Below are 57,249 nucleotides of genomic sequence, written 5' to 3' on the forward strand. Positions count from 1 at the left end.
AGATTTTCCCCGGCCATTTTTATATCGAAATCCAGCGCGCCGGCCAGGCCAACCAGGAAGCGCAGGTGCGGCACGCGGTGTCGCTGGCCGCCAAGCTGGGACTGCCGGTGGTGGCCACGCACCCGGTGCAGTTCATTTCCAAGGACGAATTCATCGCCCACGAAGCGCGCGTGTGTATTGCCGAGGGCGAAATGCTGGCCAACGGCAAGCGCGTGCGCAGGTTCAACGAGCAGATGCGTTTCCTGACGCAAGCGGAGATGCGCGAGCTGTTCCACGATCTGCCGGCCGCGCTGCACAACTCGGTGGAAATCGCCAAGCGCTGCAACCTCACGCTTACCTTGGGCAAGCCGCAGCTGCCCAACTTCCCCACGCCCGGCATGACCATCGACGAGTTCCTGATCGCCGAAACGAAAAAAGGGCTGGAAGAGCGGCTCGAGCAGCTGTATCCCGACCCGGTGCGGCGCGAAAAAGAGCGGCCTCGGTACGAGGAGCGGCTCGACTTCGAGAACAAGACCATCATCAACATGAAGTTCCCCGGCTACTTCCTGATCGTGGCCGAGTTCATCCAGTGGGGCAAGAACAACGACGTGCCGATCGGTCCCGGCCGCGGTTCTGGCGCCGGTTCGCTGGTCGCCTACGCACTGAAAATCACCGACCTCGATCCGCTCAAGTACAACCTGCTGTTCGAACGTTTCCTCAACCCGGAACGGGTCTCGATGCCCGACTTCGATATCGACTTTTGCCAGGAAAAGCGCGAGCTGGTGATCCAGCACGTGAAGGACCTGTACGGCCGCGACGCGGTCTCGCAGATCGCCACGTTCGGTACCATGGCGGCCAAGGGCGCGATCCGCGACGTGGGCCGCGTGATGGACTTCGGCTACAACTTCTGCGACGGCGTGTCGAAACTGATCCCGTTCAAGCCGGGCAAGCCGGTGTCGATTGCCGAGGCCATCGAAGAAGAACCGATGCTCAAGGAACGCCAGCAGAACGAGGAGGAAGTGGCGCAACTGCTGGACCTGGCGCAGCAGGTCGAGGGCATCACCCGCAACATCGGCATGCACGCCGGTGGCGTGCTGATCGCCCCGGGCAAGCTCACCGACTTCTGCCCGCTGTACACCCAGGGTGGCGACGGCGGCGTGGTGTCGCAGTACGACAAGGACGACGTCGAGGCCGTGGGCCTGGTCAAGTTCGACTTCCTGGGCCTGACCACGCTGACCATTCTGGACCGCGCGGTGCGCTACATCAAGGCGCTCGACCCGGTCGAAAAAGATTTCGACCTGGCCAAGCTGCCGCTGAACGACAGGCCGTCGTACGACCTGCTCACCAAGGCCAAGACGGTCGCGGTATTCCAGCTCGAGTCGCGCGGCATGCAGGGCATGTTGAAGGATGCGCGGCCCGACCGCTTCGAGGACATCATCGCGCTCGTCGCCTTGTACCGCCCGGGGCCGATGGACCTGATCCCGGACTTCTGCAAGCGCAAGCACGGCGAAAAATTCGACTATCCCGATCCGCGCACCGAGTCGATTCTGTCCGAAACCTACGGCATCATGGTGTACCAGGAGCAGGTGATGCAGATGGCCCAGATCGTCGGCGGCTACTCGCTGGGCGGCGCCGACATGCTGCGCCGCGCGATGGGTAAAAAGAAGGCCGAAGAGATGGCCGAGCACCGCGAGATTTTCCGCGCCGGCGCCGCCAAGGACGGCCTGTCGGCGCAGAAGGCCGACGAGATCTTCGACTTGATGGAAAAGTTCGCGGGCTACGGTTTCAATAAATCGCACGCCGCCGCGTACGCGCTGCTGTCGTACCACACTGCATATCTCAAGGCGCACCATCCGGCCGCGTTCATGGCAGCCAATATGTCGCTGGCCATGGAAGATACCGAGAAGGTCAAGATCCTGGTCGAGGACGCGATCGACATCTGCGGCCTCACCATCCTGCCGCCCGATATCAACCAGTCGCAGTACCGCTTCGTGCCGGACGGTCCGCCGCCGTCGGTCACCGGCAAAAAGGTCACGCAAATCCGCTACGGCCTCGGCGCCTGCAAGGGCGCGGGCCAGAACGCCATCGAGGCGATCATCGCCGCGCGCAAGGCCGACGGGCCGTTTGTCAGCCTGTTCGACTTCTGCAAGCGCGTCGATAAAAAACAGATCAACCGCCGCACCATCGAGTCGCTGATCCGCGCCGGCGCTTTTGACTGCCTGAACGTCGATCGCGCGATTTTGCTGGCGTCGGTCAGCTTCGCCATGGAGTACGCCGACCAGCAACTGAAATCGGCCAACCAGGTCAGCCTGTTCGGCGGCGATGACAGCGACCTGGAACCGCCACCGGACTACGTCAAGGCCGAAATCTTCACCGACCGCCAGCGCCTGGCCGAGGAAAAGATGGCGCTGGGCTTTTACCTGTCCGGCCACATGTTCGATTCGTTCGCGCCCGAGGCGCGCCGCTTCTCGCGCACCAAGCTGGCCGACCTGGAACCGTCGCGCGATCCGCGCATCCTGTGCGGCGTGATCACCGGCATCCGTCCGCAGATGACACAGCGCGGTAAACTCTTGATCGTCACCCTGGACGACAAGAGCGCGGTGGTGGAAGTGACTGTGTACGCCGAGGTGTTCGAAGAGTGCAAGCACATGATCAAGGAAGACGAGTTCCTGGCAGTGATTGGCAAGGTCTCCGAAGACCGCTTCTCGGGCGGCCTGCGCATCTCGGCGGAAAAAGTGTTCGATATCGTCAGCGCCCGCGTCAAGCACGGCAAGCAACTGGCGATGGCCCTGCCCACCACGCTCGACGTGCGCAAGATGGCGGAAGTCCTGGCGCCGCACCGCCATGCCGATGGCTTGCCGGTGTCGGCACGCATCATGCCGCAGGGCGTGGCGTGCACGGTGCAACTGGGAGAAGGGTGGCGCGTGGCGCCGTCGGACGACTTGCAGCAAGCGCTGCGCCAGCAATTGGGCGCGCAGGATGTGCTGATCGAGTATTGACCAGGGAGCTCGCAATACGGCAGCGAGCGGCCCGATACCGCCTTGGGGAGCACAGGCGTATGACAGTACGCTGAGCTTCGGCGGTAACTGGCCGCGCAGCAGGTTGGCGAGGACTTACAGTTGCGCGGTCACGCTGGTGATGGCGTAACCTTTCGAGCCGATCTGCGCGAGCGGATCGGCGATATGGTAACGGGACAGGTCGCCGTTGTCGTCATCGACCTCGACCTTCTCGGCCTCGACATGCCAGTCGGTGCTGGTCGCTTCTTCCGGAATGGCTTTTCCTTCCGGTACAGCCAGGTAGGTGTGCTTGCCTTCTGCTTCGTCTCGGTAATAAATATCTACACGCATGGGTGACCTCCTTGGGCGAAAAACCCATGGTAGCGGATTTTTCCTACCCGGCGCGTCCGCTTAAAGTCCAGGTGCAGTAAGGAAATTATGCTTTCCCCAGTGCTCGTACCCGCGCCTGGCGCTGCCACAGTTTGACCTTGCGGCTCAGCGTCTGCTTGAAGCGGAATACCAGGCTGTTGGCCAGTGCCTGCCGGACCTGGCGCGCGGCGCGCAGGTCGTCGCGGCGGCTGGTCGAGCGCAGGCTGCCTTGTTCCATCTTGTCCAGCACGTTGTCGGGCGTGCCAAACAGCGTGGCCCGGTAAATCTCTTTCAACTCGCGCCGTACCACGCGCCCGGTCGCCGCTGGCAACTGGTAGGAGTTTTTCACCGCACCGATATAAAAATAGCTGACCACGGCATCGAAGTGGTCGCGCACGCCGGCGCTGACGCCGGCCTGCTCGAGCGCCGGCTTGGTCAGCCCCAGCGCGGCCGTAAAATCGCGGCAATAGTCGGCGCTGACCGACTTGGTGATGCTGACCGGGTGCTGGCGATAGGCCAGCAACTGCTGCGGCAGGTAGTACAGCGAGCGGCAGCGCGCCAGCAGGCGCGGCGTGACGGCCACGTCCTCGAACAGACGCTTGGTGGGATACAGCGGCTGCTCGAAGCTTGCATAAATTTCACGCCGGATCACGCGCGCCCACGCATACAGGTGGCGGTCGGCAAAGAACACGTCGAGAATGGTGTCGGCGTCGGTGATCAGCGTGTCGGGCGTATAGCCCATGTGCACGGCGCGGTTCTTGTCGGGCCGGTCGGGATGCCACATGGAAAAGTCCAGCGCGATCGTGTCGGGATGATGGCTGGCGATTACTGCGTCGAGCCGCGCCAGGATGCCTGGTTGCAGCAGGTCGTCGCTGTCGATGAACAGGATGTAGTCGCCGCGCGCCTCCTGCAGACCCACGTTGCGCACTTGCGCCAGGCCCTGGTTGGCTTGCCGGATCAATCGCAGCGCGCATTGCGGGGTAGCGGCGGCGTGCGCCTGCACGCGGGCGGCGGTGTCGTCGCGCGAACCGTCGTCGATCACGATCAGTTCGTGGGCCGGCCCCATTTGCGGCACGATGTGGGCCAGGCATTCGTCGATGAAACCGGCAGCGTTATAGGCGGGAACGATGATGCTGATGGAAAACGGGGCGGACATGGTCAGTTGGTTTTGCTAAGGCGTTGTTGCCTGGCCATTTGCCAGGTTTTGTAGGCGCGGTTGATGGTCTGGCGCCACTTGAACACGGTGCTGTCGGCCAGCGCCTGGCGCACCTGGCGCGCACAGCGGCGGCCGTTGCGCAGGGTGACCGACGCCAGCTGGCCGGCTTCCAGGTTGTGCAGCGTTTTCTCCACCGTGCCGAACAGGCTGCCAAGGTAAATCTTGCGCACTTCCGCGCGCACCTGGTCCGGCTGGGCGGACGCCGGCAACTGGAACGAGGTCTTGATGGCACACAGGTAGAACAGGGTCGCGGCGCCGTCGAACTCGGCGCGCATGGCCGCGCTGTCGGTCGCGCCGGCACTTTCCAGGTAAGGCCTGGCCGAGGCCAGCGCCAGCACGAAATCGGTACACCACTGCGGCGTGATCACGCGCGTGATGCTGACCGGGTGCTGGCGGTAATGCAGCAGCACCAGCGGCACGTACACCAGCGTGCGGCAGGCGGCCAGCAGGCGCGGCACGATGGCCATGTCCTCGAACAACCGGCCTGACGGAAACAGCGGCAGCCCCAGTTGCAGGTAGATGTCGCGCCGGATGATCTTGCACCACACATACATGTGGCGGTCGGCGAAATACGTGGACAGGATCGCTTCGGGGCCTTCCAGCACCACGTTAGGCGGATAGCCCAGGTGGTGGTATTCGAGCGGCTTGGCGGTGCGGCCCGGGTACCAGATGCAGAAATCGGTGGCGATCACGTCCGGCGCATACTGGGCGATGGCGGCGTCGATACCGTCCAGCGCGCCCGGCTGCAACAGGTCGTCGCTATCGACAAACAGGATGTAGTCGCCGCGCGCCTGCGCCACGCCGTTGTTGCGGGCGTCGGCCACGCCGGCATTGGTCTGCTGCACGATACGCGCCGCGCATTGCGGCCACGCGGCAAACACACCGCGCGCGCGCTCGACGGTGGCATCGGTGGAGCCGTCGTCGATCAGCACCAGTTCGTGGCCGTCGCGCATTTGCGGCAGGATGCAGTCGAGCGTTTCAACGATAAAGTCCTGCACATTGTAGGCAGGCACCACGATGCTCAATCTGAGGGGGGCGTTCATTGCGCCAGTCCCACCGTGGCGCGCACGGTTTTATCCAGCATGCGCGCTTCCACCCGGGCCTTGTTGCTGCTGGCCTGGTCGCGCACGGCTTCGCGGTGCCACAGGTGCAGCACTTCGGTGGCAAATGCGCCATCCTTGCGCAGGATGCCGGCGTTAAACAGGCGCAGCACGATATCGGCATCCTCGTGGCCCCAGCCGGTAAAACTTTCATCGAAACCATTGATGCGCTCGATGTCGCTGCGCCACGCCGCCATGTTGCAACCCTTGATGCGGCGCCAGGTAAAGCGGTTCGATGTGCGTTTGACGTCGGGAAAATGCCACCAAAGTTGTAACAATTTGTTCAGCCCGCCATTCAAACGCAGCTTCAACTGGCCCCACGGCGACAGCTGCAACGGGTGTATTGCGCCCGCCAGCACCTGCGCGGTCAGCGCTTCGCTGAGCAAAATGCGACTGCCGGTTACCATGCAGCCTGGCTCGGCCAACCGCCGATGCTGGCTTATAAAGCTGCTTTGCGGGATGCAGTCGCCGTCGAGGAAGATCAGATAGTCGCCTTTGGCTGCCGCGATACCGAGGTTGCGCACCCGCGCCAGCCGGAAGCCGATGTCCTCTTGCCAGATGTGCCGCAGCGGGACCGGCGAGCGCGCTTGCAGCTCCGCCACGCAGGCACGCGTGTTGTCGGTCGAGCCGTCATCGGCGACAATGAGCTCGAAATTTTTCTCGTCCTGGAGAAAGAATGCCTCGATGACTGCGCGCAGTGCATCCGGGCGATTGTAGGTCGCAATGACGACTGAAATAGTGATTGTTTGTTGCATGAATGGAGGCGGGCAGGGTGATCTCTCGCGGAAAGAACCACAAGAAGAATGATGCATAATACCTTATCGCAAAAGCCTGTCAGCACTGTCTTTTTCAACAGCCTGTTGTTTGCGCCACCATTCCTGTTTTTGATCGCACGCGGCGGTACCGGCTTGTTCAGCCTGGTCTACTTGCTGGTGGCGATCGCCTGCTGGCGCGCCGTCCGTACTGTTGCCGCACCGCATATACGCGAGGTTGTACCGCTGCTGCTGGCCTTTGCTGTTCCCCTGTTGCTGGCCCTTGGATACTACGTATTCGATCCCGAGGTGCGGCTGCGCGACCTCGAGCGCCCGGTGCGTTCGCTGGCCGCTGCCGCTGCGCTGCTGGTGGTGCTGGTGTGGCGGCCATCGCGCCGCTTCCTGTGGTGGGGCCTGATCGCCGGCGCTGTCGCTGGCGCGGTGTTCATCAGCTACCAGCGCTGGGTACTGGGCATGGATCGCCCCGGCGGCTTGATCAACGCGATTACGTTCGGCGATATTTCGTTGTGCATGGGCTTGATGTGCCTGGCGGCCTCGCGCGACTTCCACGGCCGCGCCGTGCTGTGGCCGGTGCTGGGCGCGCTGGCTGGCCTGGTCGGCTCGGTCGCTACCGGCACCCGTGGCGGCTGGGTGGCCGCAATCCTGGCGGTGATATTGCTGCTGCGTTATGGCAATGTGCTGGGTGGCCGCTACCGCAAGGGCGCAGCGCTGCTGGTGCCGGTACTGCTGGCGATGTCGTTCCTGGTGCCGCAAACCGGGGCGCGCGAGCGGGCCATGCAGGGCGTGGCCGATGTCGAGCAATATTTCGCAGGTGGTAACACGTTTACCAATATGGGTGTACGGCTCGAGCTGTGGCACACCGCCACCGAGCTGATCGCCGAGCACCCGTGGCTGGGCCGCAGCGTGGCGGCGGTGGACCGCGCCAAGCAGGCCATGGTGGCCCGCGGCGAGGCGCCGGCTTACATACTCGATCTCGATCACTTCCACAACGACGCGCTGCACGCCACCGTGTTCGGCGGCGTGGTCGGGCTGCTGGCCTGGGCCGGCACACTGCTGCTGCCGTTCCTGTTCTTCCGCCGTCAGTTGCACCGTGGCAGGGCACAGCGCCGCGATGTCACGGCGCCGGCGCTGGCCGGCATGTTGCTGGTGGTCTGCTACTTCGGCTTCGGCCTGACCGAAGTGATTTTCTGGACCATCCACAGCAGCGTGTTTTATGCGCTGATGTTGTTCATGCTGGCCGGCCTGTGCCTGACCGCGCCGCGTCAGTCGGTGACCGGGTAGGAGAAACTGCTCACCACGCCGCTTGGGGTGGTGACGGTGATGTTCAGGGCGCCGCTATTGATCGGATTAAGGCAACCGGTAGCATTCTGGACCGCGTCGCTCGCCAGTTGCACCCGGTAAATCCAACCACTCGAGTCCGGCTGTATGCTGTTGGCCACCACGACATCGGCAGCGGACAGCAAGATGCCATTGGACACGCTGAAGTTGATCCTGGTCCCGGCAGGCAGAGGGTTGCCCGGCAGGTCGAACAGCCAGTTGCTGTCGTTCGGATGCGCGGCCAGTCGGTTGGTGGCAAAAACGGTTGGATTGTTGTCGCGGATGGCGAAACGGAATGTGCGGGTGTCATTGACGAATGGCGTGCCGCTGATGCACTGGCTCAACGCCAGCGTACCGATGGTGGGCGCGCCGCCGACGGCCTGGCCGATTAGTGTGACGTTGGCGGTACTGTTGGACAGCACCATTACCATTGATTGACGCAGATGCACGGTGTCGCCGCTGCCCACACCGGACGCCCGCAGCACGCCATTGTAGATGCCGTTGCCGGCCGCATCCCAGGCACCATTGCCGTTTGTATCGATAAATGACTCGCCGGACACCCTTGCTGCATTGCCTGTTGTGAAGGCGTCGTCGCTGCCGCTGGCGTTGGCGTCGGTGACGGCGCGGTCGTTGCGGAACGGGTCGCCCAAGTCAGTGAATGTTTCGCCAGCATCAAAGCGGTTGTTGCCGTTGGCATCGACAAAACTTTCTTCTCCCAGCGCATAGGCTAGCACCGTCACGCGGCCGTCGGCCGGACGCGGGCTGGCGGCGCAGAAGCGCACCGTGCATTCGCCTGGGGTGCCCTTCTGCTTGATCACGGTACCGTCGGTGAGCGTGGTGGTGGTCTCGCCGGTCAGGCACGAAGCATCGACGGTGCCGCCTTCTGCCGTGAAGCTGACAGCGGTGCCGTCGGGCGCCGGATTGTGGAAGCGGTCGGCCAGGCGCGCGGCCAGCGTGGTGCCGTTCGGCGCCGGGCAGCCATTGAATGAACCGCCCTCGACGTTGCGAATCACTGCGCTGAGCGAGAAGCTGGCCTGCTCCGGCACACCGGTCGATACCACCAACTGGTCGGAGACGGTACTGATGCCATTGCCTGGCAACGTGGCCGACACCCGCACCGGGGTGTTGATATTGCCCGAAGTGACCACTGTCGATACCGTGCCGTCGCTGCCGGTGGTGGCGCTGGCAGGGCTCACTGTCAAACCGCCGACGACGGTGTTGAGCGCGAAGTTGACGACCTGGCCGGCCAGCGGCTGGCCGACGGCGTTGAGCACCTTGAAGGTAACGGTGGCGGTTTCCTGGCGACCGGCGCCTCCGGTGCCCCGCAGCGCAATGTTTTGCGGCAGTGCCGACACGAACGTCAGTTGGCCTGCACTGGCGGCATTCACCGTCAGGTTGGCGCTGCGGGTGACGGTGACGCCGCTGACCACTGCGGTGGCGGTGACGATGTCGGTGGTGCCGCAACCGAGGTCGGTGTACGAGCTGCTGGCCACGCCATTCACGGTGGTCACCGGCGTGATCAGGCGGGCCCTGCCGGCCGTCACGCACGGCGAACTGAACGCGACCGCCAGCGGTGGTGCATACGGCGTGGTGCCGCTCAAGACAGTCACTTGCACACCTGCGGTGCCGCCGGCTGCCAGGCTGGTGGGGGCGATCGACAAGGCGCCCAGCGTCACGGCCGAATAATCGACCGTGTAGTTGACGCTGGCGGTAGCGGTCTTGCCGTCGACGCTGGCGCTGGCCGTGGCCGTGAACGCGCCAGCGGTGGTGCCCACCGGCAGACCCACGCGCGCGGTGCCGGTGGCGTCGGTCACTGCCGTGCCGGCAGCTGGCACGAACACACCGGTGGCGTCGGTGGTGGTAAACGTTACCACCGTGTTGGCGACGGCCGCATTGGCGCCGTTGCGGAACACCGCCACCAGGTTGCCCGGGCGGTCGTTGCTGATGGTCGTGATGGGGGCGTTGGCGCTGTCGGTCAGTGCGACCGTCATGCGGGGCGCGGTGGCGCCGGTGCCGGTACCACAGCCGGGCAGGTTCGGATCGCGGCTGGGGTCGATCGTCACGCAGCCGCTGGCGCTGTTACCACCGCCGCCGCCGCAGGCGGCCAGCAGCATCGCCAGGATGGCGGCCAGGAAGAGCTGGAGCAGGTGGCCGGTATGGTACCGGGTGGACGTGGTTCGGTTCATGGAGACTCCTGGTTGAAAGCTGTGACGGGGCGCTCTTGGCGCGCCAGCAAATTCGGATTGATGGTGTGCCGATCCTGGCCCAGCACCAGCCGCAAAGCGACCTGGCGCGGCAGGGTGGCGACCGGCACCAGTGTTGCCGGGCTGCCCAGCGCGGTACGCAGCGCGCTGGCGCGTTGTTGCTGGCCAGGCACATACTCGATCACCGTGCGCGCCTGGGTGTACCCGCGCTGGTTGCCAAGCACAGAACTGGCGGCGGCAAAACCGCGTTGGCGCAGCATGTCGCGCATTCTGGCGGCGCCGCTCGGCATACCGTTGCCGTTGACGATATGCAGGCACTCGGGCGCGCTGGCGTCGCTATCGGTTGCCGATGCGATGGACACTGCGGCAACGGTGGCCGCAGCCTGCAGACGCAATTCATTGGGCCCCATGCGCACCAGCGACAACTGCGGCGTTGGCGCGGTCGTCAAGGCGAACGGCTGCAGCGTCATCGTCGGCGCAGCCACTGGCACGACGGCAGCGGTATCGAGCTTGCCGCCGCCCAGCAGCGAAAGATTGGCGCGCGCGGGACCGTAGTCCGGGTCCAGCGCCAGTGCGGCCCGCAGCGTGGCGGCTGCTTGTGCATGCTGGCCCTGCAAATATTGAAGATAGCCGAGATTGCCGAGCGCCTGGGCGCTGTACGGAAAATCCCTGGTCAGCTTTTGCAGCAATGCTGCCGCTTCGTCCAGGCGGCCCTGCTTTGCCAGCAGTACCGCGCGGGCGTTGCGGGCGTCGAGCTGGTCCGGGTCCAGCGCCAGCGAGCGGGCGTAGGCGGCATCGGCGCGCGCCAGGTCACCCTGCTGCTCGTAGGCGCGGCCCAGCCGGTAGGCGTAGCCGGGCTGGTTGCCGTCGCCGTCACTGATGCGCAGCAGCGGCGCCGTGGCCAGCGCTGGCGCCGGCTTGGGCGCGGTGCCGCACGCCGGCAGCAGGCCGGCGGCGCACAGGGCGAGACAGATCGCGTGAGATCGCATGCAGGTTCCGGTTAAAGGTTGGCCGCGCCCAGGCCCTGGTACAGCTGCAGGAGCGCAGGGCCCAGCAACACCACCAGCAAGCTGGGGAAGATGAAGAAAATCAGCGGGAACAGCAGCTTCAGGGCGATCTTGGCGGCCTGCTCCTCGGCGCGCTGGCGGCGCTTGGTGCGCAGCAGTTCCGACTGCACCCGCAGCGAATCGGCCACGCTGGTACCGAAGCGGTCGGCCTGGATCAGCATCGTCACCAAGGCATCGACATCGTCCACGCCGGTGCGCAGCGACAGGTTGCGCAGCGCCTTTTCCTTGGCGCTGCCGGCGCGCAGTTCCAGCGTGACCAGTTGCAGTTCCTCGGCCAGGATCACGCTTTTCAGGCCTATCTCCTGCGCCACCCGCGCCAGCGCCGCGTCCATCGCCAGGCCCGCTTCCACGCACACCGTCATCAGGTCCAGCGCATCGGGAAAACTTTCGAAAATGTCGCGCTGGCGGCGCTTGATCACTTCGTTCAGCACCAGGCCCGGCACGTAGTAGCCGATGGCGGCGGCCACCAGCAGGTAGCTGAGCTTGGTCATGCCCTCGGCCTGGCTGCCGGTGCTGCTCAGGTACAGGAACACCAGCAGCGGCAGCAGCAAGGCCAGCCCGGTCTTGGCGGCGTAAAACAGGCCCGGCGCGGCCGGCGTGCGCCAGCCGGCGTTGATGAAGCGGCGGCGCACGGCCGAGGTTTCCCAGCCTTCGGCCGGCACCGACAGCTTGGCCAGCGGCGAGGCCAGGTTGACCAGCTGTTGCAGCCAGCGGCCACGGTCGAAGCGCGACTCGGGCTGCTCGGACAGGGCGTCGAGCCGGTCACGCACGGCGGTGTTGGTAAACAGGCGCGCGGCCACCAGCGCGGCGCCAAACACGCCGATGAAGATCACGACCAAAAAAATCAGTTGAATCGGTGTCATGGGGTCAGATCCTGATTTTGGTGATCTTGCGGATCACCAGGAAGCCGAGCAGCATCATGCCTGCCGCACCCATCAGCAGGCGCTGGCCCTGAGGATCGACAAACAGGATGGTGAGGAATTCGCGGTTCAGCACGAACATGATGCCGCCCACGCCGAACGGCAGCAGACCCAGCACCCAGGCCGACATCTTGCCCTCGGCCGACATCACGCGCACTTGCGCCAAGAGGCGCAGGCGGTCGCGGATGATGGCGCTGATCGACGCCAGCAGCTCGGTCAGATTGCCGCCGGTCTCGCGCTGGATCAGCACCGCCACCACGAAGTAGCGCAGGTCGGCGCTGGGCACGCGCTGCGCCATGCCCATCAGCGCGTCCGGCATGCTGATGCCGAAATTGACTTCGTCGAACACGGCGCGAAATTCCATCGACAGCGGCATCGGCATTTCGTCGGCCACCATCTTCAGCGCGGTGGGAAATGCGTGGCCGGCCTTCATGGCGCGGCTCATCATGTCGAGCGCTTCGGGCAGCAGCAGTTCGATGCGGGTGATGCGGCGCTTCTTGGCGCGGTTGAGCTCCCACCACGGCAGGCAGGCGGCGCACAGGCCCAGCACCAGCGCGCCGCTGAACGGCAGGCGCAGCACCAGCCCCAGCACCACGCCGCACACCGCCGCGATGGCGATGATGGCAAGCAGGCGCGCGGCAGTCCAGCTGCGGCCCGATTGCAGCAGCACCTGGTCGAGCAGCAGGATGCCGGGGATGTGCAGCAGCAGGCGGTGGGTGTCGGGATCGCGGCTGAGCATGCGGTCCTTGGTGATCGAGACGGCCAGCTCCGCGCCGTCGTCGCCGATGGCGTTGCGCAGGCGCCGCGCCACGCGCTTGGCCTGCTCGCCCTTGACGTTGTGCACGCTGCTGTAGATGCCCCACACCAGCAGCGCCACGGCGCCGAACACGCACAAGCCGAAAACGATCAAACGGTAATCCATGCTGGCCCTCAGCTCGGCTCGAACACGGTGTTCGACACCGTGACGCCGAAATTGCGCAGGCGGTCGATGAAGCGCGGCCGGATGCCGCTCGGGCTGTGGTGGCCGTGCACGGTGCCGTCGTCGCCGAGGCCGGTCTGCTTGTAGCTGAAGATCTCCTGCATGGTGATCATCTCGCCCTCCATGCCGGTCACTTCCTGGATCGACATCACCTTGCGCTTGCCGTCGGGCAGGCGCGAGACCTGTACCACCACGCCCACGGCAGAACTGATCTGCTGGCGCATGGCCTTGGTGGGCAGGTTGGCGGCGGCCATGCTGATCATGTTTTCCAGCCGCGTGAGGGCGTCGCGCGGGGTGTTGGCGTGGATGGTCGCCATCGAGCCTTCGTGGCCGGTGTTCATCGCGCCCAGCATGTCGAGCGCTTCGGCGCCGCGCACCTCGCCCAGGATGATGCGGTCGGGGCGCATGCGCAGCGCATTGCGCACCAGCGCGCGCTGCGTCACTTCGCCCTTGCCCTCGATATTCGGCGGCCGGGTTTCCAGCCGCACCACGTGCGGCTGCTGCAGTTGCAGCTCGGCCGCGTCTTCCACCGTGACGATACGCTCGGTCTGGCCGATGAAGCCGGAGATCACGTTGAGCATGGTGGTCTTGCCCGAACCGGTACCGCCCGAGATCAGGATGTTGACCTTGGCGCGGCCCAAACCCTGCAGTACTTCCGCCATGTCGGCCGTCATCGAGCCGTAGGCCACCAGGTCGGCCAGGCGCAGCGGGTCGGCCGAAAAGCGCCGGATCGAGACGATCGGGCCGTCGATCGCCAGCGGCGGAATGATGGCGTTCACGCGCGAACCGTCGGGCAGGCGCGCATCGACCATCGGGCTCGATTCGTCGATGCGGCGGCCCACGCGCGAGACGATCTTGTCGATGATCTTCATCAGGTGGGCGCTGTCGGTGAAGGTGACGTCGGTCAGCTCGAGCTTGCCGCGCCGCTCGACATAGATCTGGCGGTGGGTGTTGACCAGGATGTCGGACACGGTGGGGTCTTCCAGCAGCGGCTCGAGCGGACCAAAGCCGAGCATCTCGTTCTGGATGTCGCGGGTGAGATTCTTGCGCTCGGCATCGTTGATGACGACCGATTCTTCTTCCAGCAGCCGCTCGACCAGCGTGCGCAGTTCGAGCTTGATCTGGTCCTGCGACAGGCGCTGGATGCTTTCCAGGTCCACCCGGTCGAGCAGGGTCTGGTGCAGGCGGTGCTTGAGGTCCTGGTAGGCGCGGTTGTCGATGCCGGTCACGCGCTGGGCCACCACGCGGGTGGTGCCGGTCTCAAGCCGCTCGCGCAGAGAAATAGGGGTATTCATGGTGGCTCCTTAATCCTTGCGGCCGCGCAGCTTGTCGATCCAGCTGACCGGTTTGACGGCGGCCGCTTCGCCACTGAGGCTGCGCGCGAATTCGTCGAGCGCGCGGCTCAACGGGCTGGTGGGCGCCAGCTTCATCACCGGCACGCCCTGGTTGACCGAGGCGGCGGCAGCGTCGTAGTGGTTCGGGATGGTCTGCATCTGGTCGGTGTCGAATGCCGCCTCCAGGTCTTTCAAACGGATTTCGCCGCCCTTGTCGTGGCGGTTGACGATCAGCTGGATTTTTTCTTTCGAATATTCGAGCGAACGGAACACCGTCAGCAGGCGCTTGCTGTCGCGGATGTACGGCAAGGTCGTTTGCAGGATCGGGAAAATCAGGTCGGCGTGGTCGAGCGCGCGGATGGTCACCGCGTCCAGGCTGCGGCCCACGTCAAGGATGATGAAGTCGTACTGCTGGCGCGCCAGCTTGAGGATGGCGTCGATATGGTCGGGCTTGACGTCGCTGGTATGGGCCGGGTCGGACGGCGCGGCCAGCACGCCGTAGTTGGGCAGAATGCTCAGCATGCTCGAGGCCAGGAACGACGGGTCGAGCCGGTGGATCTGGCTGGCCACGTCCGACAGCGTGGCCAGCGGCTTGTGGTCGGAGACGAACAGCGAGGCATCGCCAAATTGCAAGTTCATGTCGATCAGCGCCACGCGCTTGGCGCCGCTGGCCGCGAGCGCATAACCGAGGTTGGTGGCGAGAAAAGTCGCGCCGCTGCCGCCCTTGCACGAGATGAATGCCAGTACCTTGCCGCTGGCGTGGTGGCGCCGGCCCAGCTTTTCGGCAATGCGGTCGAGCACCGGGTACAGCGTGGCGGACGTGACCGGGGCAGGCAGCACTTCGCGCACGCCGGCGCGCATTGCCTGCAGCAGAAAATCGGACGAACTCTCGCTGGTGAGCGCAATGAAAGCCATGGTCGGATGCAGGCCGCTCAGGCGCTCGACCTGGATCAGGTCGCCGTCAGCAACGGACGGCTGGTCGATGATCAGCACGTCGGGCAACTGCTCGTCGGCCATGCCGGCCAGCCGGATCAGGCCGCCCGACAGCAAGTCCACCTCGTCGCCGGTCGGGCGTGCGCGCAGCAGGCGGCCCAGGTCCAGCAGGTGGCGTTCATCCTTGGAAATGACGGCGATTTTCAATGGGTGTCCTTGGCGGTGGTTCAGCGCGTACCCGAGCTGGTGCCCGAGCCCGTGGTCAGCGAACTGCCCTGGGCTTCCGGCGCGCGGAACGATTTCTGATAGTTTTCATACACGGACTCGGCAGCCTTGCCGTCCATGCCATTGACGGGCGAGCGGTTGGCGCCGGCCTGCGGGTTCAGCGTTTGCTGCGCCAGCGCCTGCTGCACGCTGGCGCCGAACTGGCGGTCCAGCCGTGGCGACAGCGAGCAGCCACTGAGCACCAGCGTGGTCACCAGGGCGGCGGATAGAAATATGCGGGCCATGCGGTCTCCTATTTGACGTCGAAGCCGGTGGCGGTGGGTGTCGCTTCGGCTGGCGCTGGTGCCGCTGCCGGTGCTGGTGTCGATGCTGGCGCCGGCGCGCGGCCTTCCATCTTGCCCATGCCGAAGAAGTCGAAACGGTTCGGCGGCACGTAGTCGTCGGTCGGCAGCTTGGGGTTGGGCGCCAGCGGCCGCGCCAGGTGCGGCGTGACGATGAACACCAGCTCGGTGCGGTCGCTCTGGAAATCGCTGCTGCGAAACAGCGCGCCCAGGATCGGAATTTCACCGAGGCCCGGGAAGGCCTTGATGCTGGTGGTGACGTTGTTCTTGATCAGGCCGCCGATGGCAAAACTCTGGCCATCGTACAACTGCACCGTGGTGCTGGCGCGGCGCGTGGTAAAGGCCGGCAGGATGGCGGTGGCGGTGCTGCCGGTGGCGCTGATGCCGATGCCTTCGCGGTTGATCTCGGAGACTTCGGGCGCCACGCGCAGGTTGATGCGGCCGCCTTCGAGCACGGTGGGGGTGAACTTGACGGCCACGCCGTATTCCTTTTCTTCGAGCGTCACGCGCGACGAGCCGCCGGTGCCGTCCTGCGCCACCGGGATATAGATTTTGCCGCCAGCGAGGAAGCTGGCCTCCTGGCCGCTGATCGCCATCACGGTCGGCTCGGCCAGGATCTTGACCAGGCCGTCGCGCTTCTGGGCGTCAAGCGTGGCGAAGTTGCCGTTCTTGCCGTTGAACGCATCGAGCTTGCTGGCATTCCCGGTAAGCAGATTCGACAGCAGGCTGTAGGTCCAGTTGCCGGCGGTGCCGGCCACGCCGATGCTCGCGCCCAGCTGGTCCACCAGGCTTTTCGACACTTCGGCAATTTTCACTTCCAGCATCACCTGCTGCGGTGCGGCCACCGACAGCATGTTGACCACGCGGCTGGCGGCGCTGCCCACGGCGGTGCCGCCCGTCAGCAGGCTGGCGCCGGAATCGACCGCAGTCAAGGGTGCGCCTGCGCTGCCGGGACCGCCATTACCAGCGGCACCGGCGGTAGCGGCCGCACCTGCGCCAGATTGCGCCGGCGCCTGGCTCATGGCGCCGCGCGCGCCGCGCTGCAGGTAGGCGGTCGCAACCGCCACCACCTGGCCGGCGCGGATGGTGTCGGCCACGCTGCCCGACAGGATCAGGGCGTTGCCGGACACGGTGACCACGATATCGCGCTCGGTGGGGAACAGGGCGGCGAACTGCTGGCGCAGCGGCGCGGCATCGATGCCCACGCTGATGTCGATGATGGTGGCCTGGTTGGCCTTGTTCCACAGGATCAGGTTGGTGGTGCCGGTGGCCTTGCCCAGCATATAGACTTCGCTGGGATTGATCAGGATGACGTCGGCCACGCGCGCATCGCCCACCGCCAGCCGCGCCGCCGGATAGGGCAGGTGCATCAGGGTGGACTTGCCTTCTGCCAGGTCGATCTGCTGCGCCATCTGCACACTGCTGGCGTTGCCGGCCGCCGTGCCGGGCAGGCCCGACGGCGTGGTGGCGATGGCAGCGGTGGCCGCAGTGGCGGCCGGCGCGGTGGCCGGCTTGGCCTTGCCCTGCGCGTGCACTACCGGCGCCGAGACGGCCAGGGTTGCCAGCGCGGCCAGCACGGCCAGTGTCGTCAGTCCGGCGGGTGCCGCCTTGGCAGTCATGCGAAATACGGTCATCGATGGCATCCTTGTGCGTGGTAAAACAAAGCGAAGCGGGGACATCAGAATTGCTGGGTGCTGCGGTCGAGGCCCTTGATCACTTCGACCTTGTCGCCGTGCGGCACGGCCGGGCGCGGCGCCGGCGCTGGTGCCGCTGCCGGTGCCGGTGCAGCGGCCGCCGCCTTGGCAACCGACTGCTGCGGCTGCGGACGATTGCGGCCCAGCAGCGCGGCGCGTGCGCCGTCGGGGTCGAGCAGGCTGTCCTTGGTGGCGCCGGCGGTATCGGCGGTCTTGGGATCGATCTGGTTGCGCAGCACCAGCGACAGCGTGCCCACGCTGCGCGCCAGGTCGAGCTTTTCCACCTGGTCCGGCGTCAGTTCCAGCGTGACGGCGTTGACCACTTTCGGCTTGGTGTCGTCGCGGTTCGATTCCTGCGCCACGGCCAGCACCAGGATCCGTTCGAGCACGATCTTGGAGATCGCCTGTTCGCGCGCACGGTCGTTGCCGAAGTCGCCGCGCGCTTCTTCCTGGGTGTTGACCAGGATGTCGACAAAATTGCCGGGCAGGGCAAAGCCTGCCACGCCCACTACGTCGTTGACGCGCACCGTCATGGCGCGCTTGCCTTGCGCCACCACGGCCGACAGGCCGCCGGTGGTGCCGGCCGGCGCCAGCTTGCTTTCCATGATGGGTTCGCCATGTTCGATGGCGGTGCGCGAGACGCGGTTGTCGAGCTGCTTGATGTCGGTGATCGCGCCCGGCGGCATGGCGTTGCTGGGCCACTCGATCAGGTTGAGCATCTCGGGCGTGATGCGCGCGCCCATCGGAATATCGACCAGCGCCACTGCCACCTTCTTGTTGCCGGCCGCACCCTGGTCATTGATCCAGTGCGCCGCCACTACCACCGCCACCAGCGCCAACACCAGCGCGACTGCGATCATCACCAGGGCCCGTGTATTTCTCATGAGTTTGCTTTCATCGGATTGAGTGCCGCGCCGCCGTCACGGCGCTCCCGGTCGGCATCGCCGCCGGTACTGTGGTGGTGCTGGGCTGCTGCCATGCGGCGCACGCCGGCGCCAGCGAAATAGTTATGCCAGGCCCAGTCGAGCGCGGCGCGCGTCATCACTGCCGGCGCCGCCTCGTAGCGGGCCAGGTCCAGCAGTTGCCGGATCAAATCGCGGGGATAGCATGCGAGCAGCGGCACATCTTCGCGGCGGTGTTTTTCCTGCAGCAGGTAGTGGTAGGCATCGGGCTCGAAGTTGAGACCCGCTTGCTGACAGACTTGACGGAAAATGCGTTCATATTCAGCCTCTGTTTGCGGCGGCACTTCGATCTTGTAACCGAGGCGGCGCAGGAAAGCGCCATCGGACAAGCGCTCGGGTAAGAAGTTCGATGAGAATACCACGACTACATCAAACGGAACCTCGAAAACGTGGCCTGTATGCAACGATAAATAGTCGATTCCGCGATCCATCGGCACGATCCAGCGGTTCATCAGTTCCAGCGGCGAACAGCGCTGGCGCCCGAGGTCGTCGATGATGAAGATGCCGTTGTTGGCTTTCAAATGGGGAGGCGCCTGGTACAGGCGCGTGTTCGGGTCGAAGCGCAGGTCGAGCATCTCCAGCGTCAGTTCGCCGCCGGTCAGCGTGGCCGGGCGCTGCACGCCGCGCACCCAGCGCAGGTCGATGCTGCGCAGCTTGTCGATGCTGTCGTGGCCGGCGCTGTCCGGCGCTGCCGCCTCGACCTGGTTGCTGGCGCGGTGCTGGACCGGATCGTAGAACGGCACCACTTCGCCGTCGATCATGATGGCGTAGGGCAGGGCGATGTCGCCGTGCAGCAGGCCGCGCAGGCGTTCGGCCAGGTAGGTCTTGCCGCTGCCGGCCAGGCCGTGAATGAAAATCGCGCGGCCCGAGTTCATCGCAGCACCGAGCTGGTCGAGCACTTGCTGGTTGACCACGATGTCGTTGAATTCGCGCGTGACATCGGCGCGCGTGACGTGCAGGTCGGCCACGCTTTGCAGCGCCACCTGGCGCCGGTAGTCGGCCAGGGTCACGGGCGCCGGACCGGCGTAGGCATTGCGCGCCATGCACTGGCGCGCGCGCTCGTGACCGAGCTCGGTCAGGTGGTAGGCCAGGTCGGCATCGGTGCCGCTGCCGCCGCGGCGCGTGACTTCGCACAGCTTTTCCGTGCGCATGAACGCGATCAGCGGATCGATCACACCGACGGCCAGTTTCAGGTGGCTGGCCAGTTCCGGCAGCTTGAGCTGGCCGCGCTGGGCCAGCACCTTGAGCAGCAGCTCGACCAGGAACAGGAACGGCAAACCGGTATCTTCCACCGTGCGCGGCGCGCGCATGAAGGCGGGAGCCGTCGTCGATGCAGTAGCGGTGGCAGCGGACGCCGTGTTAGCGGACGCCGTGTCAGCGGTCAAGGTGGCCATGCCGGCAGCAGCCGCAGGTGCGCCATGCACAGCCGGCACGGGGGCGAAGGGCGCAGGCAGGTTCACGCGAACAGGCTCTTGGCGTTGAGCGCAGCGTACACCAGGTAAGGCGCGGCGCCGGCGGCGATGGCGATGGCATACGGCAGCTTGCCGCTGGGTGCGGCCGGTGCTTCGATCGCGGCCGACTGGCCGTTGAGGGCGCCGAACACGCTGTGCGTGACCAGGTGCATGGAATTGCCGAGCATGCGCTTGAGCGTGCCAAGATACATCGACACCACCAGCGCCAGCACGCCGCCGGCCAGCAAGGTGCAGGCGGCGATGCCGATCACGGCGCCGGGGCCGACAAAGGCGCCGATCATGGCCAGCAGCTTGACGTCGCCGGCGCCGAGCGCGCGCAGTGCATACATGGGCAGCAGCAGGGCCAGGCCGGTACCGAAACCGGCCAGCGACCACAGCAGGCCGATGCTGCCGAACGGCGCGACGAACAGGCCATCACCGGCAGGCAGCACCAGCTGCAAGGCAAAAGCGAGGACCAGGCCCACGAGGACGAGCTGGTTGGGAATGCGGCGGCTGCGCACGTCCTGCCAGACGGCGCCAGCGAGCAACAGCGACAACACGATGAAGGGTAACCATTTCATGGCCAGATCTCGTCTCGTTGGGGAATAAAAAAATGCCCGGCCGGTGTGAACCGTACCGGACATTCCTGGTGAAGCAGCTACTTAGGCGGTGGCGGTAACGACTTTGCCGAACAGCGTCTGGATCTGGGTGCCCAGGGTTTTGACGGCGGTCAGGCCAACCACGGCGACCAGTGCGGCGATCATGGCGTATTCGATAGCGGTCACACCGGATTCGTCGGCGATGAAGTTTTTGATGGCGTTCATGATGTTTTCCTTGAAAAGTTATTCGTTAAGTAAATTGCGGTAATGCGTGTACGGTACGGCGGCGATCAGGCGGTGGCGGTAACAACTTTGCCGAACAGCGTCTGGATCTGGGTGCCCAGGGTTTTCACTGCGGTCAGGCCGACGACGGCGACCAGTGCGGCGATCATGGCGTATTCGATAGCGGTGACACCGGATTCGTCGTTGATGAAGTTTTTGATGGCGTTCATGTTGGTTTCCTTGAGTGGGTTAATGTTGCCTGCCCTTGTGGGCTTCAGCTACTTAACAACACCTGAGCTGATGGAATGAATTATAGAGACGCGCCTTTCCCGCCACATCGGACAATGCTCCTGAAATGACTGTGACAAAGCGGTGGATCTGGCCGTGACATTTGTCATTGCCAGAAGTGATACGGGGGCGTGACGACCGGGGAGCGGGTGATTGGCAGGGGGCGGGGAGCGCCTACCCCGTTATCCGAGGCGGTTCTTGGTGGCGTAGACATAGAGCTCGAGCCGGTTGGCGACGTCGAGCTTCTGGTAAATCGAGGTGAGGTAGTTGCGCAGCGTGGGTTCGGCGATGAACAGCTGTTGCGCCAGGTCCTTGTTGGCGGCGCCGTTGCTGTGCACGACGGCCTGGACGATCTTGCGCTCCTTGAGCGTGAGCGAGGCGATTTTCTCCGCTTCGAGATTGCGGTAGTCGGCGGCAGCCGGGTTGATGAACGCGCCCAGCATGGCCGACATCATGGTTTGCGACATCCACATCTCGCCCCCGTGGACCTTGCGCACGGCCGCCAGCACCACTTCGGCGTCGGCATCCTTGCCCACCACGCCGCGCGCACCGAGACGCATGGCCTGGCCCAGCAGCGCCTCGTCGCGGTTGCCGGACAGGATGATCACGCGCGCGGCGCGCCCGGTCAGCAGGTCGGGCAGGATCTCGAGCGAGCTGCGGCCGCCCAGGTCGAGGTCGAGCAGCACGATGTCGGGACGCGTGCGTGCCGCCTCGACCAGGGCCTGGTCGGGATCGGCGGCGGTGGCCACCAGCTCCATCTCGGGCGCGGTGCCTTCGATCAGCTTGCGCAAACCCCAGAGCAGGGTAGCGTGGTCATCGACCAGCATCACGCGGATCGGTACGGGGGGACTACTCACGGTGGTTCCTTTCTCACAACGGAATGCTGACCCGGACCCGGGTGCTGCCGTCCGGATGCGTGATCTCGACCCCGCCACCGAGTGCAGCGGCCCGCTCGGCGATGGAACCGGGCAGGAATTCACCGGGCGTTCCGTCCGGGTTTTCATTGTCGAGATCGATCTGCAGACAACGGTTTACGGTCGCTAGTGTAACCGCACCGACCCGCGCACGCGTGTGCTTGCGGATATTGCTCATCCCCTCGTTAACAATCTGGAACACTTCCGCCGCCAGGCGGTCGCTGATATCGACCTCGGGCACGACGCGCAATTCAATTTCCAGTCCGTAAAACTCCTGGATCTGGCGCGCCTGGCGACGCAGCGCCGTCATCAGCTCCGGCTCGCCGCTGCCATTATCCTTGCGCACGTTGCGGGCAAAGTTGCGCATGTCGCCGATCACTTCGCCGCTCATGGCGATCAGCTTGTCGAGGTCGTCCAGCAGCGGATTGTCGGGCGCGGCGCCGTGGCGCATCGCGGACAGCGCGTGGCGCAGGCCGATATACGGCTGGATGGTGGTGTCGTGCAGGTCGCGGGCGATTTTCTGGCGCTCGCGGAAGGCCGCTTCCGACGCCATGCTGTCGAGCAGGGCGATATTTTCGATCACTGGAAACGCCTGGCCCACCACCTGCGCCAGGAAACTGGCATCGCTGCGTTTGAAGCGGCGCCCGGCCGAGACCACGAAGATGCGGCCCGCCCCCCGGCGCAGCGGCAGCGGCGCGCTGATGAAGGCGCACGCATCGAACAGGTCGGCCAGCTGCTCGCAGGGCGCCGTATCGATCGGCTCCCAGCGGCCGTCGGTCTGGCGCGCACGGGCCTCGCCGCTCCACGGCAGGCGCGCATCGAGCGGCTGGTTGTACAGTATCTTGTGGCCGGGCGGAAAACCGAGCAGCGGCGCGGCCGCCGCGTTCGACATGCGCGAGACGGTGGCGGCGCGTCCCGCATATTGCGCGCTGACGGAGCGCAGCAGCCAGTTGGCATCGTCGTCCTCGCGCATCAGCAGGATGCAGGTGCTGGCCTGGTAGAAGGCCCGGGTTTCCTCCAGCAGCGAGGTCAGCGTTTGCGCCACGCCGAAGCGCGGGTTGAACATCCGGCTCACGTGGCGCAGCAAGCCCAGCCTGCGGCGCTGGACGATGCCCATCTCGCCCCAGTAGGCGATCATGTAGCCGAGCACCAGCACGAAGGTGATGCGCAGCAGCAGGTGGGCCGGGTCGGCATCCGGGTTGACGATGAGCGCGGCGGCGGCCAGCACGGCGGCGGAGGCCAGCGAAATCCGCGCGCCTTCCTCGAAGCCCCACTGGAACGACGTGGTCAGGATCACGAAAAAGAAGAATGGCACAAAGAAGCTGTTGTTGCCGCCGCTGAAGTACACCATCAGCCCATACCAGCCCAGGTCCAGCCAGTACACCGTCTTGCCGTGCCAGAAAGGATTGCGGTGCAGGCGCGCGGCCAGGTACAGCACCGCGCTGTGGATCGCGTACGCGAGGAAAATGACAGTGCCGAGCCCGGACCTGAAGTCGAGGTCGGCGGGAGCGATGTACAGCGTCAGCAAAGCCGAGATCGCCAACACCAGGCGCATGCCGAACACCATGGTCGCGCTGGTGGCGTCCGCGGTCGGATCTGCCACGCTGGGGCCTGTCGCTGGCTTGCTAATTGTTGCCACCGTGTCTCCGGGCTGTGAAAGAGTGTTGCATTGTACAAAAAAAATCCGCGACTTCAATAAGCTAAGCTGTTGTTTATTCAGGCATATTATCAGCTTGAAAACGTCAAGCGACCACAAGGTGCGGTATCGTCATGACCAGAGGTTACTCCGATAATTCCGCAACAAAAACATTAAATTACTATCTGAAATATTTTGACCGGGCTACAATGCGGGCATCGGCACCCTCAATCCGTCGTCGATATCCCGGGCCGCCCAAGCGACAGCGCCACAGCAAGACCCTGCAACCGCCCCGGTTGCTTTCTCACCCAGAAGATGACATGACAGTTTTTCGTTCGACAGACCGATCGCGCCAGGGCGTGCCTGCGCGCATGCGACACCGCGAGGGCGGCGCCACCGTGGTGGAAATGGCATTGGTGATGCCGGTCTTCCTGTTGCTGCTGATCGGCGTGATCGAATTGAGCCTGATGTTTTTCGCCAACCTCACCATGCAATACGCGGTGCGCGAGGGGGGCCGCTACGCGATTACCGGCCTGTCCGACGCCGATCCCAATGTCTCCAACCAACAACGCTATCAAGCCATCCTGGCGCGCATGAAAACCAGCTCGGTCGGCATGTATGCCAAGGTGGCGCCGGTGATCACCACCAATAACGTCACCTACACCGACAGCAGCTCGTATAACGCCGCCATGTTCGGCCAGGCCGGCGACATCCTGGTGATCAAGCTCGACTGTGCATGGCCGCTGGCCACGCCCTTGCTCAAGCCGTTCTTCAAGGACGGCAAGTACAGGTTCACGGTGGCGGTCACCATGCTCAACGAAAACTATGCGGGGGTGAACTGATGCAGCCGATAGTCAAAAGCGGCCGCCAGCGCGGCATTGCCGCCATCGAATTCGCGCTGCTGCTGCCATTACTGGTGTTCCTGGTGATGGCGGTGACCGACTTCGCCCGTGGCCTGCAAGCGAGCTCGGTGCTGATCAACCTGAGCCGCGAGGCCGCCAACCTGGCCGCGCGCAGCAAGCTGCAACTGACCGACAACAGCCAGGCCATCATGCGCGCGGTGGCGGCCTCGGCGCCGCCGCTGGACATGAATGCGCGCGGCATGCTCTACATCACTAAGCTGATGGGCTACAAGGACAGTTCCGGCGCCATCACCACGGTGGTGCTGGAACAATACCGCTGGGACGACAGCGTCAACCGGCTCGGTTTCCGCGTGAGCGGCTATGCGCCGCCCAGCCGCTTGTGGAACTGCGCCAGCTGGAACACGACCACCGGCGCCTGCAGCAACATCGCCACCGGCGCCAATGCGCCGCGCATCTCGCTCATGAGCGGCCAGCTGTTCGAGGGTGAAATCATTTACGCGGCCGAGAGCTTTTACAAATTCAATGTGTTGTTCGGCAATGTATCGCTGGGCCCCCTGACCGTGCCGAGTTTCGGCACCAATCTTTATTCGATGACGGTGTTCTGATATGGTCTCCAAACGTTCCAGGCAAACAGGCAGCGTGGTGGTCATGATGGCCCTGTCGATGGCGGTGCTGGTCGCTGCGGTGGGCCTGGTGGTCGATACCGGCGTCACCTACATGGTGCGCGACAAGCTCAACGCCGCCACCGATGCCGCCAGCCTGGCGGCCGCACGCGCCGTCTCGCAGGGCAAGGACGAAGCCACCCAGCGCGCCAATGCGCAGGCGGCAGCGATCCGCTTCTTCAATGCCAACTACCCGACCAACTACATGGGTTCCACGGCCAGGCTCAACGCGCCGAGCGTGGTGTTCAACAACGGCATGGTGACGGTGTCGGTCAGCGCCAGCGCGACGCTGCCGATCTCGTTCCTGGGCTTGCTGGGCGTGTCGCCGCTGACACCTGCCGTGGCCTCGCAGGCGGTGCGCAAGGACCTCGACATGGCCGTGGTGCTCGATACCTCGGGTTCGCTGTACTACCAGGGCAGCAACGTGATCGCCTCGGCCAAGACCTTCCTCAACCAGTTCAACGCCGACCAGGACCGCGTGGGGCTGATCCATTTTTCATACGGCGCGGTGGTCGATGATCCGATCCGGCCGGTGGCGCGCGGTTTCGACCGCACCTCGATGATCAAGCACATCAACGACTTCGACTTCAGCGGCTCGACCGCGTCGCCGGAAGGCATGTACTGGGCGCGCCAGCAGCTCAACAGCGTGCCCACGTCCAACAACAACCGCTCCAACCTGCGCGTGATCGTGTTCTTCTCGGACGGCGCGCCGAACTCGTTCGCCAGCTACCTGACCTGGAAAACCCCGAGCGACTGCACCAAGGCCGGCGTGATCACCACCGACGACGACAGTTCCGGCACCCCGGGCGGCCTGTACCGCACCGACGTGCAGGCCAGCGTGCTGACCGACCAGCGCTGCAACCCGAATTACGCCTACGGCTACGACCGCTACGGCCGCTACTACTACGACATCGACGACAAGGCCAGCGCCTTGCCCGACTGGTACAACGGCCACAACCCGGAAAGCAAGCCTAACGATCCCAACCTGCGCGAGTTTGCGGTCGTCACCGACTCGCCGCGCAAGGTCACCAATGCGGTCACCTTCACCAACGTCAACCGCGCCGCCCGCAACCTGGTCGAGGCGATGGCGAAAAAGTCGCAGGACGAGGGGATATACGTGTTTACGCTGGGACTCGGTTCGGCACTCAAGTCGGGCACCGGCGTCGACGGCGAAAAGGGCGAGGACACTCTCAAATGCATGGCCAATTCGACCGACGCCCCGGCGCGCTGCTTCAACGCGGCCAAGCCCGTCGGTCTGTACTGTTATGCGGCTACCACCAGTGACCTGACGCCTTGTTTTTCCAAGTTGGCATCCGCCATCATGCGTATTTCGCGGTAGCGCTGATAAAGCCTCCATCGCGGCGTTGCAGCGCCTCGCCGTACTGGCGTACTGTCTTCGTCGCTGCGCCTTGCGCTGAAGGCTTTCTCAGGCGCTACCGAATTGCAGCTGGTCAGCGGGTGGCGCTGGCGACTGGCGGGGTCGCCAGCGGGGCCGGTTCTGCCGGTGCGGCCGGTGGCATCGGTGTGGCGGGTGCGGCTGGCTTGTGGCCGTACGATACCAGCTCCCAGCCGTCGCGGTTGATGGTGCGGCCCTGCCAGTCGGTGTCGCGGTAGTCGAGCTTGACGAAGTTGTTGAGCTCGGGGACGAACCACACGGTCTCCACCAGGTTGCCGTTGCCGCTGTTGGGGCCGGTGTCCTTGCCGCGATACTCGGCTTCCACGATTACCTTGAGCGCGTGGAACTCGCCGGCCGGCACGCGCACTTTTTCCCAGTCCACCACCTTGCCCTTGATGGCGTAGCGCCACTGTTTGCCGAGCTTGGTGTTGTCGGCCACGGCCTCGCTGTTCCATTCCTTGCCCGGCGTGAGCGGGAAGGCGTAGCGCGCGAACGACGGTGCGAAGTGCATGCTGCCGCGGTCGATCGGGTTCATGTCGGCGCTGAACAGTTGCTTGCCGATGGGGGCGTTACCGCCGGGGCGGTGGATGTCCACGTGCACGCCGGTGCTGTCGATGGCCGACACTTCGAGGCGGCTGATATTGCCTTTGACGCCGTTGCGGGCGTCGGTGTACTGGTAGGTCCAGTTGTCGCCGATGGCGGGACTGGGGGCGGGGGCGGGCGGGGGCTGCTCGGCGGCCAGGGCGGACGCGCCGGTGAAGATCAGGGAAAGACTGAGCGCCAGGGGCGTCCAGCGGCGGGCAAGTCGAGTTTGGTACATTTCGTCTCCTTCTCGTTATATTTGCGACATCAACACTATCACAACGATTTTTGCGTGTACGACTTCCGTTCAAATAGTCCCGTCTTTGTTGCGTAAACCTTGATTGCAAGCTGAAATGGCCGGCAACGGGCTCGGCAAAAAAACTTCAAAAAGTTTGTCCACTTTTGGCGCATGCCAGCGAATAGGAAAAACACCGCCTGTGCCGCGGACAAACGTTGAATTTTTCGAGGAGCTTTCCATGCCTGTCATCCCCCACCTGTCGTCCGCCCGCGTTACCACCCTGGCCACCCTGTCGCTGTGCCTGGCCCTGTCGGCCTGCGGCGGGGGCGGCGATGCCGATGCCGGCGCCGTCGCCGACAATCCGCAAATCCCGCCGGTCACTCAGCCGGTAACGCCTCCCGTGACCACGCCGACGACACCACCCACCGCCAGCGAACAGGACCTGGCCGGCTTTACTGCCGCCTGGATGTCGTACCAGATGCTCGCTTCCGTCAACATGCTGCAAATGGCTGCCGGCGGTACCGGCAGTTGCGGCCTGGGCGGCACGGTGGCGTACGACGCCGTTGCCGGCACCAGCACCCTCGACCAGTGCCATACGCGCGCCTTCCCGTACCAGGTGTACAGCGGCCGCAACAGCATTTCACAGCTGGTGAGCAACGCCGATCGGAGCCAGGTGTCGGCCGCGATCCGGTCGCCATCGGTGCGGGTGGTCAGCGCCGACACCGGCACGCTCGAATACACGATCACCGACGGCGAGATCACCGGCGACGTGGTGAGCAGCGAGAGCGGCGACCGCTTCTCCTTTACCGCCACCGGGCTGCGTATCCGTGCCGGCCAGTCCAGCGACTACACCATCAGCAATGCCGGTTCCACCAGCACCACGGTGGTGTTCCGCAATGGTCAGCCCGAGCGCACCAGCAACAACCTGGTGTACACCGTCAGCAACGGCACCAGCACCTGGCAAGTCACCGTCATGAGCCCGATGCACGAAGCGGGCGCCGACCGTCCCGACCAGGGTCACCTGATGATCGTGCGCCTGGGCGCCTTGCAGGCGCTGAACGCCACTTTCGCGAACAACAGCATCACGCTCTCCGGCGGTGAAACCGGCACGACCCGGCCGCTGGCATGGAGCGATGCCAGCCTGCAGGCGGCACTGGCCGCAGCCCGCAAATAAGAGGGCCATGCGCCATCATAAAAATTTCCGCATGGAATGTTAATGTTGTCAAAAATGCGGTAGCATGGCCGGCTCCCGGTTACGGCCATGCGGCCCCTAGTTCATGAATCAGCACGACGACGATCTGGCGCTGCTGCTGCGCAGTTTCTGGCAGCCCGAGGGCAGTGCGCAGCAACAGCGCCAGGCGCAGCAACGGTTGTACCAGCGCCTGCAAGGCAAGCTCGAAGCGCTGGCGCTGCACGTCGTCAACTACAACGAGGAGCTGGCCGCGCGCGCGGTGCAGGAAGCCTGGATCAAGATCTTTCGCAGTGCCTCGACCTACGACAGCAGCAAGGCCGGCGTCGTCACCTGGGCCAAGCTGATCACCTCGCAGTGCGCGATCGACCAGTTGCGCCAGGACTACCGCGAGCGCTGGATGGCGCCGTGGCCGGACGAACCGCCGCCCGATACCGCGTGCGAACTGCCGCTGCCCGACGAGCAGGCCGACAGCGCCGCTTTGCGGCGCGTGCTGGCGCGGTGCATCGACGAGCTGCCCGAGCGCGACGGGCCCAATTTCCGGCTGGCGATGCAGCTGTGCCTGGACGAGGACCTGAGCCATGCACAGATGACCGAGATCCTGGCGGCGCAGGCGCCGCCCGGCGAACAGATCAACCTCGAACGGGTGCGCGGCTGGATCCGGCGCGGCAAGCAGAAACTCGACGACTGCGTGCGCGCACGTCTGCAACCTGGCAAGAAGGGCGGCAACCATGCAGGATGACCAACAACAGTTCGACGCCTTGTGCTTTCTGCACGCATGCGGCAAGACCGACCAGGCCGAGGCGGCGTGGATGGACGCCATGATGGCCCGCCATCCGCACTGGCGCGCGCGCTTCGACCAGGAGCGCCTGCTGGTGACGGAAGCGCGCGCTGCGGAATCCGAGCGGCAACGGGCATCGCCGCCGCTGGTGTCGTTCGAGCAGGTGCTGGCGGCGCTGGCTGACGGCGAGGCATCCGCGCCGCAGCAAACCACACTACGGCAGGCCGCATCGCAGCCTGCCGTGTCATCGACAGCGCAGCCGTTAGCGCCACCGGCAACGCAGTCAGCAACCCAGCCGGCAACGCAGCAGGCGTCGGCAGGACTGCTGGCGCTCCTGCAAGCATGGTGGCGCCGTCCGCTGCCGGGCGGCCTGGCCTATGGCGTGATGGCGGTGCTGGTGGCCGGGGTATCGGTGCAGAGCTGGCGGCTGGCGCAGGTGGGAGCGCCGGACGTGGAGGCCGCGCGCTATCGCGGGCAGGCGGGGGCGACCGCTGGCGCCGCTGCAACGGCGCAACTGAAGGTCGTGTTCGACGACCGCGCCAGCGCCGGCACGATACGGCTGGCGTTGCACCGGCTGGGCTTGAATATCGTCCACGGTCCCGATGCCCAAGGCGCTTACCTGCTGTCGGCAGGGCAGGGCGACGCGGTGCAGGCCGCGCGGCAGTTGCAGGCCGCCGGCCTGGTACTCGATGCCTTGCCGCTGCCGGCGAGCCAGGCGCAGACCCGGCAATAGCTATGGCATTCGTTGCCGCAGCCGCGACCGCAGTCTGCGGGGCAGTAACCGTGGCAGCTGTCCGCGCCACGGCATCGCGGCCGTGGTCCGCATTCGCTACCGCCATCGTCACCGCATCCGTGGCTGCGGCCACCGTGACAGTCGCGCGTCAGCGCATCAAGGCGTCATTTCGCCGGCCAAAATGATGGCGCTGTTGGTGTGATCGACCAGCAGCAGGCCGATCACGCGCGCCGGCAGCACGCCCGAGGCCAGCGTCGGTTCCATGAAGCCGCCGTATTTCATCTTGGCGTTATCGACAACGCGGAAGCGGCCGTCGTTTTGCATCAGGAAGTAAAACCCGGCCTGCTTGTTGAGCAACTGGCGCTTGATGTGTTCGGCCTGCTGCATGTCGTCGATGGCCAGGAACTGGAACGCCTTGTTCTGGTTGTTCCAGTTGGTGGCCGACACGCAGGCGCTGAGCCGGGTGTGGCGGAATTCGTCGTAGGCGCCGGCGCAGTGGTAGCTGTCGGGCGACTTCGGCTTGGTCACCATCATGTTCAGCGACAGCGGGAATCGGCGCCGCTGGAAGTCGTATTCGCCCAGCTTGGCCTGCAACGGCACCAAATAGCCCTTGGCGTTGCGCAGCGCTTCCATGCGTCCGTTCAGGTACGGCTCGAACTGTTGCAGCAGGGCGTGAACGCGGAACTCGTTGATATCCTCGAGATCGGGCTGCAACTTGCGCAGGTCGGGCGGCAGGTTCTCGCGGCCTATGCTGAGCAGGAACTTGGTGTTATAGGGCTTGCCGGTATGGACCGGGTACAGCAGCGGCGTGGTGATCTTGTTGAGGGCGACATAGCCCTCCGGTTCCAGTTGCATCACGTTCTGCACATCGGGCAGGGCGCCAGCGTGTACCGGTCCCGCAATGATGGCGGCCAGTAGCGCGGCGGCCCGCAGCAGCGGGCGCATGGAGTTATTTGTTCGCATCGGATTTTCCTGTCTTTTGATGGCTTTCGTAGCCGAATTCGTAGCCGCCCAGCAGGTTCAGGCGTATCGCCTCGAACAAGGGGTAGGCCGGTACCTGGGCGTGGATCACGGCGCGGGTGAAGTACATGGCGGTGCGGCCTTGCCAGTTGGGTTCGGTTGCACCGAGACCGGCGCCGCGCTGTTCGAAATAATCGTACAGCGGCTGGCGCGTGATGGCGCTGGTGGGAATGAAGTGGAACACCGCCAGCAGCAACAGCGCCAGTGCCGGCACGCACACACCCTTGACGAAACCGCTCATGAATCCCCATGCAGCGATCAGCTGGATGACGAACAGCGTCAGCTTGACCAGGTGGATCAGCGCGCCGACGATGGAAAAGCCCAGCGCGATCGGCGGCACGGCCAGCGCGCGCAGGCTTTCACGGCCCAGGTCGCTGTTCTTGCCGCCGTCGGCAAAGGTGGCCACCGGCGCCGTGTATTGCGGCAGGGTGGCGCGCACATCGTCATCAAGCACGCGCTGGTACACCGTGCGGTTGAAGAAGTGCGGCGCCTGCGCCTGCGGCGGCAGCTCGACCGGCAGCGTGAAACTGCTGTTCTTGTAGTGCAGACTCTTGCGCCACTTGGCCTGCACCACGGGATGGCTGAAAAAGGCGCCCATGCCCAGTCCCGGCGGCAGGCTATTGCCATCGAGATGCTTGGCCACGCCCTCGCGGAAGCGCTTGTCCGACTCGCTGCGCACCGATAGGCCCACCGCGCGTTCGAAGCCGGCACGGTCGCCCGGGTCCCAGTCCTTGGCGACATTGACGCCGCGCTTGCGCACGTCCTTGCGGATATCGGACCAGTAGGCGGGCGGCACGTTGTCGGGATCGACGCCGCGCTTGCGCAGGCGCGCCAGGTAATCGGTCCAGGCCTTGTCCTGGCGCGCACCGATGCCGCCCAGGCTGTCCTGGTACGCGTTCGATGCCGAGACATAGTGATCGTTGTAGGTCTCGATCAGGGCTTCGCGCGACGTCAGAAAATGGTTGTAGCTGGCGCTCTCGCCACCGTGCAGCTGGTCGGCCATGGCGCGCAGGATCAGCGGCTTTTGCGCCTGCAGTACCTGGTCGAGTTCGTGCGTGGACAGCGCCAGCAGCGGGAACACGGCCAGGAAGCTCTTGCCGTCGGGCGCGCGCAGTTGCTCGGGCGTGAGCGGCAGTTCGTCGAGCAGCACCTTGTTGCTCACCAAGGCGCCTTGCAAGGCCACCAGGTTGGTCGCCAGGAAGCGCTGTTCGGCGCTGGAGCGCTCGACGATGCCGTCCACCAGCTTCTGTTCGCCGCGATACACCACGGTGGCGACGACAATGGTCAGCACCAGCAGCGCCAGCGCGGTGAGCAAGTAATTCCAGCGCTTGTGGGCGGCCCGCTTGAGCACCCACGGCCAGAACATCAGCGCCAGTGCAATCCCGGACAGGCTGCGGCCGATTTCCTCGATGGCTTCGACCGCCTCGTGGTCGGGCATGCCGCCCACCACGTCGAGCAGGCGCGAGTTGAAGCCGCACTCCACCAGCAGATAGACGCCGGTGACCAGCGCCATGATCCAGACCCACGGCGCGCGCGGCTGCGGGCCGAACAACGCAAAACGCCGGCTTGGCGCATCGGTCTTGGTCATTGCGTGGCGCCTTCGCCGTTACTGTTGCGCAAAATGATGCGGGTGGGCGGCACTACCGTGGCGCTGCTGGCGTCCGGCAGGCGCGCATAGCTGCCGCTGTCCACGCGTTTGAGCGTGCCAGCCGGGGCGCTGGCGCGCGGCGCTGGCGTCGAGGCAGCACGGGCCGGTGCCGGTCCCTGCGCAGGCGACGATGCCGAGGCGGCGCTGTCGCGTGGCGCGGTGCTGCTGGTACCGGCGCCGGAGCCGGCGCGGCTGGCGGCGCCATCGGCCGTTTCAAAGCGCATGCCTGCTGCCGGCCTGGTGTTCGCCGCCGGTCCGGTCGCACCTGTCGTGGCGGCGCCAGGCGCAGCGGCGCCCGACGCCGAGTCGCCGCGCTGGAAGCCGCCCTCGATGGCGCCAGCACCGTTGCGCGGCAGGTTGGCGGTGGCGTTGTCGCTGCCCGGTGCGCGCGGCAGCGGTCCGCTCACCAGCTGGCCGTTCGACCAGGCCCAGGCCACCGGGTTGGGGACCGACTGCTGCTGCGCCACCCAGCTCTGGGCGTCGGCGCTGAAGGACAGCGGCATGCTGCAGCGGCCGGCGATATCGTTGATGTTCCACATGCCGACTTCATAGCCGCTCAGCTGGTACAGCCGGTAGGCGTAGGGGCAGTGGGCAGTCGGCACGTGGACCAGGATCAGGTCGTGCGCGGGAAACCGTACCGCATCGCCGATGCGCACCGTGGACAACTGGCCCAGGTCAATCAGTTTCATGCGGTCGTAGAGTTTGATTTGCACCTGGTTCTGCTGGGTGCGGCGCAGCACGCCACGCGCCGTGCCCAGCTGGAATTCCTGCAGCGTGGAGGCGGTCAGCTCGTCGACGTCGATGCCGAATTTGAAGTTGTTGCCCTGGCGGTTGACCGCACAGGCGCTGAGCAGCAGCGCGGCAACGACAGGAAGCGCGTACAGCGCGCGGTAGGACTTGAGCATAGGTAGAACCAGTAACGTGGTGGGCGCCGCCGGCTCCCCGCGCATGCAGCAGGGGGCCGGCGGCTGGCGGAGTTTAGATCTCGGCGAGCAGTTCGTTGCTTGGGCTATACAGGCGCACTTTCATCACCTGCAGCTTGACGCGCCGGTTGCTCGGGTCGGCATCTTGCGCAAAACCGTAGACTTCCATGCGCAGCTGGGCGTACTTGCTCAGGTAACCTTCGATGGCGCGGGCCTTGGTTTCGTCCGGCACCGGCAGGTTGGCGAAGTCGGTGGCGTTGCTCTGGCCCAGCGTGTACTGGCTGTTGTCGTGGAAGTAGGTATAGCGGTCGTTGCTGGTCATGTCCTTGATGGTGAAGGTCTTCTTCTCGAAATTATAACGTTCCAGCAACGCGCCGTCGCGGCTTTCGAGGATGACGTAGCGGCCGGCCTTGGCGCGTTCGATTTCCTGGTCGATGCGCGGTTGCAGCGCTTTCAGGATGTCCTTGCGCTGGAAGCCGTCGCTGGTGCGGCTGTACTCGGCCGAGTAAATCTGCGCCACGTCTTCGTATGGCACCGGCAGGCTCGACATGCCGTAGTAGAGGAACATCACCTGGTGGCCGCTGTCGATCTTGCGGTAGCTGGTCAGCGGGGTGGCCTTGTCGCCCTGCGGCAGGGTGCTGGCCACGGCCTGTTGCACCGCTTTCGGATTTTGCAGGTCTTGCAGGCTGGGCTTTGGCGCCGCGGCGTCGGCTGCCGGGGCGGCGGTGTCGGCCGGTTTGCTGCAGGCGGCCAGGTCGGCCAGCAGGGCGGTGTTGCAGAGGATCAGGGTAGCGTTGCGAAGCATGCGGTTCATGAGGGTTCCTTGAGGTGAAAGGTCAAATAAATGTTGTGGTCGTGTCGATCAGCGTGCGGCCAGAACTTTCTGGATGCCGCGCCAGGCCAGGTACAGCGCCACGATCAGGGCGATGTAGCTGCCGTAGCCGACCGAAAAGGCGGCCAGCGCCTGTTTCATCATGGCGCCGGCAAAGTCGCCCATCTGGCTGCCGCCGAAGCCACGCATGCTTTCGCTGGCGGCGCTGGTCAGGTTGCGGATTTTCAGGTAAATGCCCAGCCCGGTCAGCACCAGGAAGGCCAGCGGCGCGAACAGGCCGAACGCCGCACGCTTGTCGGCCACGAACACGTGGGCCAGCGGGGCAATCATGGCGACCACGCACAGGAAGCCGTACAGGCCGCTGCTACCGCTACCGCCTTGCATCATGCCTTCGAGGCTGGAACTGACATTGGCCAGGCGCAGCAGGTCGAACATCGTCAGGTTTTGCACGATGCTGGCGCTGATGTTGATCGACACGGCCGGCAGCCAGATCCAGGCGATGGCCAGCAGGGCGACTGCGATCAGCAGCGGTTTGCCGACCTGGTCCACGCGCACCATCAGTTTCGGCAGATACTCGTCCTTCAGGTCGTTCATGCCGTCCTTCATCTTGTCCAGTTTTTCCTTGGCCAGCACCGACTCCGGCACCGGCGTTACCGCCAGTACCTGGCCGCTTGCGTCGAGCGCGACATCGACGTGGGTGTTGACCGTCGGCGCGCTGGTCGGGCTGCGCCAATGCTGTTCGAGCGTGAACGTCAACTGGCGGCTGTCCACGACCACCAGGCCGGGGCCGGCGTTGGTGTCGCGCAGGATCACGCCGCGCGCGTTGGCGGCTGCGGCTGCTTGCGATGGTGCCGGGGCCGGGGCAGGGGCCGGAGCTGGCGTCGGCAGCGGGATGACCGGCGCGGCGGCGCTGGTCAGATCGGGCGTCACGGCAGCGGCGGTTTTCAGCGGCGTGCCGCAATCTTCGCAAAAGCGCGATTCGGGAGCGGCGGATTTACCGCAGGCACCGCAAAAGACTGGAACAGCAGACATGGACATACTCCTCGTTTTGAATTTCCTGGATGGAAGTTGGGTTTGTTCAGCGGGACGCCAGCGCCACGATGGCGCCGTCGCGTGGCAGCAGTGCGACCTTGCCGCCTCTGAAGACTTGCAGCGCGCCTTCGTTGGTGCTGGCCATGGCGCCGTTCAGGTACAACTGGGTGCGCAGCTTGTACACGCCTTCGGGCGCGCCTTCCGGCAGGCGCAGCGTGAAGCTGTTGTCGAACTCGCCGCTACCGCCCTTGTCGTTGACGATTTTTTCGCCGCGCTTGAATTCTTCGCCGTCCGGACCGTAGGCGATCAGCACCTCTTTCACTTCACGCACCGGCTCGCCGGTGCCGGACACGGCGCGGATCGTCGATTGCACCTTGATCGGTTCCATGGTCCGGGCCACGCCCTGCGGCGTGACGGCGGTGGTGTAGGCGACGATCTTGGCTTTCGGCGGCAAGGCGTTGCGGTTGGCGGTGCGGTAAGTCTTTTCCACGTCGGCGGACGAGCTGGTCTGGCGGCTGGCCACTTCGACCACGGCGCACGCAGCCAGGCCCACGGCTGCGCCCTTGAGCGCGCCTTTTTTGCCGCCGAGCAGGCCGCCCAGCACGGCGCCGCCGAGCGCCATCGAACCGCAGCGGATGGCGGTGGTGTTGTTGTCGGAGGTTGGCTGGTTACCGCCGCCAGGACCGCCGGGACCGTTGGGCGCGGCGCAACCGGTCAGCGCGGCAATCAGGCAGGCGCTGGCGGCAAGGGTAGTTTTTTTCATGGTGTGACCTTTCGCGATTATTCGATGGAACTGCCGGATTTCAATGCTTCGGATTGCTTGGTCTTGGCTTTGGCCAGCGTGGCCTTGGCGGCGCCGCTGGCGGGATCGAGATCGAGCGCGGCTTCGGCGGTGGCGATGGCCTTGTCGAACTGGCGCAGCGCGATGAAGTTTTCAGCTTTGTCGAGCATGGCGCTGATCTTGCCGCTGAGCGGGTTGCTTGCCGGCGCCGCCGGTGCGCGGTCCACGCGCGGGGCTGCGACCGGTGGCGTGGCTTTGGGGCTGGCTGGTACCGCCTTTGGTGCCGGTGCTGTTGCGGGCGCTGGTGCTGCGGTAGGTGCTTGCGTTGCTGCCGGGGCCGGGGCGGGAGACTTTGCCGGGGTACGAGCCGTAGCCGGAACCGGAGCAGGAGCAGGAGCAGGAGCAGGTGCAGGTGCAGGTGCAGGTGCCTCGGGCGCGATCGCTGCTGGCGCTGTATCGACCACCGGCGTTGCCGGTGCTTCGGATGCCGGTGCTCCAGCCCCCGGTTTGCCGGCCGCCGGAGCGCCGGCCGCCGGAGCGCCGGCAGCCGGTTCGCCGGCCGCCTCTGTCAGCGGCGCTGGTACCGGCGCTGCGGATTTGGACGACTGCCAGAAGTAGGCGCCACCGCCGGCAAGCGCAACGACCGCAGTTGCGGCAGCGGCGATCAGCGCCCACTTGCGGGCCGGCGGCTCGGTTGAGACAGGCGCAGACCGCGGCGGCGATGATGGCGGCGCTTCGGGCGTGGCGATCGTCGATGCCGGGACAAGGACCGGATCAGGCAGTGGCTCAGGTTGCGCCAGCGTTTCCGGTTCGGTCGCCGGTTCCGGCACAGGCACAGGCCCGGTTGCCGGGGCCGGAGCAGCTTCCTCCACCGGAGTCGTCAATACTTCAGGCTCGGACAAGAGCGTTGGCACCGGCTCTGGTACCGGCGCAGGAACCGGTTCAGGCTCAGCCACTGGTTCATGCTCGACAACCGGCGCAGGCTCACGCTCAGCGACGAGCTCAGGAACCTGTACTGGCTCAGGCAGAGGTTCAATCACAGGAACGGATTCCAGTACCGGCTCAGGCACCGGATCAGTCACCGCCACCGCCTCGGGAACCGGCTCGGACAAAGGTGCCGCCACCGCTACTGCGGCTGGAAGCGCAGCCGGTTTGCCGCAATTGCGGCAGAATTTGGCCGCAGGAGCCAGTGGCGCACCGCACTCGCACCGGGTGCTGCTCGAAGCTGGCGTCAGACCGGTGCCGCACCCTTTGCAAAATTTCGCATGTGCAGCATTAATGGTCTGGCAATTCGTGCAAATCGTCATTTGATTACCATTCCCTAAAGAAATTGTATAAAATACACCTGAATCTTACAAGTAACATTTCCCAATTGCAAATAATAATATTGTGAAGTGGAAAATATGCCGCGTAGCAGCGTAAAATTTTGAGGCTCGTTTTTTGGCGTCCTTTCCAGCTCTATCGCAGCGGTTCCGGATTCGGTTCACATTATTTTTCGCAATTTTTTCAGCCGTTTTGAACACGCCTCTTTATGCATAATCTGCCGCGCGCGGAAGTCAGAAATTTATTGAACCGGATCGCCAACCGCGACGATCAAGCATCGAGAAGGCTGTACAGCGTGTATCAGCCGCAATTGTTTGCCTATGTGCGCTACCGGGTCTGGAGCGACATGAGCGCGGAGGAAATCACGATGGATAGTCTTTTTATCGCCTTTGGCAAGCCAGCCGCCTACAACGGCCTGTCGGAGTTTTCCACCTGGCTGTGCGGTATCGCCAACAACCGCATCCGGCAATGGCGGCGCGACATGGCCACCGAACTGGAAACGGAAGAACTGACCGCCGCGATCGCCGACAAACACGGCAACCTCGACTGGAACGTGCTGACCGGGATCGAGCAGGACGAAGCCACACAGGCGATCCTGCTGTGCATCGACAAGCTGCCCGCCAGCCAGCGCGAAGCGATCTACCGTACCGCCGTGGAAGAGGAGGGACTGGCCGAGGCCAGCCGCGACATGGAAGTGCCGGAAGGCACGCTCAAGTCGCGCCTGTTCCACGCGCGCCAGCGTATCCGCGACTGCCTGGCCCGGGCCTTCGGCCCCGACTACCTGGGAGGCAACCGTGGCTGACTACACCGACGACGACCGCCTGCGCCTGCGCGAGCTGCTGCCGTTTTACCTGAACCGCACGCTCGATCCGGCCATGCAGCAGGAAGTGGAGGCATGGCTGGCGCATGACGCCAACGGCCGCCAGGAACTGCAATTCCTGCAGGCCGTGACGACTGCCGCGCGCCAGCGCGTGGCCGAACGCGCACCGCTGGCCGGCTACGAGGCGCTGGCCGCGCGACTGGAGGCCAGCCGGCCACCGGCGCCAGCCTGGTGGCAGCGCTGGTGGCAGGGACTGGCTGCCGCGCGCTGGGCGCCGGTCGGCGCGCTGGGGGTGGCGCTGATCGCGGTGCAAATGGGCTGGAACGTCTATCGCCTCGACCAGCAAACGCCCACGGTCAGCTATCGCGGCACGGCCGCGCAGCCGGCGCGGGCAGCCGACCTCAAGCTGGTGGTGCGGCGCGACGCCCGCTTTGCCGACCTGGCCGAACTGCTGGTGCAAAACCGCTGCCACATCGTGTGGGGACCGTCGGTATCGGGAGAATTGTGGATCGCCCTCGACGAGCCGGGCAGCGCCGAACCGGTGCGGGCCCGCCTGGCCGCCTCGCCGCTGGTGGAAGACGTGCTGCTGGTGCGCCGATGAGACCTCGGCGCCGCACCTTGCTGGCGCTGCTGGTGGCAGCCGCGTGGCCAGGCTTGCCTGTCGCGCGCGCCGCCGAACCGGTATCGGCCCCGCCCGAACGGCAGGCGCTGGTGATCGGCAACGGCGCCTACAACAACGGCTTGCTGCCCAACACCCGTGCCGACGCCGACCTGATCGCCGGCGCCTTGCGCCGCGCCGGCTTTCGCGTGACGGTGGCCAAGGACCTGGGCCGCAGCGCCCTGTACGACACGGTGCGCCAGTTCGCCACCGGCCTGACGGCCGGCGCCACGGCGGTGGTGTACTACGCCGGCCACGGCATGCAGATCAATGGCGTCAATTACCTGATCCCGACCGATATGTCGCCCACCAGCGAAGCCGGGGTGGCGCTCAAGGCGTATCCGCTGTCGGCCCTGCACGAACGGCTGGCGCTGGCGCCGTCGGCGGTCAACATGGTGATCCTCGACGCCTGCCGCAACAACCCGTTCCAGCCGATGCCGGCCGTGCGCATGCGCGCCATCGGCAACCTCGGCCTGGGACCGGCGGTGGCGCCGCGCGGCACCCTGGTGGCCTATTCGACCGCGCCGGGCCAATTGGCCGAGGATGGCACCGGCCGCAAGAACAGCATCTATACCGAAACGCTGGCCGGCCTGATCGGCCAGCCGGGACTGCCGGTAACCGAACTGTTCCGCACCCTGGCCGACCAGGTACGGCGGCGCACGCTGGAAGACCAGCAGCCGTGGGTGGAATCATCGCTGGTGGGCGACGCCTATTTCCGGCCGCCGCCGGGGCTGCGCTATGGCGCGCCGATGGCGCCGGACAAGACCGGCGCCGTTGCCGGTGCAGCAAAGCCGGCGGGCCGCTACCGTTCCGGCGACAAGCCAGGTGCATTGGGCAGCGAAGGCGATGCGGCCTGGTACCGCCACCTCGACGAGCGCGGTTGGACCGAGCTCGACTGGCAACTGCAGCAACGCGTCGGCCAGTCCGGCGCCGGGGAAGTGGCCGAACTCAAGCGCCGCGCCGCCAGGGGCAACGTGGTGGCCATGACCACCCTCGGACGCATCGAGCAGGCCTGCCAGGGCGGGGCCGGACGCGCCGCCTGCAGCAAGCGCGCACGCCAGTGGTTCCAGCAAGCGGCCACGCTGGGTTTCCCGGTGGCGCAAAACGAGTTGGGCGAGATGTACTACGAAGGCCGCGAAGTACCGAAAGACCTGGCGGCCGCGCGCCGCTGGCTGACCCAGGCAGCGCAGGCCAACTACCCGCGCGCCCGCATCAACCTGGCCCAGCTCGACATGATGCAAAGCCGCTCGCCGGAGGCGGTGCGCAACCTGCTCGACACGCTGATGAAAAGCAACCAGTCGATGATGGCGCCGCCGGGACGCTGATGCCCCGGCGGAGACCATGCTCAGCAAACGCTGCCGAAACGTCGGCAGCGCTATCGCGCGTTACTTGACCAGCGTCTTCTTGTAGGCGATCGAATAGGTCAGCTTGCCGGTCGGCGTGACCAGGTCGTCCAGCGCCTTGGTGTCGAGCTTGCCTGACCAACCCAGCGACGCGGCCGTATTGCCACCGCTGACCACGTCGGTCGCCTGCAACGCCACCATCGCCTGCGAGGCCTTGAGGATGGCCGACGAGTAGCTGGCGCTGCTGGTCAGATCGTAGCCGGCCAGGTCGATCTTGCTGCGCAGCCAGTCGCCCCAGTAAAACTCGAGGAACTCGGTGCTGGCCTCGGGCACGATGTAGCCGGCGTCGCGGGTGAAATACACCAGCGCGCGGTACGGGTCGTTCGCCAGCGACGCCAGGCCGATTTGCTGCGGCAGCTGGCCGGTGACGATGGCGCGGTTGGCGCCGTCCTTGAGCCACACTTTTTTGCTCGACTTCATCTGGGCCCAGAAATCGACTTCGTTCAGCTTGCTCAAATTGTCGGTCAGCTTGACCCACACTTTCAACTTGTGATTGACGCCGCCATCGGCATCCCAGAACGCGCTGAAGGTATGGTGGCCGTCGGTCAGGTACAGCTTGCCGCCGGGGCCCACGACCACGGTTTTCATATCGCCCGGCTTGGTGCCCACCGGCGACTTGCACGCGAACGTGGCGGGTGGCTTGATCAGCGTGGCGCCGGTGACATTGGCGGTCTTGGTCACCACGTCGTCCTGGCCGTTGGCCTCGCATAGTTCGGCAAACTTCTTCGGCTTGTTGGTCTTGTCCATGATCAGATCTTCGGCGCTATAACGGCCGAGCTTGTAATAGATCTGGTCGTAGCCGACTGCCGGTTGAGTAGGCAGCAATTCGTCCAGCGCCACTTCGATGAATACCGGCGCAGCGGTCGTGCCGGGCACCATCGCCATCAGTTGCTGCTGGCGCGCGGTCGGGGTGGCAGGCGCGGTCAACAGCGCCGTGCCGGTGGCACGCGGCACGCTGCCGCCGGTGCTCTGCGCCAGGATGGCGCCGCTGGTGTTGACGATGTCGATATCGGTACCGCTGACCTTGACCGCCAGCTGGTCGAGCAGCTTGTCGGCGGCATCGGTACTGCTGCCGGGCACCAGCGGGCCGTTGACGAAATCGTAGGTGGCAGACACACCCATGGCGCGCATGGCATCGGCCAGCGCGGTGGACAGCTGGGTTTGCGCGGTGGCGATTTTTGTCCCATCGACGGCTGCCAGCTGGCTGGCGCTGGTGGTAGCCGGCGTGGCGCCGAGCAGTTGCATGGCCAGCACCGACGTCAGCGGAGTGACATTGACGGCGGTCTCCTTGACTGTGACCGCGTACTGGGCGCTGCCCGAGGTCGGCGTGACCGTCAACAGGAACGGCGCGGCAGCGCTGGCCGGCAGTTTCAGCACCAGCTTGCCGTTGGCGTCCGTGGTGCCGGTACCCACCGTGGACTTGGCGGCATCCTGCACCGTGACGGCGGCGCCAGCCATGGCCTTGCCGGTGGCGGCCACCACGGTCATGGCGCGTACCGGCGTGGTGTCGAGGTTCGCATCGCCACCGCCGCAGGCGGCCAGCAGCAGTGGCAGGGTGAGCAGCAAAGGCAGGCGTGGAAAACCGGTAGGGCGCTGGCGCGTCGAGTGCATGGGAGCTCCGTTGGGAAAACGCGTGAGCATACCGGGGGAATGTGACGGCTTTGTTACCGGTGGAGCGGGGTAACTGCCGTGTTACATCAAAATAATGTCGTAGCGTTTTTTGATGGTCTACTGCAATCTATTGGCGTCCAAAATCGATGCTAACCATTTGATTTTTATAGGTTTATTGTCTAGTGTAGTACATTGACGTCCCGTGCAGTCGCAACTATTATGTGTAGCTACGTGTGTAGCTAATGACATAAAAGGTGCATCGATGGCAGGTAAGACTAGTTTGGCGGAAGGATTGCAACCCCTTCAATTGCAGCATTGGATCAGAGCAGTGAAAAGCGGCGGTTGTCCCTCGGTTACAGATCCTGAGACGGGCATCACGCGGGAATTGCCTCTACCTTTAGCGCGTTCGGACGGAGGCGGCCTTACGTTTACCTTGTCCAGCACTGGGACCGCTAGTTGGATTTTAAGGTACCGGACTGCTGGCAGGGCGAAAGAACTCACCATCGGAAACTTTCCTGACATCGGGTTGGCTGATGCCCGAAAGATTGCCCGCGAGAAGCGCTCGGAGATCGACAAGTCTGGTGACCCCGCGATTGACAAGCGACGGGTGAAGGCCTTGGCACTAAAGGCTTGGACGGTGCGCGAGTTGATCGACGATTATCGTGACAAAATCATGAGCGGTTTAGGAGCCAGTACTCAAAAAGGCTACGGGCGCAACCTAGGTCGCATTCAGTCCAGGTTAGGTTCGTATATGGTGACGCAGGTGTCCGCGCTGGATATCGTAGAGTTGATCGAGTCCGTCGGCGCGCCGTGGGTTGAGTCCCGCACGTTGCTTACCACAGCTCGAATGCTGTTCCGACATGCAGCTGGCCGTAAGCTTGTAGCGACTAATCCGTGCATTGGCATTGAGCTCAGCGCACTGATGGGAAAACGGCCAGCAACGAAGCGGCGTCTGATGCTGAATCGCGATGAACTGCTGCTGTTGATGGGGGCAGACATGAATCGTGAAAATGCCTTAGCCGTTCGCGTGCTACTTGCTACAGCCGTGCGTTCTGGAGAACTGCGGATGGCGAAATGGTCGCATTTTGATTTCAAGCGTGACATCTGGAGCATTCCCGAATCGAAAACGGGCCCGGGAATTCAGATCCCGCTCACTGAGCCGGTGAAGATTTGGCTAGATGAGATGAAAAAGCTTGCGCGAGATTCTGCATTTGTCCTGCCGGCTCGCGGTGACTACAAGAACGCTTCCTCAACAGGTGATAGGCCGATTAATCCGAATACTATTGGATCGGCTATTGAATTTTGGCTCACGGAGCACACACCTAACGTACGACGGTTCACGCCACACGATCTGCGTTCGACCGCAAAAAGTCAGATGCGTGCTTTAGGCGTTGCGCGGGACATCACAGAAATGTGCCTGAATCACAAGTTACCTGGGATTGAGGGCATCTATGACGTGCACAACTATTTTGAGGAGCGTAGACAAGCGCTTTTGGTCTGGTCCAACTTTTTGCTTAGTGTTGAGCGAGAGTCCATAGCGCAACAGAAGAAAAAATAGAAACCGATTTCCCCGCTTTGTGGCGCGTTAAAACAGTAGCGGTATGCGCTGATACCGGTCAGCGCTTTTAACGGCTTCTCTGGCCGTTTAAGTGGCTTCTCTGGCATCGTGGTTTGCCGATCACACTGAGTTCGGCTTCGGACGTGCGATTCTGCGGCTCTAATGGCTGTTTACCACAAAGTTATTTCGTTGTCAAAATACCTACATTTCATGTTAAAATGTTAGTGCAACGCTCGTTCGAGTCAGCATCACACCATGCTGGCAGAGTTTGCTCATCGCGACATCGCCTACGCCGAACCCAGCCCTTGTAATCGAAGTGCTCGGTATCTGCAACTTCACACCCGACCATCACATTATCTTGTAGCCGATTCAGGCAGGTACTGTCGCGCCCATTCATTTTCCATTGGAGTATTTCATGACTACGATCCCAACCATCGTTACATCCACTGCGGCTGGATTTCAGCCTGCATTTAAACCTGTTATCACGCAGGACCGCCACGCTTGCGCGCTGGCCTCTATCGCCATCATTGCATCCGCCACACTTGCCGACGTGTTTGCAAAGGCTGAAGAACTCGGTATGCCAGCAACTGGTCCATACAACCATGTGCTGGATGGCGATTTCTTGGCAGCTCTACTCGCAAACTTTGGCTGGACTGCAACTATATGGAAGGAATGCACGAAGGTCTCAACGCTGCCAGATCTGTCAATCGCGATGGTTGACTACGATGCCGACTGGGAAATAGGTCGCCACGTTGTAGTCCACCGGGCGAAAGCCAGTCACGATGCGAAGATGGTCACGTACGCCATCGATCCGACGGCCGAGAAGCCTGCACTGCATGTCAGGACAGACTTAGAGGCTTTGGCGCCAACGTGGTACATCGGCGTTCATCCCATGGGTAAAACAGGTGTAGGTTCTAAGAAATAACATAAGAATTAGTAGCAGCGAGGGAAGGTCGAACTTTGCCTACGCTGCTGCGAAATCAGACCCCGGGATCTGCGGTGGCATTTTCGTGCTGCGGCTAACGTAGGCGCGACTTAGGCGGCTTGGGAGCATCAGGTTTTGCCTGGTTGGATCGTCGTTGCAAGGCATCAGGTTCGAGTGACACGTCAACTGATGCGAACAGATCCGCTAGCGTAATTCCGAGGGCATGGCAAAGGGTTGCAAGCGTCAACACCGATGGGTTACCTACTCCTCGTTCAATCTGAGAGATGTAGGTCCGATCAACCTCCGCTTCAAACCCAAGTGCTTCCTGGGATTTGTCTTTCACATGTCGGTGCGCCTTTAAGCTTTTTCCAAGAGCAATTCCTACCTTGTTCGGTACGTCCCCTTTTACATTGGTATTGGTCGCTCTCATAAAGTGATCATGAGGAAAAAGAGACCAACAATCGACGGCTTATAAACTACAGATAATTGTTGTGTATACTCATCATAAATGAGAATGTATACCCTGAGAAACTTTTTATCTTGGCTAAACATCACGGAAGGTTACAGAAACATGAGTACGGAACAGTTGTACATGCTGCTTGCAGGCATCGTGATCATTGGTCTATCGACTTTGTATGTAGGTATCTACAACAGCATTCAGCGACTGATCAACGTAATTCCCGAGGTCGCCTCGAACATTACGGTGTTGGCTCAGAAGCGAAAAGACCTTATCTCAAAACTGCTCAGCATCGTCGACTCCTACGGTCTGCACGAAAGCGGCATCGCTACACGTGTAGCAGCTGAGTTTTCCGGAAGCCAAATGAGTGGCGGGGGCGCTACAAGTGTTGTCGCGCGCTTGGCATCGCTGCGCATGGCCTTTCCGGAGCTCAAGGCAAATGGTCTCTACAGCAGTTTGATGGATGAACTTGCGAACGTCGAAACTCAGATTGCCGACCGGCGTGAGCGGTACAACTCGACGGTGCGTGCCTACAACACGATGCTCGCGCAGTTCCCCAACAACATCTTGCTGAAGCCGCTGTCGCTGCGGCCGAAGCAGTTCCTAACTGACCAAGAACTCTCATCCTAGAACAACTCGGAGAATCCGATGAAATTAAAATACCTCGTGCGCCAGTCATCAATTGCCGCACTTCTCACAGCGTCTTTGTCAGCTCATGCACAAATCCAGCTTTCATGCGAGATGGATTGGAGCGCCCTATCTGCTCTCGACATGGCTGAGCCAGATCGCCTAATATCAGGCATCCGCGCAGGTGATTGGACCAAGGAACACGTAGATCAAATGCTGCAAGCGGAGGAAGAGTGTGCACGATCAAGCAACGCGCCGGAAACACTCAGGGAGGCAAGATGGATCAGCATCCAAACGCAGCAGTATCCGAATGCGCTCAGAAGCTTACAGGCTAGGGACCAAAGGATAGAGCGCGAGAAAGCCGAAATACTCAAGGCCGACAATTCCGCTCAATCAGACGGCGCGAGTACTCCACCAATCCCTCAGGCGCAGTCAGACGTGCCGAAGCATCAGCTGTCGCCTCAGCCAACGCTAACGGTGGCGGATGCGGTTAAAGACTCCGACCTGGCGTCGAAACGAAACCTCTGGATCGCTTTGGCCGCAGTGGGATGCGTAGCCGGGCTCGCGATCTGGAACAAGTTTGTCCGGAACCGGTGCCCTAGCTGCAGTTCGACCAGCTACTCCCGGATAGATGAGACGGAGCTAGATCGCTGGAGAGGAACGAAGCAAGTCTCTGAGCGAAACAGTCGCGGCACAAACACCCGGCATGTGCAATCTACCTTCGTTCAACTGCAATTCACGTACAGGTGCAACCATTGCCAGAACGAATGGGTAAAACTCAGGAAAGAGGAGTTGGGCACATCCTCAAAAATAGAACGATTCTTCGCCGGCTTCTGAAGACAGTCCCCACTTAGCTTCCCCCGTACTTTAAAGGTTGGCCAGTCGGCTTCCTGTCGACCCGGCCCACTGTCTCAACGCGCCACATAGCAAGTGGCGCGTGATCTCTGCCACGCAGAGTTCAAAAGTCGTACCTCTCGTTAATCTCCCTCACATAGCAAATTCCCGCCGTTTCGGCCCTCTGGCTTGTTGCCAGCAGGTCCGCGTTCGGCGTTAACCCAAAGAGTAATCATGGAAAAAAATATACAAAGCGGAAAACAGTTGTCCGCAAAAACCCAACTCAGTACTACGCCGCTATTTCCGCTTGGCGCACTGGTGGCCACACCCGGCGCGCTTGACCTATTGGATCGAAACGGGGCCAATGCCACTGTGTACCTGTCGCGTCACCAGCACGGTGACTTCGGAACGCTGTGTCCAGACGATGCGCAAGAGAATATGACTGCGATCAAATACCGGTTTCGTGTCATATCGGCATACGACGTCGGTACCGAGCGGCTGTGGGTCATAACCGAGGCAGACCGGTCTTCGACGACGCTACTGCTGCCATCGGAGTACTGAGCATGGATACGCTGCCACCTACTGGTGAGGTCGATAACTCTGCACCCGACAGTTCCGCATTTTCCTTCTTCAACTTGGTGCTATTGATGCCACATCTAGCGCTCACGTCCAAATCGGAGATTGACTACGCCGGCTCCGATCCAGCCCTGTTAGTGCAGCTTGCGGATGCCGCAGACGCCGTGCTTTTGATTACTCACATGGGCTCGTCTGCTATCGGCCGTCTGTTAGCGCAAGCGGGGATCGAGCCACTTAGCGACGCAGCGGTAGCTGACTCCATTGAAGCGCTGGGATGGCTGGTGGCGGAGCTCAACGACATGGCCGGCGCGGTTCATAGGATATCGGCGGCGTGCAGACGGCACACCTACGATTACGCGCCGGATGCCATCACGACCATTTCCCTCGCCCGGCCATAAGAATCTATCTCCATACCAACTCGGCGGCCCAGTGCCGCCGTTTTTACGTTTGGCCTATCGATGCCGCATCGTCGGCACCAACGAAAGCAATCATGAAGACACTAAAAAAACCTTCCACGCACTTGCCCCGAGTTTTGAACGTCAAGACGCCACTTAAATCGTCGCAGGCTGCGTCGTCAGCGCTTGTGGCTAGCTACTCGTCGGCGGCACAGTCGAGCGCCACTACTCGGGCATATGCGACGGACATCCAGCATTTCCTGCGGCATGGCGGCACGATCCCCGCAACAGCAGTTATGGTGGCCGAATACCTGGCCAGCTTTGCAGACAGTCTTGCTGTTGCTACACTTGAGCGCAGGCTGATTGCGATCCACAGGGCACATACAGACCTTGCCCTTCAATCCCCCGCGATGGATCACATTGTCAAGCGAACCATGCAAGGTATCCGGCGCACGCTGGGCACAGCACAGCGGCGTGTAAGAGCCTTAGTGAAAGACGATTTGCTGGAGATGATGTTTTACTTAGACCAGCAGATGCCAATGAGGGCAGCACGTGACAAGGCCCTATTACTGATCGGTTTTGCAGGGGCGTTCCGTCGATCCGAACTGGTGGCATTGCGCTGCGAAGATATGACCATATGCGAAAATGGTTTGGAGTTGTTGATCCGTCGTTCCAAGACTGACCAGGAAGGTGCAGGACGAACCGTGTTTATCCCATACGCACAGGGAAGTCGTTGCCCCGTGAAGGCGTTGAATTACTGGTTAGAGTTAGCTGGAATTGAAGTGGGTCCGCTGTTTAGGCCAGTGAGCCGATATGACCAGATTGTGGGACGAAAATCACTCACTCCGCAGTCCGTAAACTTGGTGGTCAAGGCCGCAGTCCGAGCGATGGCCGGCGAGGATGCTGCGAAAATGGTAGCAGGGCATTCATTGCGCGCAGGATATTGTACTGAGGCAACCATTTCCGGACTTCAACCTTACCAGATTCGGGAGCAGACGGGACATAGATCGGATGTCACCTTGGCTCGTTATATCCGACCGGTTGCAAAGCGCAAAATTCCCAGCTTGCTGTAACGTTGTATCAAGCAGGGGGCTAGTATGCCCTCGAATGTCTCCTTTCGTGTGGCAGCTATTCGGTCATATATATTTTTGCCGAGATGAAAAATCTCTTATTATGTAGGCCTCAAGTACAAAATCCAATGAATGGGGGGCTGGCACGGTTTTCGTACAATAACAGGCGGGAATGCCACGAAAGCCGACCACGTGTGGATGCAAAATATTAAATCGCTGAACTTTGAGCCTTTGCGGACCGAGTATCCAGAGCTTGCCAATATGGGAGGCTATGCGGAGCATTATGCGCACACGGACCCAGAGAGTGCGCTGGTCAAGCTCCGCAGTTTTGCTGAGCGGCTAGTTGATCGCCTCTATATCAAGTTGAAGCTCGAACGAGTGGCGCAGTCCAGCTTCGTGGACCTATTGCACAACGCCAATTTTCAGACTATTGCTCAGCCTCTGGTGCTCGACAAGTTGCATTTGTTACGGCGTCTAGGCAATCGTGGCGCCCACGGGGAAGGCGTCGAGGCCTCGGATGCGGTTCGTTGCGTACAAGAAGCTTGGCAACTCGCCCGCTGGCTGCATGTGACATTCCTCGGCGGCAAAGTCGAGGACTTCGCGATATTTAAGCAGCCTCCGGCTGAAGGCATCAATAGCAAGGCAGAGTTTAAACGCAAGGCCAAAGCTTTAGCTGAGGAGAATAGCCTCAAGGAGGTGCGCCTTAAAATTGCGCTACAGGAACTCGCCGAACTGAGGGCTGCCGACCGGGCGTCAACGCCCGCTGCGTCGGCTTTTACGCCTTCATCGGCCCAAGCTTTGGCACAGGCTGTCCAGTCCTCGGCGGCAACCGCTAATCAGCTTCGTTTTACAGAAGACAATACGCGTAAGTGGTTGATCGACCGCGACCTGCGCATGGCAGGGTGGGATGTACCCAGAGACACCGCCAGCAATCATTCAGTTGGCCAAGAAGTCGAGGTACTGCATCAACCCACCACGACGGGCAAAGGTTACTGCGATTATGTTTTGTGGGATGATAATGGCCAACCACTAGCTGTTGTCGAGGCAAAGAAGACATTGGTCGATGCTCGCGCTGGACAGGAGCAGGCCAAGCAGTACGCCGACGCGTTGGAGAAACAACACGGCCAGCGGCCTATTATTTTCTTCACCAATGGGCATGATATCTGGGTCTGGGACGATGTTGCCGGCTATCCTCCGCGCACGGTTTATGGTTTCTATTCCAAAGACACGCTGCAGTACCGCGTCGCCTTCCAGCGGCGCGAGAAGCTCGATTTGTTGAAGGACGTCAGGCCCGACGCCAACATCGCTGGCTACCTGCACCAGACTGAAAGCATCACCCGTGTCGCCGAGCGATTCACGCAACGCCACCGCCGAGCCCTGGTTGTGCAAGCTACGGGCACTGGTAAGACGCGCGTTGCCATCTCCCTGGCCAAGCTGCTGATCGATGCGCGCTGGGTAAAGCGCGTACTTTTTCTTTGTGATCGCAAGGAACTGCGCAAGCAGGCCAAAAACGCCTTCAATGACTTCGTTCGTGAGCCGATCTACGTCATCGGCCAGGCCAACGATGTGGGCAAGATGAATGCACGCATCTACATCGGCATCTACCAAGGGCTGATCAATGACTACGAGTCCTTCGACGTCGGCTTTTTCGACCTTATCATTGCCGATGAGTCGCATCGTTCGATCTACAACCTCTACGGGGACCTCTTCAAATATTTTGACGCCCTCCAGGTCGGACTGACCGCCACGCCGGTGGAGATGGTCAGCCGCAGTACCTGCCAGCTCTTTGGGTGCGACTACAAGCTTCCCACTGCTAACTACCCGCTGGACCAGGCCATCGCCGATCGAAAGCTGGTGCCTTTCCGGGTGGTCGCTCACACAACTAAGTTCCTGCGTGATGGAATCAAGGCAGCGCACCTGACGAATGAGCAGATTGCGCAATTGGAAGATCAAGGCATCGATCCCAATACCCTGGACTTTGACGCCAAGGAGATTGATCACGCCGTCTTCAACAAAGACACCAATCGCGTCATCCTTCGCAATCTGATGGATGCCGGCATTCGCGATGTTGATGGCCAGCTTCCCGGCAAGACCATCGTCTTCGCGCGCAATATTGACCATGCTCGCCTGTTGGCCAAGCTCTTTGATGAAATGTACCCGCAATTCGCCGGCAGGTTCTGCCGCGTGATTCATTCCAAAGAGCCGCGCGCTGAAGAGCTGATCGACCAATTCAAGGAGCCCAACGGCGAGCTGCGCATTGCCGTCTCGGTGGACATGTTGGACACCGGCATCGATGTACCCGAGGTGGTCAACCTTGTCTTCGCCAAGCCGGTCAAGAGCAAGGTGAAGTTCTGGCAGATGATCGGCCGCGGCACGCGTCTATGCAAAGATCTTTTCGGTCATGGCGTAGACAAAAGCGAGTTCCTGATCTTCGACCACTGGGATAATTTCGCCTTCCACGACCTGAATGCCGAAGAGGTCGAACCCACGGTTCCAAAGCCACTAACGCAGCGTCGCTACGAGGCCCGCATCGAGCTCGCGGGCCTGGCGCTGGCGCGCTCCGATATCCCGGCCTTTGATGTTCTAGCGCTGCAGATCCAGCACGACGCTGTCGCGCTGCCTGATGGCAGCATCGCTGTTCGCGAAAACTGGCAAGCCGTGAGTCAAGCGCGCGACCACAAACTGGTACATCAGTTCGCGCCCATTACCCGCCAACTGCTGACTGACACCATTGCGCCGTTGATGAGTGCGTTGGATGTGCGCGGTCAGGGCGATGCACTACGCTGGGACCTGCTGCTTTCTAGGGCCGAAGCCGCCGCCATCGCAGACCCTGACCAGACCAGTGCTCACCGAGAAGCTATCATGGAATGGGTCGGCCGCCTGCCCCCGCACCTCAACCCAGTGCGTGCCAAGGCCAAAGAGCTGCAAGTCCTGCGCACCGATGCCTTCTGGCGAGCCCCCAGTTTCGCCCAGCTTGATCATATGCGCGCCGCTTTGCGCGACATCATGGAATTAGCCGATCGCCCGGCGTTACCTGCACCCATGCCTAAACCCCATTTGGACATCCGCGAGGATGAAGCCGAATACCAGATTCATGTACGCCCGAGCAAGATTAAATCAGTCGATTTCAGCATCTACCGTAAAGCCGTACAGTTTGCTCTAGAGCCGCTGTTCGAAACCGACCCGGTCTTGCTCAAGTTAAGACGTGGCGAGCGCATAACGTCTGATGAACTAGACAAGCTCAACAGTCTGCTGCACACCAGCAACCCCGATGTCGATCTTTCCATCCTGCGTGAGTTTTACCCCGACACCTCCATACAACTGACGCAAATCCTGCGCGGCATCGTTGGCCTGGATCACGCGGCCGTGGATGTGCACTTCTCGACCTTCGCGCAAGCTCATGCACTCAACAGCCAGCAGTTGCGCTTCCTCGCTCTGCTGAAGGACCACATCCGCCAGTTTGGCGCCATTACAGTTGGGCAATTGTTCGATGCACCCTTCAATACCGTCCACGCTGAAGGCTTGGGTGGCGTTTTCCCTAACCCCCTGCAGCTTGATGAAGTGGTGCGCCTAGTACGTGCCTTCGGAGAGCCGTTGCAGCACCCAGCTGCAGAGTAAAACTACAGTAAACAGGAAAAAGCACGCATATGATCACTGGCGCATTAAGAAGCCGCATCGACAGCCTCTGGACCGATTTCTGGACCGGGGGCATCACCAATCCGCTCACCGTCATCGAGCAGATCACCTTCCTGATGTATAGCCGCTTGCTGGACATGCAAGAGCGCACTCAAGAGAAGCGCGACGCCGTTACCGGCAAACGCGAAGCCAGTCTGTTCGGCGATGTGGACAAAGACTGCCGCTGGGAAACTTGGCGCCACTATAACGGCCCCGAAATGCTGCCCCATGTGCGTGACCATGTCTTTCCGCATTTCCGCCGCCTTGCCGAGCGTAGCAGTGGTGAAGGTAGCCACTTCGCTGCCTTCATGAAAGACGCGCAGCTGATGATTCAAAAGGAATCGCTGCTGGTGAAGGCAGTCAACGCTGTGCATGAACTACCGCTAGAAAAAGGTGACACCAAAGGTGACCTCTACGAATACCTGCTCAGCAAGCTCACTACCGCCGGCATCAACGGCCAGTTCCGCACGCCCCGTCACATCATCCGAATGATCGTCGAGCTGATGCAGCCTCGGCCCACCGATCGCATCTGCGACCCGTCCTGCGGCACCGCCGGCTTCTTAATCGAGTCCTATGACTACCTCTTGCGCCACCACAGCAGTGCAGCCGGCACGCATAAGGAAGTTATAGACGGTGAAGAACACATTAGCTACAGCGGCGACCTGCTCGGTGAGCACCGCGCACATGTAGACACTGATATGTTTCACGCCTACGACTTCGACGCAACAATGCTGCGCATCGCCACCATGAACTTGGTAATGCATGGCGTGAAGCAGCCCGATGTGCATTATCAGGACACGCTTAGCCAGAGCTTTGAAGAGCGCCACCCCAGGGGCTCTAAGAATGCTTTCGATCTCATTCTCGCTAACCCACCGTTCAAGGGCAGCTTGGACGAGCAAGACGTCGCCCCCGACATCCTGCGCACCGTCAAGACCAAGAAAACTGAGCTGCTTTTTATCGGCCTGATCCTGCGTATGCTCAAAGTAGGCGGCCGCAGCGCTACCATCGTGCCAGACGGCGTGCTCTTTGGCTCTAGCAAGGCTCATGTGCAGTTGCGTCAGCATTTGATCGAGAACAATCAGCTCGAAGCCGTGATCTCGTTGCCCTCGGGCGTGTTTAAGCCCTATGCGGGTGTATCCACCGCCATCATCCTCTTTGCCAAGGGCGGCAAGACGGAGAACGTGTTCTTCTACGACGTGCAGTCGGATGGCTTTACGCTGGATGACAAGCGGACCAAGATTGGCGACGGCAACGGCGACAGGCTGGATGTGCGGACCAAGTACTTGCAATGGTGCGAAGGTCAGGGCGATTTCAGTGATCGCAAGGCAAAGGCGTTTGAAGTTTCGGCGGATACCATTCGGGCGCAGGGCTATGATCTATCTATTAACCGGTACAAGCAGCGGCCTCATACCGAACAAGAACATGCAACTCCCCAGGATATCTTACTTGCGCTGCAGAAACTCGAGGTATCCATTCAAACTGAGCTCGATAGCCTCCAGGAGTTGTTAGGATGATGTCAGCCCAAAGCAAGCTGGGCGACTATGTTCTTCCAATTAAGAATGTCAATCCAGTTACCTTGTTTGGCGACTCGGACTTCACATATGTGGACATTGCTTCGATCGACAGAGAACTGCGGGCTATAACTAGCCCTCAGACAGTTCCAGCTATTGAAGCTCCGAGCCGAGCAAAGCAAGTAACGGCAGAGAATGATGTCCTCATTTCGACTGTTCGGCCAAACCTCAATACAGTTGCCATGGTTCCGAAAGAACATGTTGGCGCGATCGCATCTACAGGCTTTTGCTTGCTGCGCCCCGTGCCAGGCAAGCTAGACGCACGTTTCCTCTTTCATTGGATTTCTTCCGAAACGACTGTCAGCCAACTAGTTGCACTTGCTACAGGTGCTACTTATCCCGCAGTTTCAGAAAAGATAATCAAGTCGCTTCCGTTTGAACCGCCTTCTTTTTTTGAGCAGCGACGTATGATGGTGCCCCACGACGTGGTGTATGAAGACTTCGCCAGAGATGGCGTTTAGGAAGGCCGCGAGAAGGTGGTCATTGTGATTCTTGAGGTAATGTTGGGTTTACGAAGACCTTAACAAAACCACTTTGAGGAACCACAATGACCGACACCACTATCGCATTATCTGAGCTTGCCGAAAAGGGGGCAGATGCAGATTTCATCCGCCAGACGCTGCAGCACGCTCTGCAGCGACTCATGGAAATGGACGTCGAGGCGCTTTGCCAGGCAGCTTACGGCGAGCGCAGCGACGAACGTATCAACAGCCGCAACGGTTATCGGGACCGCGGCTACGAAACCCGGGCCGGCAAAGTCGACTTAAAGATTCCAAAGCTCCGTACAGGCAGCTATTTCCCCGGATTTCTCGAGCCGCGCAGGACGGCCGAGAAGGCTCTCACGGCAGTGATCCAGGAAGCCTATATTCAGGGAATCTCGACCCGCTCGGTCGATGACCTGGTCAAAGCCATGGGCATGACCGGGGTCTCGAAAAGTCAGGTATCACGGCTATGCGAGGAGATCGATGAGCGCGTGCAGACCTTCTTGAATCGACCGATCGAAGGCGATTGGCCTTATCTCTGGATCGACGCCACCTATGTGAAATCACGCCAGGCCGGCCGTGTGGTCTCGGTGGCCGTGATAATCGCTGTAGCAGTCAATACCGATGGCGTGCGCGAAATTCTCGGAGTAGCGACCGGCCCTTCGGAAGCGGAGCCGTTCTGGACCGACTTCCTGCGCGGTCTGACCCGCCGTGGTCTGCGTGGGGTGAAACTGGTGATCTCCGATGCGCATGAAGGCCTCAAAGCGGCAGCGAGCAAAGTGCTCAAAACGAGCTGGCAGCGCTGCCGGGTCCATTTCATCCGTAACGCGCTGGCCCATGCCGGTAAAGGTCAGCGGCAAGCCGTGCTCGCCATGATCAATACCATCTTCGTGCAGGACACTGCGGAGGCGGCCAGCGTGCAATGGCGCAGCGTCGCCGATCAGCTACGGCCAAAGTTCCCCAGGCTCGCTGCCATGATGGACGATGCTGAACATGAAGTGCTGACATTTATGACGTTCCCAAAAGCGCATCGGACGCAGATCCACAGTACCAATCCGCTTGAGCGGCTCAATGCCGAGGTCAAACGAAGGACCAACGTCATCGGCATTTTTCCCAACGATGGCGCCATCATCCGCCTAGTAGGCGCCATGATGCTCGAGCAAAACGACGAGTGGTCATTACAGCGCCGTTACATGCAGCTTGAAGGATTGCAGTCCTTGAGCGACAATCAGCCTGCACGGCTATCCGCTGTGATTAACTGATCGGGAACCCAGCCCCTCGAGAATTACTTCTCATACACCACTTCTGGGGACACCATCGCGACGTATTGCGGCCATCTTAGACAAGGCCGACAATTTGCGACGTAAACGGCAAGAATCTATCCGTCTCGCCGACGATTTCCTTCGGGCTGTTTTCATCGACATGTTTGGTGATCCAGTCACGAATCCCAAAGGGTGGCAGGTGCAACAATTAGCTGACCTCGGCTCTTTAGACCGAGGAGTTTCAAAACACCGGCCGAGGAATGACCCGTCATTGTTGGGCGGCAGCCATCCGCTTATTCAAACAGGTGAAGTGGCCAATTGTGATGGCTATATCCGAAGCTATACCAGCACCTACTCTGACAAAGGATTGCTTCAGAGTAAATTGTGGCCTGCTGGAACCCTGTGCATCACCATCGCTGCAAACATTGCTAAGACGGGAATTCTGCTCTTCCCTGCATGCTTCCCAGATAGCATTGTCGGCTTTGCCGCACCAACACATGCCACTGTTGAGTACGTCCGATTCTGGTTGTCATTTCTCCAAAAGACCTTGGAGGCTAATGCTCCCGAATCGGCACAGAAGAATATCAATCTTGCGATCCTGCGCAACCTTCGAGTTCCCGTCCCGCCGATTGACTTGGTCCGCAGATTTGCCGCTATCGTTTCGGCGACCGAGTCCATTCGGATTGCGCAACGGAAGTCAATTCAAGATAGCCTGGCTCTGTCGGCATCACTTCAGCATGAATTGCTCGCGTAGCTAGACATTATGTTCACATTCCATTAACCGATAAATCCCTTCTATGACTTCACTTATAAAGTCCATCTCGCTCAAGAACTTCAAAGGTTTCTCTGACGAAGTCCGCATCGAGTTGCGCCCACTCACCTTACTGTTCGGTGCCAACAGTGCAGGTAAGAGCAGTGTGTTGCAGGCCCTTCATTACGTGCGAGAGATCCTGGAACGGCAGAACATCAATGCCGATCGTACGCTTCAGGGCGGCGAAGCGATAGACCTTGGCGGATTCCAAAACCTTGTTAACGGTCGTGACTCGCAGAAGCAGATCGAGATTGCCGTCGCAATGGAACTTGGCACGAATTCCATTCCTGACCTGGTGCCTGATGCTTTCGAAGATTGGCAAACTAATGACGAAGACGTATGGTGGATGTACCAGACTCTCCAGAATATCCGTAGTGCAGTGAAGACCGTTGCCATCCGTCTTCGGGTCGGATGGAATGCGCAGCGTGAATTGCCTGTGGTGCAGGGCTACGAGATTGATGCAAACGGCGAGTGGTGTCTCAAGATTACAGCGAGCGCTGACGGACGTGATGCGCAGATGCGTATCAACCATGCAAATCCTATATTCATGGTGGATGGTCCGGACGGAGATCAACTTCTATCTTTGCTTAACGACTTCGTAAACCCTGAGGACTTGGGACAGCAAGACAGCGGCGGCTCTGAGCCGAAAGATACAAAGGGTTCTCCAGGCAAGGTTTCGGTCCTCCCGTCCGTATTCGATATGGTGAGCGAGGCAGGTATGGAGCGGCCGGGGGACGGTTTACGAGCCTGGCTCACTGGGTTCCGCGGCGCCCTGCCGAGGCTGGATCAATTGCTGTACATCCCAGCCCCTGGCGCGAGGGGGGCGCATAATGTCTACATGGTACGAGAGTTCACGGCGTTCCTTTCCTGGCTAACAGTGGGCCCAGCCCTCCTGTTGCGCGACCAATTGCGCCAAATGCGCTACATCGGCCCAATGCGTCGCATTCCGCCGCGCGGCTTCGAGGTGTCGCTCACGAAGAGTGATTCGGCAT

The 57,249-nt window shown here is 62.4% G+C and carries 53 protein-coding genes and 1 pseudogene (2 of these 54 cut by a window edge); 24 read left to right on the forward strand and 30 right to left on the reverse strand.

Annotated features, from left to right (window positions below; genetic code table 11):
• Window positions 1–2,978 carry the 3' portion of a DNA polymerase III subunit alpha gene (dnaE, locus tag SR858_RS03285; protein WP_019924804.1) on the forward strand. Its footprint begins 583 nt before the window's first position, so 2,978 of the gene's 3,561 nt are visible here — the last part of the coding sequence; its start codon lies off the left edge, out of view; the stop codon is at window positions 2,976–2,978.
• Between the two features lie 114 nt (window positions 2,979–3,092).
• Here the strand turns inward: dnaE and SR858_RS03290 are convergent, their stop codons facing one another.
• The 4 genes from SR858_RS03290 to SR858_RS03305 form a co-directional block, all read right to left on the reverse strand.
• Window positions 3,093–3,326 carry a DUF6139 family protein gene (locus tag SR858_RS03290; RefSeq protein ID WP_019924805.1) on the reverse strand — a complete coding sequence of 78 codons (234 nt, stop codon included), beginning with the start codon at window positions 3,324–3,326 and terminating at the stop codon, window positions 3,093–3,095.
• An 85-nt stretch (window positions 3,327–3,411) separates the two neighbouring features.
• Window positions 3,412–4,500 carry a glycosyltransferase family 2 protein gene (locus SR858_RS03295; RefSeq protein ID WP_019924806.1) on the reverse strand — a complete coding sequence of 363 codons (1,089 nt, stop codon included), beginning with the start codon at window positions 4,498–4,500 and terminating at the stop codon, window positions 3,412–3,414.
• A 2-nt stretch (window positions 4,501–4,502) separates the two neighbouring features.
• Window positions 4,503–5,603, reverse strand: coding sequence for a glycosyltransferase family 2 protein (locus SR858_RS03300; protein ID WP_084670237.1), 1,101 nt, complete (start codon window positions 5,601–5,603; stop codon window positions 4,503–4,505).
• The gene (locus tag SR858_RS03305) at window positions 5,600–6,415 is read right to left on the reverse strand and encodes a glycosyltransferase family 2 protein (protein WP_019924808.1); all 816 of its coding nucleotides are present in this window, start codon (window positions 6,413–6,415) and stop codon (window positions 5,600–5,602) included. The genes SR858_RS03300 and SR858_RS03305 overlap by 4 nt, the downstream gene beginning before the upstream one ends.
• 48 nt (window positions 6,416–6,463) lie before the next feature.
• Here SR858_RS03305 and SR858_RS03310 point away from each other — a divergent pair, with 48 nt between their 5' ends.
• Window positions 6,464–7,714 carry an O-antigen ligase family protein gene (locus SR858_RS03310; protein WP_019924809.1) on the forward strand — a complete coding sequence of 417 codons (1,251 nt, stop codon included), beginning with the start codon at window positions 6,464–6,466 and terminating at the stop codon, window positions 7,712–7,714.
• On the opposite strand, the gene SR858_RS03315 is transcribed toward SR858_RS03310, so the two are convergent.
• The 15 genes from SR858_RS03315 to SR858_RS03385 all read right to left on the reverse strand — a co-directional run bounded on the left by SR858_RS03315 (window position 7,696) and on the right by SR858_RS03385 (window position 23,486).
• Complete coding sequence (locus SR858_RS03315) at window positions 7,696–9,936, reverse strand: Ig-like domain-containing protein (RefSeq protein WP_019924810.1); 2,241 nt, start codon at window positions 9,934–9,936, stop codon at window positions 7,696–7,698. The two genes, SR858_RS03310 and SR858_RS03315, sit on opposite strands and share 19 nt — an antisense overlap.
• Window positions 9,933–10,943, reverse strand: coding sequence for a LytR C-terminal domain-containing protein (locus tag SR858_RS03320; RefSeq protein WP_019924811.1), 1,011 nt, complete (start codon window positions 10,941–10,943; stop codon window positions 9,933–9,935). Before SR858_RS03320 ends, SR858_RS03315 begins: the two co-directional genes overlap by 4 nt.
• Window positions 10,944–10,954: 11 nt before the next feature.
• Window positions 10,955–11,884, reverse strand: a complete 930-nt coding sequence (locus tag SR858_RS03325) for a type II secretion system F family protein (protein WP_019924812.1) — start codon at window positions 11,882–11,884, stop codon at window positions 10,955–10,957.
• 4 nt (window positions 11,885–11,888) lie between these two features.
• Entirely contained in the window at window positions 11,889–12,863 is a 975-nt protein-coding gene (locus SR858_RS03330) for a type II secretion system F family protein (protein WP_019924813.1), read from the reverse strand.
• An 8-nt stretch (window positions 12,864–12,871) separates the two neighbouring features.
• Window positions 12,872–14,215, reverse strand: a complete 1,344-nt coding sequence (locus SR858_RS03335) for a CpaF family protein (RefSeq protein ID WP_019924814.1) — start codon at window positions 14,213–14,215, stop codon at window positions 12,872–12,874.
• Between the two features lie 9 nt (window positions 14,216–14,224).
• Complete coding sequence (locus SR858_RS03340) at window positions 14,225–15,394, reverse strand: AAA family ATPase (RefSeq protein ID WP_019924815.1); 1,170 nt, start codon at window positions 15,392–15,394, stop codon at window positions 14,225–14,227.
• Between the two features lie 20 nt (window positions 15,395–15,414).
• Window positions 15,415–15,696, reverse strand: a complete 282-nt coding sequence (locus tag SR858_RS03345; protein ID WP_019924816.1) for a hypothetical protein — start codon at window positions 15,694–15,696, stop codon at window positions 15,415–15,417.
• 8 nt (window positions 15,697–15,704) lie between these two features.
• A complete protein-coding gene (locus tag SR858_RS03350; protein ID WP_019924817.1) occupies window positions 15,705–17,387 on the reverse strand; it encodes a type II and III secretion system protein family protein in 1,683 nt (560 codons plus the stop codon).
• Window positions 17,388–17,431: 44 nt separating this feature from the next.
• Window positions 17,432–18,331 carry a Flp pilus assembly protein CpaB gene (gene cpaB / locus SR858_RS03355; RefSeq protein WP_026637836.1) on the reverse strand — a complete coding sequence of 300 codons (900 nt, stop codon included), beginning with the start codon at window positions 18,329–18,331 and terminating at the stop codon, window positions 17,432–17,434.
• The gene (locus SR858_RS03360; protein WP_322534390.1) at window positions 18,328–19,869 is read right to left on the reverse strand and encodes an ATP-binding protein; all 1,542 of its coding nucleotides are present in this window, start codon (window positions 19,867–19,869) and stop codon (window positions 18,328–18,330) included. The genes cpaB and SR858_RS03360 overlap by 4 nt, the downstream gene beginning before the upstream one ends.
• Window positions 19,866–20,441 (reverse strand): A24 family peptidase, encoded by a 576-nt coding sequence (locus SR858_RS03365; RefSeq protein WP_019924820.1) that lies wholly within the window; start codon window positions 20,439–20,441, stop codon window positions 19,866–19,868. The genes SR858_RS03360 and SR858_RS03365 overlap by 4 nt, the downstream gene beginning before the upstream one ends.
• Before the next feature lie 81 nt (window positions 20,442–20,522).
• Window positions 20,523–20,684, reverse strand: a complete 162-nt coding sequence (locus tag SR858_RS03370; protein WP_019924821.1) for a Flp family type IVb pilin — start codon at window positions 20,682–20,684, stop codon at window positions 20,523–20,525.
• Window positions 20,685–20,749: 65 nt separating this feature from the next.
• Window positions 20,750–20,911: a Flp family type IVb pilin gene (locus tag SR858_RS03375; protein WP_019924822.1), complete on the reverse strand. Its 162-nt coding sequence runs from the start codon at window positions 20,909–20,911 to the stop codon at window positions 20,750–20,752.
• A gap of 240 nt (window positions 20,912–21,151) precedes the next feature.
• Window positions 21,152–21,826, reverse strand: a complete 675-nt coding sequence (locus SR858_RS03380) for a response regulator (protein WP_322534392.1) — start codon at window positions 21,824–21,826, stop codon at window positions 21,152–21,154.
• A gap of 13 nt (window positions 21,827–21,839) precedes the next feature.
• Window positions 21,840–23,486: a sensor histidine kinase gene (locus SR858_RS03385; protein ID WP_019924824.1), complete on the reverse strand. Its 1,647-nt coding sequence runs from the start codon at window positions 23,484–23,486 to the stop codon at window positions 21,840–21,842.
• Between the two features lie 353 nt (window positions 23,487–23,839).
• Between SR858_RS03385 and SR858_RS03390 the strand changes: the two genes are divergently transcribed.
• From SR858_RS03390 to SR858_RS03400, 3 genes are read left to right on the forward strand one after another with little or no spacing between them, the layout of a single operon-like run.
• Window positions 23,840–24,361: a TadE/TadG family type IV pilus assembly protein gene (locus SR858_RS03390; protein WP_229205014.1), complete on the forward strand. Its 522-nt coding sequence runs from the start codon at window positions 23,840–23,842 to the stop codon at window positions 24,359–24,361.
• Window positions 24,361–24,987, forward strand: coding sequence for a TadE/TadG family type IV pilus assembly protein (locus tag SR858_RS03395; protein WP_019924826.1), 627 nt, complete (start codon window positions 24,361–24,363; stop codon window positions 24,985–24,987). Before SR858_RS03390 ends, SR858_RS03395 begins: the two co-directional genes overlap by 1 nt.
• 1 nt (window position 24,988) lies before the next feature.
• A complete protein-coding gene (locus SR858_RS03400) occupies window positions 24,989–26,383 on the forward strand; it encodes a VWA domain-containing protein (RefSeq protein ID WP_026637837.1) in 1,395 nt (464 codons plus the stop codon).
• Between the two features lie 112 nt (window positions 26,384–26,495).
• On the opposite strand, the gene SR858_RS03405 is transcribed toward SR858_RS03400, so the two are convergent.
• Window positions 26,496–27,260 carry a hypothetical protein gene (locus SR858_RS03405; protein WP_019924828.1) on the reverse strand — a complete coding sequence of 255 codons (765 nt, stop codon included), beginning with the start codon at window positions 27,258–27,260 and terminating at the stop codon, window positions 26,496–26,498.
• Window positions 27,261–27,498: 238 nt separating this feature from the next.
• On the opposite strand from SR858_RS03405, the gene SR858_RS03410 reads away from it, so the two are divergent.
• From SR858_RS03410 to SR858_RS03420, 3 genes are all read left to right on the forward strand, one after another.
• Window positions 27,499–28,434 carry a hypothetical protein gene (locus SR858_RS03410; protein WP_019924829.1) on the forward strand — a complete coding sequence of 312 codons (936 nt, stop codon included), beginning with the start codon at window positions 27,499–27,501 and terminating at the stop codon, window positions 28,432–28,434.
• A gap of 103 nt (window positions 28,435–28,537) precedes the next feature.
• On the forward strand, window positions 28,538–29,191 hold the full coding sequence (locus tag SR858_RS03415; protein WP_019924830.1) for an RNA polymerase sigma factor: 654 nt from the start codon (window positions 28,538–28,540) through the stop codon (window positions 29,189–29,191).
• Window positions 29,181–29,963, forward strand: a complete 783-nt coding sequence (locus SR858_RS03420) for a hypothetical protein (RefSeq protein ID WP_019924831.1) — start codon at window positions 29,181–29,183, stop codon at window positions 29,961–29,963. The genes SR858_RS03415 and SR858_RS03420 overlap by 11 nt, the downstream gene beginning before the upstream one ends.
• Window positions 29,964–30,119: 156 nt before the next feature.
• Here the strand turns inward: SR858_RS03420 and SR858_RS03425 are convergent, their stop codons facing one another.
• From SR858_RS03425 to SR858_RS27710, 8 genes and pseudogenes are all read right to left on the reverse strand, one after another.
• Window positions 30,120–30,926 (reverse strand): hypothetical protein, encoded by an 807-nt coding sequence (locus SR858_RS03425; protein WP_154820155.1) that lies wholly within the window; start codon window positions 30,924–30,926, stop codon window positions 30,120–30,122.
• The gene (locus tag SR858_RS03430) at window positions 30,913–32,571 is read right to left on the reverse strand and encodes a hypothetical protein (protein WP_019924833.1); all 1,659 of its coding nucleotides are present in this window, start codon (window positions 32,569–32,571) and stop codon (window positions 30,913–30,915) included. Before SR858_RS03430 ends, SR858_RS03425 begins: the two co-directional genes overlap by 14 nt.
• Window positions 32,568–33,536, reverse strand: coding sequence for a hypothetical protein (locus tag SR858_RS03435; RefSeq protein ID WP_026637838.1), 969 nt, complete (start codon window positions 33,534–33,536; stop codon window positions 32,568–32,570). Before SR858_RS03435 ends, SR858_RS03430 begins: the two co-directional genes overlap by 4 nt.
• A 73-nt stretch (window positions 33,537–33,609) precedes the next feature.
• On the reverse strand, window positions 33,610–34,368 hold the full coding sequence (locus tag SR858_RS03440) for a hypothetical protein (protein ID WP_019924834.1): 759 nt from the start codon (window positions 34,366–34,368) through the stop codon (window positions 33,610–33,612).
• A 48-nt stretch (window positions 34,369–34,416) separates the two neighbouring features.
• Window positions 34,417–35,418 (reverse strand): zinc ribbon domain-containing protein, encoded by a 1,002-nt coding sequence (locus tag SR858_RS03445; RefSeq protein WP_322534396.1) that lies wholly within the window; start codon window positions 35,416–35,418, stop codon window positions 34,417–34,419.
• Window positions 35,419–35,464: 46 nt separating this feature from the next.
• Window positions 35,465–36,181 (reverse strand): hypothetical protein, encoded by a 717-nt coding sequence (locus tag SR858_RS03450; RefSeq protein WP_019924835.1) that lies wholly within the window; start codon window positions 36,179–36,181, stop codon window positions 35,465–35,467.
• A gap of 17 nt (window positions 36,182–36,198) precedes the next feature.
• Window positions 36,199–37,101 carry a hypothetical protein gene (locus tag SR858_RS03455; RefSeq protein ID WP_322534398.1) on the reverse strand — a complete coding sequence of 301 codons (903 nt, stop codon included), beginning with the start codon at window positions 37,099–37,101 and terminating at the stop codon, window positions 36,199–36,201.
• A 264-nt stretch (window positions 37,102–37,365) separates the two neighbouring features.
• Window positions 37,366–37,506 (reverse strand): annotated as a pseudogene (locus tag SR858_RS27710) (double zinc ribbon domain-containing protein); the annotation flags it as partial.
• A gap of 260 nt (window positions 37,507–37,766) precedes the next feature.
• On the opposite strand from SR858_RS27710, the gene SR858_RS03460 reads away from it, so the two are divergent.
• From SR858_RS03460 to SR858_RS03470, 3 genes are read left to right on the forward strand one after another with little or no spacing between them, the layout of a single operon-like run.
• A complete protein-coding gene (locus tag SR858_RS03460; protein WP_026637840.1) occupies window positions 37,767–38,324 on the forward strand; it encodes an RNA polymerase sigma factor in 558 nt (185 codons plus the stop codon).
• Window positions 38,317–38,943 carry an anti-sigma factor family protein gene (locus SR858_RS03465; protein ID WP_019924838.1) on the forward strand — a complete coding sequence of 209 codons (627 nt, stop codon included), beginning with the start codon at window positions 38,317–38,319 and terminating at the stop codon, window positions 38,941–38,943. The genes SR858_RS03460 and SR858_RS03465 overlap by 8 nt, the downstream gene beginning before the upstream one ends.
• Window positions 38,940–40,325, forward strand: coding sequence for a caspase family protein (locus tag SR858_RS03470; protein ID WP_084670239.1), 1,386 nt, complete (start codon window positions 38,940–38,942; stop codon window positions 40,323–40,325). The genes SR858_RS03465 and SR858_RS03470 overlap by 4 nt, the downstream gene beginning before the upstream one ends.
• 60 nt (window positions 40,326–40,385) lie before the next feature.
• On the opposite strand, the gene SR858_RS03475 is transcribed toward SR858_RS03470, so the two are convergent.
• The gene (locus tag SR858_RS03475) at window positions 40,386–42,014 is read right to left on the reverse strand and encodes a ParB-like protein (RefSeq protein WP_019924840.1); all 1,629 of its coding nucleotides are present in this window, start codon (window positions 42,012–42,014) and stop codon (window positions 40,386–40,388) included.
• Between the two features lie 262 nt (window positions 42,015–42,276).
• On the opposite strand from SR858_RS03475, the gene SR858_RS03480 reads away from it, so the two are divergent.
• Together SR858_RS03480 and SR858_RS03485 are read left to right on the forward strand one after the other, a co-directional pair.
• Entirely contained in the window at window positions 42,277–43,572 is a 1,296-nt protein-coding gene (locus SR858_RS03480) for a tyrosine-type recombinase/integrase (protein ID WP_026637841.1), read from the forward strand.
• Between the two features lie 415 nt (window positions 43,573–43,987).
• Window positions 43,988–44,497, forward strand: a complete 510-nt coding sequence (locus SR858_RS03485; protein WP_019924842.1) for a hypothetical protein — start codon at window positions 43,988–43,990, stop codon at window positions 44,495–44,497.
• Between the two features lie 94 nt (window positions 44,498–44,591).
• On the opposite strand, the gene SR858_RS03490 is transcribed toward SR858_RS03485, so the two are convergent.
• Window positions 44,592–44,927, reverse strand: a complete 336-nt coding sequence (locus tag SR858_RS03490; RefSeq protein WP_084670241.1) for a helix-turn-helix domain-containing protein — start codon at window positions 44,925–44,927, stop codon at window positions 44,592–44,594.
• 141 nt (window positions 44,928–45,068) lie between these two features.
• On the opposite strand from SR858_RS03490, the gene SR858_RS03495 reads away from it, so the two are divergent.
• The 11 genes from SR858_RS03495 to SR858_RS03545 form a co-directional block, all read left to right on the forward strand.
• Window positions 45,069–45,584, forward strand: coding sequence for a LemA family protein (locus tag SR858_RS03495; protein WP_322534401.1), 516 nt, complete (start codon window positions 45,069–45,071; stop codon window positions 45,582–45,584).
• Window positions 45,585–45,602: 18 nt separating this feature from the next.
• Window positions 45,603–46,418: a hypothetical protein gene (locus tag SR858_RS03500; protein ID WP_154820156.1), complete on the forward strand. Its 816-nt coding sequence runs from the start codon at window positions 45,603–45,605 to the stop codon at window positions 46,416–46,418.
• A gap of 231 nt (window positions 46,419–46,649) precedes the next feature.
• Window positions 46,650–46,976: a hypothetical protein gene (locus SR858_RS03505; protein ID WP_051120412.1), complete on the forward strand. Its 327-nt coding sequence runs from the start codon at window positions 46,650–46,652 to the stop codon at window positions 46,974–46,976.
• Window positions 46,977–46,978: 2 nt separating this feature from the next.
• A complete protein-coding gene (locus SR858_RS03510; protein WP_019924846.1) occupies window positions 46,979–47,389 on the forward strand; it encodes a hypothetical protein in 411 nt (136 codons plus the stop codon).
• Window positions 47,390–47,481: 92 nt separating this feature from the next.
• Window positions 47,482–48,459, forward strand: a complete 978-nt coding sequence (locus tag SR858_RS03515) for a site-specific integrase (protein WP_322534402.1) — start codon at window positions 47,482–47,484, stop codon at window positions 48,457–48,459.
• A gap of 195 nt (window positions 48,460–48,654) precedes the next feature.
• Window positions 48,655–52,074, forward strand: coding sequence for a DEAD/DEAH box helicase family protein (locus tag SR858_RS03520; protein WP_040378223.1), 3,420 nt, complete (start codon window positions 48,655–48,657; stop codon window positions 52,072–52,074).
• 29 nt (window positions 52,075–52,103) lie between these two features.
• Window positions 52,104–53,645 carry a type I restriction-modification system subunit M gene (locus tag SR858_RS03525; RefSeq protein ID WP_019924849.1) on the forward strand — a complete coding sequence of 514 codons (1,542 nt, stop codon included), beginning with the start codon at window positions 52,104–52,106 and terminating at the stop codon, window positions 53,643–53,645.
• On the forward strand, window positions 53,642–54,163 hold the full coding sequence (locus SR858_RS03530) for a restriction endonuclease subunit S domain-containing protein (RefSeq protein ID WP_154820157.1): 522 nt from the start codon (window positions 53,642–53,644) through the stop codon (window positions 54,161–54,163). The genes SR858_RS03525 and SR858_RS03530 overlap by 4 nt, the downstream gene beginning before the upstream one ends.
• 86 nt (window positions 54,164–54,249) lie before the next feature.
• Window positions 54,250–55,446, forward strand: a complete 1,197-nt coding sequence (locus SR858_RS03535) for an IS256 family transposase (protein WP_154820175.1) — start codon at window positions 54,250–54,252, stop codon at window positions 55,444–55,446.
• A 94-nt stretch (window positions 55,447–55,540) separates the two neighbouring features.
• Entirely contained in the window at window positions 55,541–56,200 is a 660-nt protein-coding gene (locus SR858_RS03540) for a restriction endonuclease subunit S (RefSeq protein WP_084670063.1), read from the forward strand.
• A gap of 43 nt (window positions 56,201–56,243) precedes the next feature.
• Window positions 56,244–57,249 carry the 5' portion of an AAA family ATPase gene (locus tag SR858_RS03545; protein WP_019923115.1) on the forward strand. 635 nt of this gene lie beyond the right edge of the window, so only the first 1,006 of its 1,641 coding nucleotides appear in the window; its start codon is at window positions 56,244–56,246; its stop codon lies beyond the right edge, outside the window.

Source organism: Duganella zoogloeoides (assembly GCF_034479515.1).
GTDB lineage: Bacteria > Pseudomonadota > Gammaproteobacteria > Burkholderiales > Burkholderiaceae_D > Rugamonas > Rugamonas zoogloeoides.

Bases quoted from the DNA above. Each gene is read 5' to 3' on its own strand.
- SR858_RS03445 (WP_322534396.1), bottom strand. From the start codon at position 35,418: ATGTCTGCTGTTCCAGTCTTTTGCGGTGCCTGCGGTAAATCCGCCGCT.
- SR858_RS03530 (WP_154820157.1), top strand. From the start codon at position 53,642: ATGATGTCAGCCCAAAGCAAGCTGGGCGACTATGTTCTTCCAATTAAG.
- SR858_RS03490 (WP_084670241.1), bottom strand. From the start codon at position 44,927: ATGAGAGCGACCAATACCAATGTAAAAGGGGACGTACCGAACAAGGTA.
- SR858_RS03475 (WP_019924840.1), bottom strand. From the start codon at position 42,014: ATGCACTCGACGCGCCAGCGCCCTACCGGTTTTCCACGCCTGCCTTTG.
- SR858_RS03315 (WP_019924810.1), bottom strand. From the start codon at position 9,936: ATGAACCGAACCACGTCCACCCGGTACCATACCGGCCACCTGCTCCAG.
- SR858_RS03485 (WP_019924842.1), top strand. From the start codon at position 43,988: ATGACTACGATCCCAACCATCGTTACATCCACTGCGGCTGGATTTCAG.
- SR858_RS03325 (WP_019924812.1), bottom strand. From the start codon at position 11,884: ATGACACCGATTCAACTGATTTTTTTGGTCGTGATCTTCATCGGCGTG.
- SR858_RS03370 (WP_019924821.1), bottom strand. From the start codon at position 20,684: ATGAACGCCATCAAAAACTTCATCGCCGACGAATCCGGTGTGACCGCT.
- SR858_RS03495 (WP_322534401.1), top strand. From the start codon at position 45,069: ATGAGTACGGAACAGTTGTACATGCTGCTTGCAGGCATCGTGATCATT.
- SR858_RS03510 (WP_019924846.1), top strand. From the start codon at position 46,979: ATGGATACGCTGCCACCTACTGGTGAGGTCGATAACTCTGCACCCGAC.
- SR858_RS03415 (WP_019924830.1), top strand. From the start codon at position 28,538: ATGAATCAGCACGACGACGATCTGGCGCTGCTGCTGCGCAGTTTCTGG.
- SR858_RS03430 (WP_019924833.1), bottom strand. From the start codon at position 32,571: ATGACCAAGACCGATGCGCCAAGCCGGCGTTTTGCGTTGTTCGGCCCG.
- SR858_RS03425 (WP_154820155.1), bottom strand. From the start codon at position 30,926: ATGCGAACAAATAACTCCATGCGCCCGCTGCTGCGGGCCGCCGCGCTA.
- SR858_RS03375 (WP_019924822.1), bottom strand. From the start codon at position 20,911: ATGAACGCCATCAAAAACTTCATCAACGACGAATCCGGTGTCACCGCT.
- SR858_RS03410 (WP_019924829.1), top strand. From the start codon at position 27,499: ATGCCTGTCATCCCCCACCTGTCGTCCGCCCGCGTTACCACCCTGGCC.
- SR858_RS03295 (WP_019924806.1), bottom strand. From the start codon at position 4,500: ATGTCCGCCCCGTTTTCCATCAGCATCATCGTTCCCGCCTATAACGCT.
- SR858_RS03300 (WP_084670237.1), bottom strand. From the start codon at position 5,603: ATGAACGCCCCCCTCAGATTGAGCATCGTGGTGCCTGCCTACAATGTG.
- SR858_RS03365 (WP_019924820.1), bottom strand. From the start codon at position 20,441: ATGAAATGGTTACCCTTCATCGTGTTGTCGCTGTTGCTCGCTGGCGCC.
- SR858_RS03525 (WP_019924849.1), top strand. From the start codon at position 52,104: ATGATCACTGGCGCATTAAGAAGCCGCATCGACAGCCTCTGGACCGAT.
- SR858_RS03420 (WP_019924831.1), top strand. From the start codon at position 29,181: ATGCAGGATGACCAACAACAGTTCGACGCCTTGTGCTTTCTGCACGCA.
- SR858_RS03435 (WP_026637838.1), bottom strand. From the start codon at position 33,536: ATGCTCAAGTCCTACCGCGCGCTGTACGCGCTTCCTGTCGTTGCCGCG.
- SR858_RS03535 (WP_154820175.1), top strand. From the start codon at position 54,250: ATGACCGACACCACTATCGCATTATCTGAGCTTGCCGAAAAGGGGGCA.
- SR858_RS03335 (WP_019924814.1), bottom strand. From the start codon at position 14,215: ATGAATACCCCTATTTCTCTGCGCGAGCGGCTTGAGACCGGCACCACC.
- SR858_RS03350 (WP_019924817.1), bottom strand. From the start codon at position 17,387: ATGACCGTATTTCGCATGACTGCCAAGGCGGCACCCGCCGGACTGACG.
- SR858_RS03405 (WP_019924828.1), bottom strand. From the start codon at position 27,260: ATGTACCAAACTCGACTTGCCCGCCGCTGGACGCCCCTGGCGCTCAGT.
- SR858_RS03330 (WP_019924813.1), bottom strand. From the start codon at position 12,863: ATGGATTACCGTTTGATCGTTTTCGGCTTGTGCGTGTTCGGCGCCGTG.
- SR858_RS03400 (WP_026637837.1), top strand. From the start codon at position 24,989: ATGGTCTCCAAACGTTCCAGGCAAACAGGCAGCGTGGTGGTCATGATG.
- cpaB (WP_026637836.1), bottom strand. From the start codon at position 18,331: ATGAGAAATACACGGGCCCTGGTGATGATCGCAGTCGCGCTGGTGTTG.
- SR858_RS03520 (WP_040378223.1), top strand. From the start codon at position 48,655: ATGCAAAATATTAAATCGCTGAACTTTGAGCCTTTGCGGACCGAGTAT.
- SR858_RS03345 (WP_019924816.1), bottom strand. From the start codon at position 15,696: ATGGCCCGCATATTTCTATCCGCCGCCCTGGTGACCACGCTGGTGCTC.
- SR858_RS03440 (WP_019924834.1), bottom strand. From the start codon at position 34,368: ATGAACCGCATGCTTCGCAACGCTACCCTGATCCTCTGCAACACCGCC.
- SR858_RS03390 (WP_229205014.1), top strand. From the start codon at position 23,840: ATGACAGTTTTTCGTTCGACAGACCGATCGCGCCAGGGCGTGCCTGCG.
- SR858_RS03480 (WP_026637841.1), top strand. From the start codon at position 42,277: ATGGCAGGTAAGACTAGTTTGGCGGAAGGATTGCAACCCCTTCAATTG.
- SR858_RS03290 (WP_019924805.1), bottom strand. From the start codon at position 3,326: ATGCGTGTAGATATTTATTACCGAGACGAAGCAGAAGGCAAGCACACC.
- SR858_RS03450 (WP_019924835.1), bottom strand. From the start codon at position 36,181: ATGAAAAAAACTACCCTTGCCGCCAGCGCCTGCCTGATTGCCGCGCTG.
- SR858_RS03470 (WP_084670239.1), top strand. From the start codon at position 38,940: ATGAGACCTCGGCGCCGCACCTTGCTGGCGCTGCTGGTGGCAGCCGCG.
- SR858_RS03505 (WP_051120412.1), top strand. From the start codon at position 46,650: ATGGAAAAAAATATACAAAGCGGAAAACAGTTGTCCGCAAAAACCCAA.
- SR858_RS03500 (WP_154820156.1), top strand. From the start codon at position 45,603: ATGAAATTAAAATACCTCGTGCGCCAGTCATCAATTGCCGCACTTCTC.
- SR858_RS03305 (WP_019924808.1), bottom strand. From the start codon at position 6,415: ATGCAACAAACAATCACTATTTCAGTCGTCATTGCGACCTACAATCGC.
- SR858_RS03310 (WP_019924809.1), top strand. From the start codon at position 6,464: ATGATGCATAATACCTTATCGCAAAAGCCTGTCAGCACTGTCTTTTTC.
- SR858_RS03515 (WP_322534402.1), top strand. From the start codon at position 47,482: ATGAAGACACTAAAAAAACCTTCCACGCACTTGCCCCGAGTTTTGAAC.
- SR858_RS03395 (WP_019924826.1), top strand. From the start codon at position 24,361: ATGCAGCCGATAGTCAAAAGCGGCCGCCAGCGCGGCATTGCCGCCATC.
- SR858_RS03320 (WP_019924811.1), bottom strand. From the start codon at position 10,943: ATGCGATCTCACGCGATCTGTCTCGCCCTGTGCGCCGCCGGCCTGCTG.